Consider the following 54,756-nt stretch of genomic DNA (forward strand, 5'->3'; position numbering starts at 1 on the left):
AGATCGTAATGGATAATCGAAACACTTCGAGAGACGCAGATTCTTGCCAAAGAGTTTTTGCCCAAACATCCAAAGTGCTTCACTCAACGTCCCAACAGGACACAACCAACCACAGAAAGCCTTTTTCAGGAAAACGCCAAGCGCGACAATCGCCGCAAAGATAAAAAGACCGGAAGGATGAATTTCGTTGACGATACCCGTTTGGATCCAATATTTCAAACTGATCAGAGCGCTAATGGGGAGGAATCCCTCCACACCCGGTGGCCGTTGATGGAATGATGCCGCTCCTGCAGTCTGTCCCCACTTCATGAACAAATAGAATTCTGTTCCAATCCATACACAAAGCAATATAAATGAGAATTGAATTATCGAACGAAAGAACTGTGAATCTTCCCGCAAACGCCATAATATTCTTTTATGCCATTTCGGCTCTGTGTTGAAATTAATTCTTCGCCTACGCGCATCCGGTGGTATCTTTTTAATCATACGATTATTTATGTATCAATATTATAATAAGAGTATTTAGTCTGATTAATAAAGTAAAGAAAAGATTGTCATGCTTCACGCGCGATATTCAGGTCTTTTCATTGCCTTCGCCATGTCGGCAATATTTTCACTGACAAGCATAGAATATATTCCTTCCCGCATTTTCGCCCAATGCTTATGGACTGCACATGGACTCTTACCAGAGCATTCCGGAAATCCCATTACACACTTATTTGTAAAACCAGATCCATCAATTGCATCGACAATATGGAAAAGCGTGATCTTATCAGGAGATAATGCCAGTGCAAATCCACCAGAAGGTCCTTTCTGAGAAACGAGCAGCTTTTTATAGGTTAAACTTTGAAGTATCTTTGCAAGGAAGTGATATGGGATTTTTAAATTCCTTGTTAATTCCCTGATGGACGTTTTCTTCCCCACCGGCTGGAGTGCCAGATAGCTGACTGCTTGAAGGGCGTATTCACATTTGCGGCTAAATATAATACTCATGTTCTATATCAGACCTTTTTGTCTTAATATATATGTTCAACAATTGATTGTCAAGTACTTAGTAATAGAAGATCAAAGATTGATTATTGAGAATTGGTCTACTGTAAATAATCGGATAGAGCCCGTTATTTCATACAATGATAATTTTCACGCAACGTTAGAAAGGAAAATCCTGCTTGCTATCGAACGATGATTCAATCTTCTCCGACTTTGGCTTCTTTGCTGTTCCGTGCACAAGATTGCTGTTTACATAGATTGCCTTGCGCGGCTGAACGGGACAGGCATGTTCACATGCGCCGCAGCCAACACAGATTTCATTATTTAAATCCGGAATGACAAGCCGTTGTTCGTACGGAACCATTTTCACCGCTTTTGTCGGACAATGCTCTGAACAGGCACCGCAATCTTTTTTCTTTGTCACTACAATGCAATCATCTTTGACGAAGTGAGCTTTCCCAATCTGCACTTGTTTTTTATTATTTGAATCAAGAGGCAGAATAGCACCTGTCGGACATACTTGACCGCAAACAACACAATCATAATTACAATAGCTTGCTGCATAATTCATCTTTGGCTGGAATATTCCAGCAATTCCATAGTCAAGAAACGATGGAGACAATACCTGCGTTGGGCAAGAACTTACACACAAGTGACAAGCCGTGCAACGACTTGAATAATGTTCCACACTTATCGAGCCGGGAGGAGAAATAGGATGTTTATGACTTTCATCGAATTCCTTATGCTCTTTTCTTGCACTGCTATCCGTACCTATCTCTGGCAATAACATGCCAAGTGCCGGCAAAATGGATGTCTTTAATACTTCGCGCCGTCCCTCATTTACAATCGGTAATAAGTTTGATGTTTTTTTCCATCTTCCTTTATAACTCATTCCCCCTGTCGGACAACCATCAAGACAGTTGAAACATCCAACACAAGCAGCAAAATCAATTTCTTTTAAATCGCTCTTGATGCAGTTTGCCTTGCATACTCTTTCGCATAGTCCACATTCTTTACAATTATTTTCGTCTATTACTATCTTGAAGATTGAGAATCTTGAAATAATTCCAAGCAACGCTCCTGCCGGACAAAGCAGATTACAGAACAATCTTCCATAATTGTATGAGAGATACAAAACCAATCCCAGAAAGATAAGTGATGCAAGAACCGAGACAACATTAATGTGAAGAAGTGGAATTTGAAAAAGGAATAATAGACCAAAGAGTCCAAGAATATTTCCGAGCGCATTATTTGCCAGTACAACAGATGGACTAATCAGATTTGAAAGAAGTCGGCCGTAATTACTGAATGGTTCAAAAAGATTTAACAGAACGAGACTTCCTGAAAAAGCGAACACCACCGTAAAAAGAAATGCTCCATAATGAATTGTGTAGAATGGCTTCTTGAATCTGAATCGACGGCGGCGATTGACCCGTTGTGCGAAGCGTATTGTAAGATCCTGCAATATTCCCAGTGGGCAGATTGTTGAACAATACACTCTACCGAAAAGAATAGTGAGGAGCAGAACAAAGAATAGTCCAATGGACGCGCTACTGAATACAATCAATATTCGTGTCAACGAAGGAACAAGTTGCGTCGACACGAGAAATGTGCGTAATCCTGAAGGAGTGATGTTGCCAAAATCAAGAAAGAGAAAACTGATGGAGAAAATAAACACGACCGCAACAGCAACGCGAACTTTTTTTAACCACTGTGACACATGACCTCAGACTGTCATTCGCTTGATGCGGAGATTCTCCAAATCCATTCTACCTACTTTTTGATCGGCAGCAAGTTGAATATAACGGACATCCGATGGATTGATACCAAACAGTTTTGTTGCGGCAGTATCTATCGCCACTATGTCCGTAGAAATAAGCAGAGACTTCATCGATCGCACATCTTCTACGGAAACACCGCGAGGTCCATTTCGCATCATGACATTGTACGCATCAACGATATTGAGTGTCGGCTTGCGGAATGTTGCAAAGTCAGCAATACATTGATGCAAATCGTTGCGGTGCCAGTCTTCACGATCCCAAACATTGCCCATAAGATTTTTCATAGCAATGGTGAGCCGGGCACTATCGTGGGATTTAAGCACAGGAATGTTAATAAAAACATCCGCTCCAAGTATGAGTTCATGTTCTTTCGCTTTTACCAGATTCTTACCGTTTGGCAGCGAGACTTCATGATAATAACTTTCAGTATGAGCCGGTGCAATCTTCCCGCCTGCTTCTTTTACTGCTGATTCGATCCCGCTGTTTTTGTAACACCTCTGCCAATTATCGCATGTATGGTCAAGCACATATACTTCTTTTGCACCGGCGCTGCAGCATTGTCGGACAATTTCCGTAATCAACTTTGGATTTGTATTACCTGCACGTTCCGGACCGACATCCCATCCAATATTCGGTTTGATGACAACTTTCTGTCCTTTTTTCACAAAGGCACGAATCCCTCCCAGCGCTGCTATACCCTTCTGCAGCATCACCTCCGGCTCCCCGCCCTTCACTGCTACCAAATCAAATGGAATGTCGGCAGAATTATACGTGGAGGCAAAAAGATTTTCGTATTTGCCCGCCAGTCCAGCACCAACGATGATAGACGCACCAAAACTTTTTCTAAAAAATGTCCTTCGATCCATACTCTATTCCTACATTCTCACACCAACGTGTGTTCAATATTTGTTCATCATGCACTGAAAATAACAATTAGCGTGTCTTCAATCGTTTAAAATAAGAGTATGCTATCGTCGCCGCACCAACGATTTTCACTCCATCCCACCACGAAAATAGTAAAAATCCAGTTTGAAAAGAATTCATCCAATTGTGAAGATAGACAAAGTTCAATTGAATAGTTCCAAGGGAGAATATGATGATCGACCCAACGAACATGGAAATCAGCACCCACCAGTATTCACTGCGAAGGCTGGTAAGATAGCCGACAACAAAAGCAGCAATGGGAAATGAAAGCAGGTATCCGCCGGTTGGTCCTAAAATTTTTGCCAAACCAAATGCACCGCCGGAAAACACAGGTAATCCACTTGCACCAAGGATAAGATAAATGCTCATGCTTACGGCGCCACCGCGTTTCCCGAGAAATGCGCCCGATAGGAGAACGAAGAATGTCTGCATTGTAAATGGCACTGGCTGATTCGGTATTTCAATTTGCGCCCCGATTGCCATAAGTAGTGCAAACGTGAATGCCCAAAAAGCTTGAATATGTATTCTCGTATACGGTATGCTTAACGCTTTTAAAGCATTGTGGTTTCGTATTTCGACCATTTTCATCTCCGTTTGTAGTTTCGTTAATGAGAAATTAGACAAATGTGGCAAGAAAATCAAATATTAGTAGTACTCTTTTCTTGTTTGACTTAGAGGTGTTTTTTCAATACATTTATAAACCAACTCTTTATGGAGTTGGTTTTTTTGTGTAGTAATCCCGACGCTATTGGGGTGTAGCCAAGCGGTAAGGCAGCGGCCTTTGGAGCCGCCACTCCCAGGTTCGAATCCTGGCACCCCAGCATTAAAAATATCCGGGTTGAACATGTTCTTTGTTTACGTGTTACAAAGTCACAGAGATAAGAAATTCTATATCGGACAGACGAGGTATCTCTCTGATCGATTGGAAAAACATAGTGCAGGAAGGGTTCCTGCAACAAAAAGAAGAATTCCTATGTCTCTTGTTTACTCCGAAGAATTGCCGACTCGAAGTGAAGCAGTGCAGAGAGAACGCTTTCTAAAAAGTTTAAACTATAATAAAATTTTTAAAAAGATTATTGGAGTTCAGTTCTGACAAAGTCAGGATAATACATGCTTCCCTGGGGCTGCATCCAGCGTTCAAAACCTGGCACGTGAAGCATGGAGTGGTTTTTAAATAACGAAACGAAGTGACAGTAATGGAAACAGGAAATCGATGAGTGAACTGAAGATTTTTTCGGGTCGGGCGAATCGCCCATTAGCTGAACAAATCTGCAAAGAAGCAAATGTTCCTCTTGGAGAAGCCGCCATACAAACGTTTAGCGATGGCGAACTGTGGGTCAAGTACGTCGAGAACATCCGCGGTGACGATGTTTTTATTATTCAACCGACACAGCCTCCGGCAGAGAATTTGATGGAGTTATTGATTATGCTTGATGCTGCAAAACGGGCATCAGCAAAACGTGTGACGGCTGTTATCCCATATTTCGGATATGCACGTCAGGATAGAAAAGATCAACCGCGCGTGGCAATCAGCGCGAAGTTAGTTGCAAATTTAATTACAGAAGCAGGTGCCGATCGTGTGATAACGATGGATCTCCACACTGCACAAATCCAGGGATTTTTTGATATTCCCATGGATCATTTATATTCATCAGCTGTACTTATTGAATGCTTCAAAAAGATGGATATTTCAAATCTTGCGGTTGCTTCTCCAGATGTTGGAAGTATTAAAATGGCGCGTTCGTACGCAAAACGACTTGGTGCCGATCTCATTCTCATAGATAAACGCCGACCGAAGCCAAATGAAGCAGAGATCATGAATATTATCGGCACGGTCGAAGGAAAGACTATCCTTATTGTTGACGACTTGATCGACACTGGTGGAACATTTGTCAACGCAGCGCGAGCATTGCGCAACAATGGAGCGAAGGAAATCTTCGGCGCGTGTACACATCCGGTTTTATCAGGTCAAGCGTACAAACAAATAGAAGAATCGGTCGTCACAAAGGTCGTCGTTACAGATACACTTCCTTTAAAACAAACATGCGATAAGATCCAGATTCGTTCTATAGCGCATATATTTGCAGAAGCGATTCTTCGAACGCATCGGAACGAATCGATCAGCTCACTATTCGATATTGACAAAGACAAGACTTAACAAGGAGATACACGATGTCTGAAATAACACTTACTGCGGAAATTCGAAAAAACGTTGGCAAACGAGTTCGCGCCATTCGTAAGACAGGCAACGTGCCTGGGATATATTATGGTCATGGGCAGCAAAACATTCCCGTGTCGCTGCCGGCACCGACACTTCTGCCGTTGTACTCGACCTCAGAAGCGCATGTCATCAATCTGAAATTGGATGATGGTTCATCTCACCTATGCGTTTTAAGAGACGTACAGCTTGATCCCGTCACTGAAAAACCAGTGCATTTCGATTTGTTTGGCCTAAACGAGAATGAAACGCTCACCATCGAGATACCTGTGAAGCTCACGGGCGGTATTCCAAAAGGCGTACGCGAAGGTGGAATCTTACAGCACATTTTACATAAATTAGAAGTCTCGTGCTTACCAAAATATATTCCTGACCACATTGAAATCAACGTGGAAGAATTGGCTATTAATCATTCAGTCCATGTGAAAGATTTAACCGTTGCAAATGTTACCATTATGGAAAACGCGACCAGCACGATTGTTGCTGTTGTTCCTCCTGTCGTCGTGAAAGAACCGGAACCGGCAGTCGTCGCCGCTGTACCGACTGCCGAAGCACCTGCCGAACCTGAAGTTATTGCCAAGGGTAAGAAGGTTGAAGAAGGCGCCGAAGTAGTGGATGAGAAAAAGAAACCCGACGAGAAAAAGAAACCTGAAGAGAAGAAGAAGTAATATTTTATACATCAGAACTTTATGGTTCTCATCGTCGGTTTGGGAAATCCGGGAAATGAATATACCCGGACGAGGCATAATGTTGGATTTATGGTAGCCGATCAACTTGCCGCATCTCTGAATGTCCAATTTCGAGCCGGCAAGGGTGAGTTTTGGCTGGCACAATGTTCTTTGAAGAATATCGAAGTCACCGTTTTGAAACCGGTGACGTACATGAATAACAGCGGCATTGCTGTTCAGGAATTTATGGAGCGACAACAAATCGCATTGGAAAACATCTTAATCGTCTGTGACGATTTCCAATTACCGATTGGAACAATCCGGCTCCGCAAAGATGGTTCTGACAGCGGGCACCATGGGCTGTCGTCCGTTATATATCATTTACAGACTGATCAATTTGCAAGACTGCGATGCGGGATTGCCTCTGTGAGCATGCCATCAGAGAAATCGAGAATGAAAGAATTTGTACTCGACAGCTTTCCAGAATCCGAGTTGACAATAGTGGAGAATATGATAGCGCGAGCTCGTGACGCTTCGAGATCGTTTATTATGGATGGCATCGACCAAGCAATGAATAGGTTTAATGCCAAACCATCGGAAGAATTATTTACTTAAATAACCCTGCCCTCTCAATTGAGAAGTAATCTCAAAAAGGAGCGGGCCAAATATCACAAGTCCAAAGGGAACACATCTATGGAAAAGAAGAGAAACATTTACGAGACCACGTTCATTGTGAACGCCGGCCTCGATGACCCACAGATCGATGCCATTGTCGATAAAGTGCAAGAAGTCATCACAAAAAACAACGGTGAGATCATGGAATTGGCAAAATGGGGACGCAAACGATTTGCGTATCCCATCAAAAAGAAGAACAATGGTTTTTATGTTGTCTGCGAGTTCAAGTCTTCCGGTGATCTCATAGCACGCCTTGAGCGACACTTCCTGCTCGAAGAGAACATCATCCGCTTCCTTATTATTGGATTAGATAAGAAGGCGCAGCAAGCCCGAATATCAGCAAACGATCTGATGAAACTATCAGTCCCGGCAACTCCCTCTACAAGCGGTTCTCCGCTTGTTGCTGCTATTCCTGCGGTGGAGTCCGATATTCCTGCGGCATTAGAAACACCGACAGATCTCACAACCCCAAGCGAAGCTTGATTCTCACGACGAAAAATAAGGAAGGACAAATATAATGGCAATGTCATTTCAACCAAGAACATCAAATTCACGAGGACCGCAACGAGGATCGCAAAGTGGACCGCAGCGCGGAAGCAGCAGCAGCGGCGGATATCGACGAGACTCTTCTCCAAATGGACAGCGGTCAACGAATCGCCAACAGCAGCAGCGAAAGAAACGAACATGCAGATTCTGTGATTCAAAAGATGTCTATATCGATTACAAGAATGAGAAACGTCTGCAGCGTTTCGTTTCCGAACAAGGGAAAATTATCCCGCGCCGTATCACCGGTACATGCGCACGCCATCAACGCCAGCTTGTGACCGCGATCAAACGCGCTCGACACTTAGCGTTGATTTCATTTGTCAATGACGCTGTGAGTTAAGCGATTCTCAACATGAATATTGTGTAAAAGGAGTATAGTATGAAAGTAATTTTAAGAAAAGATTCTGAAAAACTCGGTCACGTGAGTGAAGTCGTCTCTGTCAAAGACGGATACGCGCGCAACTATCTCATACCACGCGGCATGGCATACGAAGCGACCGACGGCAGTCTTCGTCAATTAGAAGAAGAAAACAAACAACAATCACGTCGTACCGATAAAGAACATATCCAAGCGGAAGCTCTTGCCGCAAATCTTGAGAAAGTTTCTATCACCATCAAGATGAAAGTTGGCGAAGAAGAAAAACTTTTTGGTTCCGTTACCGCTCAGATGATTGCCGATGCACTTATCGAGAAAGATATTACGCTGGACAAACGGCAAATTGAACTTGAAGAGCCTCTGAAAGCCCTCGGCATTTACGATGTTCCCGTTAAACTTAGTCACGGTGTGAGCGGTAAAATTAAGGTTTGGATTGTAAGAGAATAACGAAACATTTCCTCCCTTGTAAAGCGCACAATTGAAAGGCAGCATGACAGCGCTGCCTTTTTTTTTCTTGACCAAAGAGGGATTTATTTCATCTAAAAGAATGTTGCATAAGTAAAGGGTGAATAAGTTTTTGATTGCGTTTCCTTCAATAATTTTAATGCGGTACGATGTTGAGTATAGAAGAAAGAAATACCATGGCAAAGAAAAAACACCAGCAACTTGATGAAGTTACTATTCGTTTTGCAGGAGACTCCGGTGATGGAATGCAGCTCACAGGCACTCAGTTTACGAACACTGCAGCTATTATAGGTAATGATTTAAGCACACTGCCTGATTATCCTGCAGAAATCCGCGCACCACAGGGAACGACGAACGGCGTAAGCGGATTTCAAATTCATTTTGGAAGCGTCGAAATTAACACGCCCGGCGATTCTTGTGATGTGCTTGTAGCGATGAACGCCGCTGCACTGAAAGTCAATCTCACCTGGCTTCTGAAAGGCGGCTCTATCATAGCCAATACCGATGGCTTTAATGATAAGAATCTGAAGCTCGCCGGATATACCTCCAATCCCCTCAAAGATGGCTCTCTTTCTAACTATCAATTGTTTGAAGTTGATATTACAAAATTGACAACTATTGCGCTTCAAGAAATGAACCTTTCCAGTAAACTCGTTGATCGCTGTAAAAACTTTTTTGCTTTAGGTATGATGTACTGGATGTACAATCTTCCTCTTGAAACAACACTCAAGTGGATTTCTGAGAAGTTTCATACCAAGCCTGATATTCTCGATGCAAATACTCGTGTGCTGAAAGCCGGATGGAACTACAGCGAGACTACAGAAATCTTCAAAGTCCGTTATCAAGTTGCGCCGGCAAAACTTACACCAGGAAAGTACCGCAATATCACCGGCAACCAAGCTGCTGCCTGGGGATTAATGACTGCAGCAGGAAAAGCAAAACTTGATCTCTTCCTCGGCAGTTATCCCATTACTCCTGCAAGCGAAATTCTGCACGAACTCTCCATGCATAAAAACTTTGGAGTAAAAACGTTTCAAGCGGAAGATGAGATTGCAGGAATTACCTCTGCAATTGGCGCATCTTTTGCCGGTGCTCTGGGCACCACAACAACCAGCGGACCTGGTCTTGCACTCAAAACTGAAGCACTCGGGCTTGCTGTCATGGTAGAACTGCCGCTTGTCGTTGTGGATGTACAGCGCGGCGGACCGAGTACTGGATTACCAACGAAAACAGAACAGGCGGACTTGCTTCAAGTTGTGTATGGACGCAACGGTGAGGCCCCTCTTCCCGTCATCGCCGCCGCTACACCGGCAGACTGTTTCAACGCTACCTTTGAATCTGCACGTATCGCAATTAAATATATGACACCTGTTATTTGTATGACAGATGGTTATCTGGGTAATGGTTCTGAATCATGGTTAATTCCGGATTACGAAAAACTTCCAGATATTTCTCCCCGTTTCAGAACTGATCCCGAAGGATTTCTCCCCTACTCACGAGACGAAGAGACACTTGCACGACCTTGGGCTATTCCTGGCACACCCGGACTTGAGCACCGCATAGGCGGTTTGGAAAAAAAGAATCTCACCGGAAATATCGATTACTCACCGAAAAATCATGATCTTATGGTTCACTTACGAGCAGAAAAAATCGCACGTATTGCAAACGATATTCCATTAGCAGAAATCGAAGGAGATCAGCGAGGCGATGTGTTGGTTGTTGGCTGGGGAAGTACCTATGGAGCGATCAGAACTGCAGTCCAACGTCATCGCGTCAAGGGGCATTCTGTTTCACATCTCCACCTGCGGTACATCAATCCAATGCAAAAAAATGTCGGCGAATTAATTTCTCAGTTCAAAACGATTTTAGTTCCTGAATTAAACATGGGTCAACTCATCAAAATCTTACGCTCTACCTATCTGGTGCCGGCAATTGGACTGAACAAAATAATGGGATTGCCGTTCCAGGCAGAAGAGATCGAAACGAAAATTGACGAGCTTTTACAAGGAAACAAATTATGAGCGCACTTATTCAAGATATTCCTTTACAATCGACTTCATTGGGAACATCCAAATTCACATCAAAGGATTTGCAGAGCGATCAAGAAGTACGATGGTGTCCAGGATGCGGTGATTATTCGATACTCGCTCAGGCACAACGCATTATGCCTGATCTCGGAATTCCAAGACATAAAATCGTTTTCGTTTCCGGCATTGGCTGCTCCAGCCGATTTCCTTACTATATGAATACATACGGATTTCATAGTATTCACGGACGCGCAACAGCAATCGCCTCAGGCGTAAAACTTGCACAACCAGATCTTTCCGTTTGGGTGGTTACCGGAGATGGTGATGGTATGAGTATTGGCGGCAATCATTTGATCCATCTCCTTCGCCGCAACATCGATGTCAATGTTCTCTTGTTCAACAATCAAATTTACGGATTAACGAAAGGACAGTATTCGCCAACGTCGGAAAAAGGAAAGATTACAAAATCGACACCATTCGGTTCGTTAGATTACCCGTTTAATCCGATATCTCTTGCTCTTGGCGCCAGTGCAACGTTCGCTGCACGAACGCTCGATCGAGATCAAAAACACTTGCAAACGATTTTAAAACGCGCCGCGGAACACGTTGGAACTTCCTTTATTGAAATTTATCAAAACTGCAGCGTCTTCAACGATGGAACATTTGAACAGTTCACGGATAAAGGACTTAAAGACGATAATGTAGTTTTTCTCGAGCACGGGAAGCCGCTTCTCTTCGGTAAAGAGAAAGATAAAGGCATTCGATTGAATGGATTTACACCGGAGATTGTCTCGCTCAACGATGGCAAGTATTCGGTCAATGACTTGCTTGTGCACAACGAGAATGACACGACACTTTCATTTATTCTTGCAGATATGACGTATCACTCACATCTGCCCCGGCCAATCGGCGTGTTTCTTTCGGTTGAACGGCCAACTTATGAAGCCGAGATGCAACGCCAAATTGAATTCTCGAAAGAGAAACAAGGTGTAGGAAATATAGAAGCGCTCCTCCATTCCGGCGACACTTGGACAATTCAATAATATTTTTATATTGTTGAGTGAGAGGTGTGGTTTCGAGGAAGGGATCACACCTTTTTTCTGCCATGAGAGATTTCAAGACAATGGAAATTTACAGTGCCAGCCCAGTTTGAAATATTCCGGACACTTGTTGAATCGCATACACGTTTTGTACTGACGACACATGTCAATCCAGATGGCGATGGTCTTGGTACTGAAGTCGCGCTCGCCGTTTATCTCCAGACACAGGGGAAACAAGCGATCATACTCAATTCCAGCGCAACACCTGATAATTATTTATTCCTTTTGCAAATTCATCCTATCCTTCAATACGATCCCTCCCAGCATGCACAAATTATAGAAAAAGCTGATGTGATTATCGTCTTGGATACAAACCATCTGGATAGATTAGAGACGATGAAACCGGCACTCGTATCGAGTAAAGCCGTCAAAATCTGTATCGATCACCATCTTGAACCGGGAGAATTTGCTGATCTCTATATCCTGGATGAAGCTTCTACTGCGACAGGTGAAATTGTCTACCGACTTTTAAATTACTTGGCCGGCCGCAGTATAGATCGTGAGACGGCTATACCTCTCTATACCGCGATTATGACAGACACCGGATCCTTTCGATATCCGAAAACCGATCCGGAAACGCATAAAATTATCGCGCATCTTATTCAAATGGGAGCAGATCCTGTAGCCATTTACGACTTTGTGTATGAACGCGGCTCCATCAATCGTTTACACTTGCTGGGTTTAGCGCTCGCACATATGCAAACGGCACACGATGGAAAACTTGCCTACATTATTCTTACACGCGAAATGTTTGAGAGGACAAAGACGACGGAAGTCGATGCTGAGGCATTTGTGCCGTACACCTTGACCATCGGTGGAGTTCAGATTGGATTGATGTTTTCAGAAATGAACGGCATTGTCAAGGTGAGCTTCCGTTCCAAAGGCGATATCTGGATTAATGAATTAGCAAAAGAATTCGGCGGGAACGGACACAAGAACGCTGCCGGTGCACGTATACAAAATGCACAATTGGATGCAGTTGTTTCGCAGGTGCTGGAGCATGCTGGTAAATATATTGTGTAATGCAACGTTGGATAAGAATAAAATACTTTCTAAAGAACGGCGTGGTACATCCGGAATATAAAGGTTCTCAAAAATAACTTTCGTTTCCTGCTATTCGAACCAATCCAGTATATCATAAAATTGCAATTGGGATACTTTATTTTGTGTATTATCTAATGCTTCCTTACTGTAATCAACTGTTGTATTACCACCCATAGATAATGATGCGCCTGCACCTGCAAGCATAATTCCGCCAACAATGCTCGCAGTACCAGTTGAGGATATATTTTCAAATGAATTACTTACACCTGCAAAAATAACCAGACCCGTAAATGAAAAATTACCGGCCAGTTTCACATCACCCTTTATCACGAGAATACCACAACCGCTTACACTTCCATTCAAGGTAATTTTCTTTGTTGTATCAGTCCCCGCATCAATGACAGTAATTTTTGGTGCATCGATAGTACCCAATGTAGCGTTGCCGCCTGGTGCATTCGAAAGATTATATGAGTAATCTGCCCATTGCGAATATTGTTGAATATAATCGATCGGGTTTGTTTGAGTTGAATCAACTTTGATTGTTGGATCACCTACTATGCTGCCTGCACCACCACCTGCAGCTGCTACCTTTGTAGAGTCGCCTCCACTTAACACAGCTATTCCCGGCCCATTCCCATCACCGGTTAAAGTAGTTCCGCTTATGTCATGATTAAGACCATCGACATGAGTTTTATTATTCTTGAATGATATTGATTGGAGGGGTGCAGTGATCCCAATAGCTCCATGAGCTTTAGGATAAGGTTGAACAGTCCGACGAAGTCTGATATTCATTGTATAACTTGAATCTGCACACACGCCTGTTGAGGTAATGCTAATCGTATCACCAACGTTAACACCAGTTCGTGCAAACTGAATTGCATAAGAACCACCATTGAATGAACCGCTTCCAGGAGGAAGATACGCTGGGTTTTGCATGTTTTGATCGCAAAAGCGGAGCGTCCGATTAACTCCGACGCGAGCGAGGTTTCTGGCAAAACTATACTTGTAATAACCAGACTGTGACTCGGCAATTCTTGAGTTTGTGCTATTTATATTGACACCAATGATTCCAAACACTGCCCCAAGCATTAACACAAGTATAAGCGCTGAACGTCCCATAAAAACTCCTAAAAGTTTACATTATTAAGATTACGTGGAACAAGTTGCTTTTCCCATGAAATACGGCTCCACAGTTGTGTGGTATCACCTGTAATTGGATCGACCGGCTCAGGACTTTCTACTAAAAACGAAACATCAATGAATCGAATTTTAGCGAGCGACTCTGGTACCGTATAAGGAGTTGAAGTCATTGGACGCAATAAAGAATCGAAGTAACTTATATTAAATTTAGATAATCCGAAGTTTTGTGTTATTGGCGTCCCTCCTTTCTCGCTGCGAAAAAGAGGAAAGTCGCGCGGATTTTTCGTGCCTTTTGTATCTTGCGCTGGTGTACCGATGGAATATTCAACGAGTATTGTATCTATAGGAATTGCGTTAGTAATATCTGCACGGTATTTTATATGTGCGTTATCAGCAACGAAAATCCTTTGACCTTTCACATGGTAACCCATTTTAAGAAAATCGTGCTCAATTTGGCGGGCTAATGCAGTTGCGTTCGTTTGAGTTGAAAACCTAAACGTATTCTGATACATCATCACATTAATATTTGTTTGCTCACGTGCTACTGTGAGCGCTAATATGCCAAATATAATCGCTGCTGCAATATAGTCCATCATGATAGACATACTTCAATATTCTCCTTAAAATCCTCCGATGCACTCACAAATCTTTTACTACTGCTGAAAAAATCTCCGATACACCCACAAATCTTTTAATACTACTGGAATAACAGGTTCGTTTGCAAGCTGCACATTTTTTGCCATGTTGGGATGTGTAACCGTAACAGTTGCTCTTTTCTGGTATGTCCTACTTCCTGAAACATTATCTGGATTGGTTTCGTTGACATATTCTACAACAACATCGATAGTAAAGTCACCTAATATAGAGTCTTTTGCAAAACGCCTATAGTTATTGTAATCATCAAAGTCGTTATACTTAAATTTACTTTTTGATTGGTAGGGGTAAGTATCTGGGAGGGTAATTGATTCTCCAGCTTCCGGTCCCAATGTACTCGAAAGACTATTAGCATCGAATATCCTATTCCCATTTATTGTAACCTGATCAAACTCCTTATTGAGCATTTCATCAAGCAGTGACTGGCCAAGTGAAAGCGCATTCAGATTCACCTCCATCTCAAGACCGAGATTAGAAGACATAAGCATTGTTCTATTGATCGATAAGGTCAACGATGCAAGTAAAACGAATGCAAGTATAACAAACATCGTCTGTCCACTATTCATACTTCATCCTCTATATTATCAGTGGCAAATATTTCATATCTATTTACATTCTTTTTTTCTTTCTGGGAGTCTAGAGTCTAAAGAAAGAAATAATCACACTTCATATTTTCCTTTTACACCGATTGAGTGTACAAAAGCTCCTTGCCAAAATCAAGGGCTGCAACCCGGTTAATACAAAATCAGATATATCCTATTTCATAATCCAAAAATATTTAATGAGCAAATAAGCATCCTCACAACAATCTGCGAATTACTTTTTTTCATCGTTCAAAAGGCGGCTAAGCTATGCCTTTGATAAATCACTTCATGTGACTACTTCAATATGTCGTCAAACTTTTAATCTTTCAGTGATATATGTCACCGAATAGCTCATCTTGAATATGATCATATGTATGTCCATGTCATATCAATCAATCTCATTAATTCATACAAATCATGTGCCCGATTTCGATCTGTTAATATCAATCAGAATTATCCTATATCGCATTATTCCACCACCCTCAGGTAAGAATAACGTAGAATTTGCTATACAACACCCAGTCTTTTTTACCATCAGTTCAATGGGACTTAAAAGAACAACTTCGGATGCACTTTTCATTTTGTGAGAAATATGCGATAAATCGATTTGGGATTGAAGATGAAGGATTCGAGAATGGAGTTAAGATGATATGAGGAAGTTCGGTTTTCTGCATACACCGAACTTCCCTGAACTGTACGTGCTACACTAATTCACTTTCCGAAAAGAAGAAGGCAACTTCAATTTTTCCGTTTTCGGGCGAGTCAGAACCATGCACGATATTCTCGCCTTTGTTGTCCGCAAATAATTTACGGATAGTTCCTTCCGCAGCATCTTTCGGATCAGTTGCACCAATAAGCATCCGATAATCTGCCACTGCATTTTCTTTTTCTAACGCAATAGGAACGCAGAGACCGCTGGTCATAAATTCTATGAGGCCTGAATAGAACGGTCGACCTTTATGAACGGCATAAAAAGCGCCGGCAGCTTCTTTTGTCAACCGTATTTGTTTGAAACCAAGAATTTTAAAACCTGCCTTTTGAATACGTGCGAGAACTTCACCTTGAAGATTCTTACGAATACAATCTGGTTTTAGTATTGCTAATGTACGTTCTACTTCCATCTCGTGCGGTACTCCTTCTTCATTGATAAGTATTGTAATAAATAGTAACTATTCAGCAAATAGATAGAAAATATTCGACCACCCCATCCCGATGAATGTCATTCATCGGGACAGAAGGGTCGAAGAAAAACACAATCGCTGAGTAATTACATTAAATCTGTTTCATTTTCATTTTCGTTGCGCTGATGTGCGTTTGATATTCTTCTTAAGACTTTTCCCCTTTGCTTTTTGCTTTTTCACTTTTACACTTTTCTTTTTTACTTTAGCTGAATTTACTTTCTTCAACACCTTCGCAATCGCATCGCCAATGACCGCCGGGCTTTCAACAACAATGATGCCTGCTTTGCGCATTGCTTGCATTTTTTCCTCAGCTGTCCCTTTTCCTCCCGAAATAATGGCACCTGCATGTCCCATCCGTCGACCCGGCGGTGCAGTTTGCCCTGCAATAAATCCAACAACAGGCTTCGTTACGTGCTTTTTTATATATTCCGCTGCTTCTTCTTCTGCCGTTCCGCCTATCTCTCCGATCATAACTATCGCATCTGTCTTCTTGTCTTCGTTGAAAAGTTTTATGATATCTATAAAACGCGAGCCGATGATCGGATCACCACCGATACCTACGCACGTCGATTGTCCAATACCATTTCGCGTAAGCTGCGAGACAGCTTCATATGTTAATGTTCCACTCCTTGAAACTACTCCGACATGCCCCGGTTTATGGATGAAGCCCGGCATAATTCCAATTTTTGCAACTCCCGGAGTAATCACACCCGGACAATTTGGTCCGATAAGCCGTACACCTTTTTTTGTAACATACGCGTATGCCTTCACCATATCACTGGTCGGAATACCTTCTGTAATTGCAACGATGAGTGCTACCCCGGCGTCAGCTGATTCCAGTATTGCATCGGCTGCAAATGCGGCAGGAACAAAAATGATAGAAACATTTGCCCGCTTCATCTGCACCGCTTCTTTGACGGTATTGAATACCATAACCGGCCTCGGCAGCGGATCTTTCTCATTGCCTTGATAACTCGTGCCGCCTTTTCCGGGAGTAACACCGGCAACGATATTTGTTCCATAGGCCATCATTTTTTTTGTATGGAATGTTCCTTCGCTGCCCGTGATGCCCTGCACAACGAGGCGAGTATTCTTATCAACGAGTATGCTCATAATGATTGATATTCTTCTTTTGTGATAAGTTATTTTAGTGGGCAAGTTCTAAAAAATCTGCAATCCTCAGGATTGTCGGTTCGCCAAACTGCGGACCAAGAATTTGCATCCCAATGGGCAATCCCTGATGATCTTCTCCGCACGGAATACTAATGCCGGGAATACCTGCAAGATTTACCGACGTCGTATAAATATCGGAGAGATACATTTGCAGAGGATCGTCCATTTTATCGCCGGCTTTAAATGATGTACTCGGTGAAGTTGGTGCAATCAAACAATCAACGCGTGTGAACGCTTTATCGAAATCTTCTTTAATCAGCCGGCGAACCTTTTGTCCTTTTCGATAATATGCATCATAATATCCTGCAGAAAGAACGTACGTGCCAAGCATAATACGGCGCTTCACCTCCGTGCCAAACCCCTTACTTCGCGATTTGATATACATTTCAGAAAGATCTGCAGCGTCTTCTGCTCTGAAACCATATCGAGCACCGTCATATCTCGCAAGATTAGACGATGCTTCCGCAGTAGCAAGAATATAGTACGTTGCGATTGTATACTCCGTATACGGCAAACTTATTTCTTCAATCGTTGCACCGTTTGCACGTAACATGTCGATCTTCTTTTCTACTGCTTGACGTATTTCTGTATCCAGAGCGTCTCCAAAATATTCTTTTGGAATTCCAATGCGAACACCTTTCACATCTTTTGTCAATTGTGAAGCATAGTTTGGTACAGGCATCTTTGCCGAAGTTGAATCGTTTGGATCATGACCGGCAATGACGTGGAGGACGCTCGCCGCGTCTCTTGTTGTCAGTGCAAGAGGGCCAATGGAGTCGAAAGACGATGCGAATGCTACAAGTCCATAACGAGAAACGCGTCCATACGTTGGCTTTAAGCCGACCACACCGCAAAATGCTGCCGGCTGGCGAATGGAACCGCCGGTATCAGATCCCAAAGATGTTGTTGACATACCTGCACGCACGGCGACAGCAGAACCGCCGCTTGATCCGCCAGGAACGCGGTCTTCATCCTGCGGAAGCTTCACACGTCCATATGCCGAGTTTTCTGTGGATGAACCCATCGCGAATTCATCCATATTATTTTTGCCAATGATGACGGCATCTGCGTCACGCAAACGCTGAACAACAGTGGCATCATACAATGAGACAAAGTTCTCAAGAATTTTAGAGCCGCATGTCACACGTTCGTCTTTTACGCAAATAAGATCCTTGATCGAAACAACCATCCCCGCCAATGGACCTGCATTTCCATCTCGGAGTTTTTTATCTACTGACTTCGCCTGCTCTATCGCTTTATCGGGAAACACAGCAAGAAGCGCATTCAAATGCTTCTTCTCTTCTATCGTAGCAAGATATTCCTTTGTGATATTTTCACAAGTCGTAGTTCCTGATGCAAGTTCTGTTTGTATGACGTCAAACGATCTCATGAATTTTACTACGCATATTTTTGTTTGTGTGAATACTTAGAATTAAGTACGTAGGTTTATTGTTTCGTTTCGTTCTTCTCGTCAAGTTTCCTTGGTTCCTTCTCAACTTCCGATTGTACATCGCGCGCTGCTTTACGAAACTCGCGTATTCCCTCGCCAAGTCCTTTTGCTATTTCAGGAATTTTCCTTGCGCCGAAGAATACAATAATGACAAGTAAAATAAGTATAATTTCTGGACCGCCTATATTGCCCATACTATCTTTTCCTTCTCTATCAAAAAATGATGTTTGATTTCAGCCAACATCTCTGGATGCAAGAATCAACCAATTGGTTTGTTATCGTTCTTCTCGTCGAGCTTCTTCACTTCCTTATCGACTTCATCTTGGACATCTTTTGCCGCTTTACGGAATTCACGAATTCCTTGTCCCAGTCCTTTCGCTAATTCCGGCAGTTTTTTTGCACCGAAGAAAACCAAAATGACGAGTAGAATAAGAAACAATTCGCTGCCACCTATATTTCCAAACATGATAAGACTCCTTATTTAAACAAGTTGATACACAAAACTTTGGATTATCGATTCAAATATTTTTCTACCATCCGCATGCTTCAGAACAGGGTCGGAAGCTCGTTCGGGATGCGGCATCATTCCCAAAACATTTCCGGTTTCGTTGATAATGCCGGCAATACTATTAATCGAACCATTGGGATTTGCCTCGTCGGTGATGTGACCCGATCTATCACAGTAACGAAACACCACTTGTTGATTATCTTCTATTCGTTTCAGTGTTTCAGGATCGGTAAAGTAATTTCCTTCACCATGTGCAATCGGAATTTCAAGAACATCACCCGATGCGCATGTGTTTGTGAACTTCGTGTTTGCATTCTCAACTCGAAGATGCAGGTACTTGCATATGAAAAGTAACGATTTATTCCGCAGCAGCACTCCAGGCAATAATCCGGCTTCAGTCAGAACTTGAAAACCATTACAGATACCGATCACCAGTCCACCGTTGTTTGCAAACCTGACAACATCTTTCATCACAGGTGAGAAACGCGCGATCGCCCCGCACCGAAGATAATCTCCGTACGAAAATCCTCCTGGAAGAATGACGACATCCGCATCGCCGATTGATGCCTCTTTGTGCCAGATGAGGCGAGCATCCTGTTCCATGATTGTCTCTGCCACATAATGCGCATCGTGATCACAATTTGATCCGGGGAAAACAACGACACCAATTTTTACTTTTGCCATGGTGTTTTTCCGCTTACTCGTTCATCAGTTCTGTTGTGAAAGAAAAACTTTCCATAACCAGATTTGCCAAAAGTTTTTCGGATATTTGCTTCGTCATGCGTTCCGCTTCTCCATGCGAATCCGTATCGATGTCCATTTCAATGTACTTGCCAATCCGGACATTACCGACAGATTCAAAGCCAAGAGAATGAATGCCCTGCTCCACAGCTTTTCCTTGCGGGTCAAGAATAGATTTTTTTAACGTCACAAATACTTTTGAATGGAACACGGTCATCTCCTATATATCAATACTTGAGAGTTTCCCTGCTTTGACAGGTTCATTCTCTGTTTTTATAAATTTTAGTTTTACCCATACGACTGCTGCTCTGATGAATCCGAAAATAACATACAGCATGAGCATTTGGAAAAGATAGTTTTTTTCTAAAAACAATTCTGATAATACAACAACAAGGAGTGCGAAGAAAATGACACCAAACTTCCATGGATGTGATTTCAGTTGAAGCTTCGAGATTTTTGGCATCGTGTCATACTTCACATGGCTTACCATCAAGAGAGAGAGAATAACGACAAGAGCGGTCAGTTCAGCACCCGCCATACCGTCGATGGTGATATTCTCTCTACCAAATTGAAGAATGAAAGCACACACGGTTATTGCCTGCATCGGTATTGGAAGTCCATTGAAATAATCTTTATCGAAACCGATAAGCTGTACGTTGAACCGCGCCAATCGAATTGCACCAAGGATAACAGGCAGCGCTGCAATAAGAATCCCCCAGGGTTCTAACGTACGAAGATACACCTGATAGACGATGAACGATGGTGCTGCACCAAAAGAGACCACATCTGCGAGAGAATCGAGCTCAACACCGAATTGACTTGATGAGCGCGTTATCCTCGCCATGGCGCCATCGAGCGAATCAAAAACAGCAGCAAGAATAATAACCCATGCTGCGACGTTAAATTGCCCCTGACTTGCAAAGATCATGGAAAGAAAACCACAAAAGATGTTCAGCGTAGTAAAGATACTTGGAACAACTGTCCGAGTAATTTTCATGTATATTATTTCTCCAGTCTCATCTTTGGATACTCACCCAAGATGGTCTCACCAGCAATAGTGACATCACCAGTCTTTGTTCTTAGATCGACAGATAATGGTAACAACACATCTACACGGGAGCCAAACTTGATCATCCCGAACCGCTCTCCAGCAATAACTGTGTCACTTAATTTCAACGGACACACAATTCGGCGCGCAACGAATCCGGCAATCTGCTTCAACATCACTTTCCCATGTGCACTTTCAAGTCCCACGATCATTTGTTCGTTTTTTTCCGATGCTTTATCTTCGAACGCGGCGAAGTATTCCCCCTTGACGTACCTCGTATACTTTACAGTACCTGAGACCGGATTGCGATTCACGTGAACATTGAGCGGCGACATAAATATACTGACTTGCCAAACATCCGAATGGAAGAATTCATTATCAAATACTTTTTTGACAACAACAATTTTTCCGTCAGCGGGCGCTATAATAAGATTTTCACCGTTTGGCGTTCTACGTTCCGGATCTCGAAAAAAATTCGTAACGAACGCAAGAACTGCAAGCGATACCACGATGAGAGAATAACGATACGACTTCGGCTCAACAAAAAGAAGCGCGAGTAAAATGGTAACAACACATACAGCGGCAATCGTAAAAAAAACATCGTATCCGTATTTTGTAATCATAAAATTCTTAGACCTGCCCTGCTGCATGATAGGAACTGCGCACCAATGGCCCCGATTCTATATGCCGAAATCCCATCCTCAATCCTTCTTCCTTCAACATCGTAAATTCATCCGGATGCACATACCGGTCAATTGGCAGATGTTCCTTCGTTGGCTGGAGATACTGTCCCAGCGTGAGGATGTCACATCCCACAGCATGGGCATCTTTTATCACTTCTAAAATTTCTTCCGTGCGTTCCCCGATACCAAGCATGAGTCCTGTTTTCGTTACAAATCCTTTTTGTTTTGCTCGTCTTAGTACTTCCAGCGATTGTTGATAATTTGCTTGTGGTCTCACTGTCCTATACAATCGCGGTACTGTTTCCAAATTATGATTGAGAATATCCGGTATTGAAGCAAGCACGATGTCGAGTGCTTCTTCGCTGCCTTTGAAATCAGGAATCAATACTTCTATTTTACAGTTCGGAACACGTTCGTGTATCAACCGAACTGTTTCAGCAAATATCGGTGCACCGCCATCCTTTCGCTCATCACGGTTGACAGAAGTAATAACTGCATGCCGAATTTTCATGAGTTCGACTGCTTCTACAACGCGGCGCGGTTCATCCCAGTCCAATCCATAGTCCGGACGGCCGGTCTTCACTGCACAGAACCCGCATGACCGAGTACAAATATCGCCAAGAATCATGAAAGTTGCAGTACCTAAATTCCAGCATTCTCCCATATTCGGACAACGTGCCTCTTCACAGACTGTATGGAGCTTATGGGAACGCATGATACCTTCGAGGCGGGCATATTCCGTTCCACCTGGAATTTTCGCCTTGAGCCACTCAGGTCGGTGCTGCCGCGCAGGTGCTGCTTTGTTTTCCATTATTTCATGAACATCCGTTGCCATTATTACACCAATGGAAAGTCAAAATGCTCTAGATTCCATTTTACACGATATAAAAATTGCCCGCCAAGTGAACCGTCAATAATCCGATGATCAAATGTAAGCGTCAAGTATACCATCGAACGTATGTCGATCGATTCGTTGCCTGAATCATCGCTTACGATGACCGGCCGTTTCTTCACTGCACCGACTCCAAGGATTGCCGCTTGAGGCTGGTTGATAATCGGTGTTCCGATGATACTCCCGAAAATACCATAGTTTGTTATGGAGAATGTTCCGTTGACGATATCATCAGGCAACAATTTTTTAGCACGTGCACGGACAGCTACATCGGTCACTGCCCGCGCTAAACTGATAAAGTCCATTTCTCCAGCATTGCGTACCACTGGAACTATCAATCCGTTCGGTGCAGCAACGGCAATACCAAGATTGATAAAGTTTTTATAAATAATCACATCGCCTTCAAGAGAGCTGTTGACGATGGATAATTCCTTCAGTGCGCTCACTACCGCATAAGCAAAGAAAGGCGTATATGTCAAATTAAAGCCTGCCTGTCTTTCAAACTGTTCTAATATACTCAAACGAAAGTTCACAATCGATGTTAAATCCACTTCATCGATAATGGACACATGAGGAGAAGTGGATACACTCCGTACCATGTGTTCTGCCATCTTTTTCTGGATATTGTCCATCCGGACGAGGCGATAATTTGGTTCTGGATATTTTTTATTCAATTCTGAAATATCAACGGTGTGAATGCCATAGGTCTTTGCGTTGTCAGGACGATGCTTAAGATAATTTAAAATATCATGCTTTGTCACCCGGCCATTGGTACCTGAACCTGCAATTTTATCGAGCTCGCTTTGTTCAACTCCTTCCTTCTTAGCAATCATCCTTACTAAGGGAGAATAGAATCGATGCCTATCTTGCTTTTGACTATGAGCAAATGAAGAAGCATTTGATTGGGACACACCAGGTTCTTCTGAATGCTCCTTTGCAGGAATTTTCTTATCAGTGTGATGAGTTAATTCTACGCCGGCAGAGAGATCTGTCTCAATATATGCGATAACTGTCCCGACAGGGACTGTTTGCTGTTCCTCCACAAGAATCTTTGTGAGAATACCTTGTGTTGGTGATGGTATTTCAGAGTCGACCTTATCTGTGCTGATTTCGAGAATCGTTTCATCTTTCTCGATTCTCTCACCTACCTTCTTTACCCAACGGATGATCGTTCCTTCAAAAATACTTTCGCCCATTTTCGGCATGATGATTTCAACTCGCATTGGTCTCTTTCTTAATAACGAGCAAGCCGTTCAAGAGCAGCAAGTATTTTTTGTTTGTTCGGCAGCACAGCATCTTCAAGCGGAGGGCTATAAGGAATCGGAGTATCGAGTGCAGCAATTCGTACAACAGGTGCATCGAGATATTCAAAACAATTCGTAGATATAAGAGCCGCAATCTCTGCTCCAAAACCGCCTGTCAAAGTATCTTCATGGATCACCGCAACTTTATTCGTTTTCTTTACCGATTGGTAAATCGTTTCTTCATCCAGTGGATTCAGTGTACGCAGATCAATCACTTCTACACTCACACCGTTTGACTCTATCGCTCGCGCAGCTTCTAATGATTGCTGGACCATTGCTCCATACGTGATGATTGTAATATCTTTTCCTTCACGTCTTACAGCTGCTACGCCGAACGGCAGCATATAGTCTGCATCGGGTTCGGGAGTTGAAGCGTATCCCTGCCTGTACAATGCTTTATGCTCCATAAAAATCACCGGATCATCTCCACGAATTGAGGATTTCAATAGTCCTTTTGCATCTGCGGCTGTCGATGGAAAAGCCAGACGAATTCCAGGAATGTGCGCCATGAAGGCTTCAATGCTCTGGCTGTGATACAGTCCGCCGTGAATATATCCACCAATCGGAACCCGGATGACCAAGGGGCAAGACCAAGTACCGTTTGAACGATAACGCATCATCGATAGTTCATTTCTTATCTGCATGAACGCAGGCCAGATATAATCCCCAAATTGAATTTCTGTGACTGGAGTCCACCCTTTTAATGCCATACCAATTGCTGCACCGACAATACTCGCTTCTGCTAACTGTGAGTTGAATGTCCGATCGCTTCCATACTTTGTCAGCAATCCTTTGGTGGCAGTGAAGACGCCGCCTTTTCCATCGGCAATATCTTCGCCAAAGGTAACCATTTTTGGATTGATTCCCATTTCTTCATCCAAAGCATGGTTGATGGCATCTATCATAACAATTTTGCTTCGCGTGTGAGTCGGTTCAACAAATTCCTTTGGCGGATTCGCGTGAGAGATGCCATAGAGATGGTTCATAACCGTTGAAGGATCCGGAAGCGATTGGCTTTCCGCCCACTCTGCAACATCGTCGACCGTACGTTTCACTTCTTCCTTCATCTCATCTGCTTCGTCCTCAAGTAAATATCCTTGTTCAAGCAGTAAGTGAGCCAATCGTGGAATTGGATCGCGCCGGCGGTCCAGCTCTATGTCTTCTGCTGTGCGGTATTTGCGATGATCATCTGACGATGAATGCGGCAGAAGGCGAACGACATGTGCATGGATCAGCGACGGCCCTTTGTGTTCTCGAGCATGCTGGACAGCTTTTTGCATCGTCACGTATGTTTCTACAATATCAGTTCCATCACATTGAAAACGCTCAAGCCCTTTAAAACCCTTGGCTACTTCGTAAATCGAACCACCGGCGGTTTGAGCAGTCACAGGGACCGAAATTGCTAATTTATTGTCTTGAATAAAAAAAATCACAGGCAACGCTTCGCGTGCTGCCCAGTTCAATGCTTCGTAAAATTCTCCTTCACTTGTCGCTCCTTCTCCGGAAGAAACATAGACCACTTCATCCAATTTTTCTCTCTTCACGGCAAGCGCGACTCCAACAGCTTGAAGGAATTGTGTCCCCGTGGGACTGGATTGCGCAATAATACGGAGCTGTTTCATTCCAAAATGCCCAGGCATTTGTCGAGCTCCGCTTGTCGGGTCGTTCTCACGATGTAATGCTGCGAGGAAAATATCTTGAGGCGTCATTCCATATTTTAGAACAAAAGCCTGATCACGATAATAGGGAAAAGCCCAGTCGTACCCTGGCCGCAAGGCAGCTGCTGCCGCAATCTGCGCCGCTTCATGTCCTGATCCGCCAATATGGAAAAATGATTTCCCTTGTTTCAGGATCATGAGCTGCTTATCATCCATCCGGCGGGAAAGAAGCATGATTCGATACGCTTGAATCAAATCCTCTTTTGACAATCCAAGTGCGCGTACATCACTTGTTTCTATAGCGTGCGTTGCACCTCTCACGTTTCGCGAGGCTCCTTATAAGTTATGAATAACCATGACCGTTGATCTTTCAATCCGTTACAATACTCTTAGATAATTCGTCCGCTCTTTGTTGTTGTGTCGTATCTGTAATTATGCTCGCATCCAATTTATCTTTTTCTATCCAATGGGGTTTGCATCCAAATACATCCGCAAAAGATTCAACGATCGCCTTTTGGACAGAGTCGATGGGAACTTCTTGCCCCAGCGTTCGCTGCATCGATGTCACTCCTTTATGAAAGATGCCGCATGGAATAATCCGATCGAACTTCGATAAATCTGTATCCACGTTGAGCGCAAATCCATGCATTGTTACCCAGCGGCTCACCTTCACACCGATGGCGGCTATCTTTTCTTCTTTCACCCACACACCCGTCATATCCTTCTCACGCCCGGCCAAGATTCCAAATACAGCCAGCGTTTTAATAATTACTTCTTCCAAGCTCCGCAAGTAGCGGTGAATATCCAAAAAGTAATTATTGAGGTCAATGATGGGATAGCCAACGAGTTGTCCAGGACCGTGATATGTGATATCGCCGCCGCGGTCGACATGGAAAACGTCCGTGCTGGAGATTTTCAGTTCTACTTCTGTCGCAAGAAGATGATTGTCATCGGTCGATTTGCCGAGTGTATAGACATGTTCATGCTCGGTGAGAAGCAGTATATCTTGAATTGCCTCTGTATGCCGTAGTGTCCATAGTTCTTGTTGAAGCGTCCACGCATCTGCGTATCGTGTGCGTCCAATGTTAGAGACAAGAAGCGGGATCAATATATTTCTCTTATCATATTTTTAAATATGAATCGCAACATCAAATGCCTGTCCGGCCGCTTCCATCACTGCTTCTGATAATGTCGGATGCGCATGCATCGTGTGGTTTAGCTCTTCCCATGTTGTCTCAAGCGCTTTGGCAATCCCGAGTTCTGCAATCATTTCTGTTGCCTCCGAGCCAATGATGTGCGCACCAAGCAGCTCACCGAATTTTTCATCGAAAACCAGTTTTACAATTCCCTCCGTTTCACCAATCGCCATCGCTTTACCGAGAGGACGGAATGGAAAACGTCCAACTTTCACTTTGTATCCCTTTGCAATTGCTGCATCTTCTGTTAATCCAACACTTGCAACTTGCGGCTGGCAATAGGTACAGCTTGGAATATTTGTTTTGTCAATACCGTGCTTCGCTTTTCCTGCAATGTGATCTGCCGATACGATGCCTTCATGCGAGGCAACGTGCGCAAGCAATGGCGGCCCGGCAACATCACCGACTGCATAAATTCCGTCTATATTCGTTTTTCCAAATTCGTTCACTGCAATAAATCCGCGTTCTAACGTAACGCCGAGTGCTTCCAAACCAAGATGATCTACGTTCGCTTGAACACCAACCGCCATTAACGCTACATCTGCAACTACGTCTTTCTTTCCATCTTTGTCTAAAACCGTCACTGTAACACTATCACCGATTTTCACACCTTCAACCTTTGTGTTTGCGAGAATATCAATACCGGATTTCTTCAAGCTTGCATCAAGAATTTTAGTGATCTCTTTATCTTCCATCGGCAGAATGGACGGCAGCATTTCAATAATTGTCACCTTTGTGCCAAACGAGTTATAGAAGTAAGCAAATTCAACGCCTATGGCGCCGCCGCCAATAATAATCATCGACTTCGGCTGCTCCGATAGTGTCATTGCTTCGGAACTTGTCATAATCTTTTTCCGGTCGATTGTAACGCCTGGTATAGAGCGCGGTCTGCCGCCGGTTGCAATAATAATATTCTTCGTTTTGATCGTATCTGTGACTTTATTCTCTATTGTCACTTCGATTGAATTTTTTCCGGTTAGTTTCGCAGTTCCAGAAACAATTTCAATTTTATTTTTCCTCATCAGGTACTCGACACCTTTAGAAACGCGGTCAGCCACACCGCGGCTTCGAGCAATAATTTTAGAGAAATCGTAAGATAATCCCGTGTGAGATATCCCGAACTCCTGCGACTTTTTAAAAGCATTATACAGTTCCGCACTCTTCAGCAGTGCTTTCGAAGGAATGCATCCCCAGTTGAGGCAAACACCGCCGAGCTTTTCCCGTTCTATCAAGCCGACCTTCATGCCTAATTGTGCGGCACGAATCGCAGCAACATATCCGCCAGGACCCCCGCCAATCACCGTCACATCATATTGTCGTTCTGCCATAGGAAATCTTTCACATGAGGAATTATGACTATGTATTCATAATATAGCCAGAAGTGTTCCGAAAGGCAAAACAGCCGATCGCTTCCTTTGATCTCGTTCTCTAAAACGATGAACAACGGCATCAAGTTCCCATTCGCCGAACGATAATTTTTGCATTCATCACGAGATCCCCGCTCAGTGTATGCAAACGAATAGGCCGACAACGAACAGGCATGTACCGACTTTGACCCCCCAAAAAAACATTTCATCGTCAAAATGAGATTAAATAGTTCTCATCATATAATTTCGATTTCCGATTGATTCTTTTTTACTTTTCAGGTATGTTAAAATAAAAGCGGATGTCTGAAACACCACAACGTATTTCCATAAGCAACCGCAAAGCGCGGCACGAATATTTTATTATCGAAGCATTGGAAGCCGGTATTGTTCTCACCGGCACCGAAGTAAAATCGCTGCGCAAAGGTAATGCAAATCTCCAGGATAGTTATGCGGAATTGCGAAGCGGCGAAGTGTGGTTGGAAGGAATGCATATAAGTCCGTACGAACAAGGGAACATCAATAATCATGATCCCCGCCGCAAACGGAAGCTCCTCTTACAGAGGAAACAAATCCGCAAACTCATTGGCGGAATGAAAGAAAAAGGATTGACACTTATTCCATTGTCGGTATATTTTAAAGGCCCCTACGCGAAAGTCGAGCTGGCGCTGGCGCGCGGCAAGAAAAGTTATGATAAGCGTGATGCAATTGCCAAGCGCGATGCAGAACGTGACATTGCAAGAGCGAGAAGGAGTAGAACGTAAGAATTGTTCCCAACTATTAACGAACAAATGGATGTCATCAAGCGCGGTACCTCGGAAATTATTCCCGAAGAGGACATCGTTAAAAAGCTTGAGCGTTCCATCAAAACAGATACACCACTCAACATCAAACTTGGCTGCGACCCAAGCCGTCCTGATTTACATTTAGGTCATTCTGTTGTTCTCCGAAAACTTCGACAGTTTCAGGATCTCGGTCATATCGCGATTCTCATCATCGGCGACTTTACAGGAATGATTGGCGATCCTTCGGGTAAGAGCAAAACGCGCCCATCGTTGACACTTGAAGAGACACACCGTAACGGCCAATCGTATTTTGAACAGGCTGAAAAAATACTCTCCACCCAGAGAGTATCGATGCAGTACAATTCCGATTGGTTGAATAAGATGAGCTTTGCAGATGTAATTCGTCTTGCCAGCAAGTACACAGTTGCGAGGATGCTCGAGCGGGATGATTTTACAATTCGCTATAAAGCAGGCGAACCGATTAGTGTGCATGAATTTCTCTACCCTCTCGCACAAGCAATGGATTCAGTTGCCATCCATTCAGATGTCGAACTTGGCGGAACAGATCAGAAATTCAATCTGTTAGTCGGAAGAGATATTCAACGGGAATACAACCAGGAACCGCAGGTTATTTTGACTATGCCGATCCTTGTGGGCACTGATGGTGTCGACAAGATGAGCAAATCGTTAGATAATTACATTGGCATAAGCGATCCGCCAAAAGAAATCTTTGGTAAGACGCTGAGTATTCCCGACAAATTGATTTATCAATACTTCGAGCTAGTAACCGATGTACCAAAACAAGAATTATTAGAGATCAAATCCTCACTTGAAAATCCAATAAACAACCCACGCAATATAAAACGGTTGCTTGCACGGACACTTGTGCGCATGTATCATTCTCAAGCTTCAGCAGACGATGCGGAAAAAGAATTTGATAAAATTTTTGTACAAAAAAGCATTCCGGACAATATTGAAGAGTTCAAGCGGAGTGAATCTGGCAACATTATTGCCTTGCTGACCGAGGCAAAACTTGCTGCCTCGAAAGGCGAAGCTCGACGGCTTATCGATCAAGGCGGGGTCAGCATTGATGATGAGCGTGTAACCGACCCCAACGTACTTTTGCCCGATAAAGACGAGTTCATCCTCAAAGTCGGGAAGCGGCGTTTTCTAAAAGTTAAACGATAATTATTCACCACGAGGCGGAGAAAATAAAATTGTTCACTCCCACTAAAATGTTTTTCACCAAAGGCGTTGGACGCCACAGAGACTACCTGCAATCTTTTGAACTCGCCTTGCGCGATGCAGGAATTGAAATCTGCAATCTCGTCACTGTTTCCAGTATCTATCCGCCAGGCTGCAAGCGTATTCCGAAAGATGAAGGCGTGAAGCAATTAAGCGCCGGGCAGATTACATTCTGTGTTATGGCACGAAACGCTACAAACGAACCCAATCGCCTTATAGCGGCTTCGATTGGTGTTGCGCAGCCCGCTGACGATTCTGTCTATGGATATCTTTCAGAGCACCACCCTTTTGGTGAAACAGATGAACGTGCCGGTGAATATGCAGAAGACCTTGCAGCTTCGATGCTTGCCACAACACTTGGAGTGCAATTTGACCCAAATACCGAATGGGATGAGCGGGAAAAAATATTCAAGATGTCCGGCAAGATTGTCCGCACATTTAACGTAACACAATCTGCTGAGGGTGATAAGAATGGTTTATGGACATCGGTAGTTGCTGCGGCAATGTTGCTACCGTAGCTTTCATCTGCAGCGTCCTGCATATTCATGAGAATATCAGTAAGGCGGTTCCCTTGATATGGCCGCCTTTTTTGTTTTTACTCACCCCCAAACTCTACATGGTAGCGCAGATAATAACCTTCGCAACTTGAAACCACCTCTCCGACCGCTTTCAGCGATCGGAGAGGTAAATGAATTATTTCAACAGCATCATCTACTCGCTCCCAAGCTCTGCTTGGGAGCGTTAACGGCGGAATAGCTGCTTCCACGAAAGAGCTACTACCTCTCCGACCGCCCTCAGCGATCGGAGAGGTAAATGAATTATTTCAACAGCATCATCTTACCGGTTTGTTGTCTCAACCCGACTGCGACAGTATAAAAATAAACTCCACTTGCCATAGAGAGACCGTCGCGTGTCGTTCCATCCCACCGCACAACGTACGAACCTTCCGGGAATTCCTGGTTGAGCAAGAGAGCAATCTCCTGGCCCATCGTATTGTAGATCTTGATCATAACAGGTTGATGTCCAAGTGACGCCGGTATGGAGAATGGAATAATTGTCGTACTATTGAATGGATTGGGAAAATTCTGACCTAACCAAAAATCCGACGGTGTTTGCGGCGGTTTTATTTCATGAACATCAGTCGTCCTCAGTGATGACGCTAATCCGGGTGAATTTCCGGTCGAATCGGCGAGGTACAGATGTGCAAAACTCGGACGGGCGATCGGCGGATTCTCCCCCATCGCCCTCCACTCTTCATCCGTCAGTCGTTTAAAATTAGTGCTGACATATTCATAATACCGATACACTGGTCCGATATAGGACATCGGGCGTCCATCGGTCGTTGTTGCGTTAAGCATCATCATATCGACCTTTCCCGTGCCGACATGCATTACCCAGCCGACCATGTTGCCGAATGCATCTGTAGGAGCGGTATGGATATCGGCAACAAGGGCATCGTATTTATCATATCCGCCACTGTGTGTATAGTAGAGCTGAGGATACCATCCCGTGTATGAGGTAGTGGGGCCGCTACATCCACCTCCGGACGTAATATTTATCATGTGTTCAAGAAATACATGCTCTGTTTGATTGATGGGTATATGAGAGAATGTCTTTTGCGCAATAATTCGCAGCGTGTCGGCTGTAGCGGACAGATATTGGAAATAACTCGTCGTCTGCCCAATGTTCATTCTGCTAAAAAAATCTTTCGCACCATCAGCAAAGATTTTTATTCGCGCGTAGAATTCGGGGATCGGTTCGACATAACTTTCCGGATATGAGCAAATGACCATACCGGAATACGACTGCTTTGCATAGAGAAGGTTGTCGTGACGCAATTCTGCCCAGGAAGCAAGCTGAGTATTCATCTTTTGCTGCCACCAGGCCGCGGTCTGCATAAACGCAGGAAGCGAATCGCGTACCTGAGGCGGATTGAGTGCGCGAAGACTGTGCAACCAGCCATTATAGAGTGTGCTCCTCCAGAAACTGTCATCATACGAATCGACCATATATCGGAGCGATGCGAGGTTCGGGGCATATCCATATTGGTCCAACTGTGAATCGAGCAATTGTGCGGCTGCATCGTTCCCAAGGGCAAAGAGAACATCGAGCGAGGAGGGAAGCATCCGGGGCGCCGGGATGCGGTCGTAGACAACATTCCCTGTGATATAGGAATCGACAATAAACCGCTGTCCGAGAAGAAGGAACGCTGATGCCGGGCGAATTTTCTCCGGGGAAAGCGGATCCGACCAAAGCATTTGAGATAAAATGCGTTGGAACGTGTACGGTTTATTGAGTAGAGAATTCTGAAATTTTCGCCAAACAGAAGTATCCAGCATCGCGCTGGCAGATTGAATAGAATTTTCATGCAGAAGATCTTGAATGTTTTTACAGGTGACATTATCTGCTTCACCAACGAAAAACTGGATCACGGCATCGAGCGTGTCGAGAAGGCGTTGTGCTTTTGCACCGGCGATCGCTTCCGTTGTGAGTGCGGCGAGAATCGTTTGGCGTTGGACATCATTGTCAGGAACTGCTGCTGCACCGGCTTCCCGCGGAGGTATTAAATATATTTCTGTCCGCCCCAGCCACATCATTGCTTTGAAATATGCACCCAGTTCAGGACTTAACGTATAATGCCCACGTACGGTAAACTGGCTAAAGTCATATTTTCGAGATGTTTCGGAGAAGATTGGAATAGTATTCGGAACCTGAGATTGAATATCTTGAAGTAATGCAGAGATCGTTGCTGCATTTTCTGAATACACGGGGTTGACAGCGCGGCCGAGGAGTTTTCTCGGGACTGTGAGATAAACATCGAGATCCTTCAACATCGTCGTCATCCCAGTGTCCAATGCATATCCATTCGCCAGAACAGGAACCTGTGCATGCATCTGCATGAGAAGTGTATCGAGCCAAGGAATCATTTTTTGCTCTTCAACATCCATCAGGATTGCGTCATAGGACATATGGATTGCATGAAGTATCGCATCGCTCGAGACATAGACTGGCAAATCGCGTTGGAATATTTCAGTAAAGGCAGCCATAAAGGTAGGCTTCGACAACCGGGCGGTTGCTACAAATCCATGGCTCTCCAGCAATGTTCTTTCATATGCTGTCAGAGAATAATACCGATTAATCGTATCGAAGTATGCCGGAGGTGCACTCTGGTGAATTTGAGCATCGAATATTCCAGCATCATGCGATGATCGAAGCTCAGCGGGTGTTAGATTTTTTGAACTCTGTAAAAAGGATTGATAGGCTTGCACATCAAATGAGCTCTGAGCGGCGGCGGTCATAGAGAATATTCCCACTGCGAATAAAGAGATAATAATTCTTTTCATGATACTCCTCCCGGGAGAATTTTTCTTTATGAAACGTACACTATCCTCGGAAAAGAATCAAGCCTCTTAGGTAGTGGGCTATTTCACACAGTGAATTATTTAAAAGATAGATTCCCGATAGCTGAAAGCCTGAGAATGTAGCAAACGCTATCTTGCAAGAATATTTATGTCGGGATAAGTCCGTAACGCATATTGCGCCACGAGATCAAGATCCGACTTTAGTCGCGACCGCATGCCTGACCAAAAAGTACCGAAAACATGGTAGTTGAAGACTTTAGTCTTTGTTTATTATCTGAAAACGAAACCTGAAGGTTTCGACTACCGTTAATTTTACACTTTTTGGTCAACCTCGGACAAAGTCGGACGGGATTCCACAACAGCTCACTACTAGGGAGTGAGATATTTTGCATTTGGTACTTGACGGATATCGATTTGTCTTGTAGTCTGACATTTGGCGATTCTCCGATTTCATTTCCCCATCAATCTGTTGCATTTAGCATGGTTTTATCTGGTTTTAGCGGTAATCACTCTTTTTTATAAAATAATTATCTAAAGTCAATGAGATGGTAAGCTGTGAATTGACGGTCTAGTATGCGGAGAGGAAAAGACTAATACAATCTGTTGTCTCTTTCAGCTGCAATATTAACTTACACTACTGTTATTCCTATTGAGTAAGAAGTATTCTCAGTGTATTGTAATCCGAATCCAGGGCTTTCTGGCTCTCAAAGTCGATACTTTTAAGAGTGACAGGCGAAGATCCATCCGCTTTATAATGCTCAACGGCATAGGAATATTTCGTAGCCTTCATGAAGGAAACTGCCAGTGTGTAAATAATATCATTCTCAGCCGGAATATCTGCTGGCGTTTTCGGCCACTTAAGCAAATATTCCTGTTGGGGATTGGGGAAGTCAGAGTATTTCATAAGAACTCTACTTTTTTCATCCACAATAGAAAATATACCTTGAGATCCCCACACTTTCAATTTATACAAAAGATATTCACCATTATTTAAGTCCGATAGTCTCAGTGAAATGGCCTTCGTTTCATTTCTGACAGTCCTCGCGACATTCATACGGTACCTCCTGTTCTATCCTATTGCTCCCTGTTCTTTTATCAACGGATACATTTCACAATTTTAATTGTGTCAAATACCTATAGAAGCACTCTATTGCTGTATGTTTCCGTCATTGTTTTAACAAGAGAAATTATCATAAAAAGAAGTTGACTGTCAATCACGCAAATGCGTGTATTTTAAAAATACAGGTGATACCATTATAGGTTTGCAAGAAATTCAACAGTGAAAAACATTAAATTCGTTAGAAGGATGCAAAAGCGATCCTTCATTCTATTATTTGTTTGATCTTGTTCTGCAATCTCGTTTTTTCAAAACCTTCTGTAAGTGCCGCCGCTCCAATCAGTAAAAGAAGAGTATACATGATGTTTTCACTTGAAAACAATAATGCGATCAAAAAGATTTGCACTCCCGCGATCTGTAAATACAACATTGATCTGGTCGATGGGATAAGTTTTTGAAGTTCTTCAATCTTTACTGCAGACTTCATATAGACTCCAATAGTTGATTTGATAGAAGAATCCCTTCGGATGAAAGTTGATCAGAAGAAATATTCTCATCCGTAAAGCAGCCTCAGGACGGTGTTGATGTCAGAAGGAACGACGGTCTGAGTCTTGAAAAAAGAACGTGCCGGTTCTTCCATGAGTTCGATTCGTTCGGCATCCTTTTTTGAGCTCTGACCATGCTCTTCCTGAACACCAACGACTCCACCACACACAGAACATTGAATGAACATGACCCTTCGCGGGGATCCAATAGGAATTTTCACAACTGATTCAAAGAATCGATTCCCGCATTTGAGACATTGAGATGTTGCCATAAGAGATGCCCTTCTATGAGTTAATACATTAGAAAGAAACTTTTATCACTGTTAAATCCAACAAGAAAATATGACAGAATGAATATCGGGACGTGCTCATTTTGTCAGTAACATTTTCCGTGAGATACTGTTATTATCGACACTGAGTCGGGCCACATACATGCCCGAAGCCAGCTTTTGTCCATTATTCGAATTACTATCCCATTTTACTTGATACTCACCTACATATTGATATTGATCGATCAATCGTGTTACCTCGCGTCCCGCTATATCATAGATGCTTAACCGCACTTGGGCCGGCACATTCAGTCGATACGTAAGCATGGTAGAGGGATTGAACGGATTCGGAAAATTTTGTCCAAGAACAAATGACTTCATTTTATCGGTATTCGTTATTGAGAGGTTTTTGTCATTCCATACCAAATTCGTAATCGTTACTCCAAGACTATCACCATTTTTGTCAATGACCATTACATTTGATAATATAACAGAGTTCGTTTTTTGCGGACCGACTACTTTAAAAAGAATAGAAGCGAGAGTTCCCGATCCGTCGCAAAAGCTTTGTTGCATGAGGTTGAGTACCACAACATTGATGGTGGAGTCATCTGCAACGTACGAATCAACGATCCAAGACGATTCTGCTGTCTGAGTTCCCGGTTTGACTGATTCCAATACAATGGCGGATGAAAGATGCACGCTGAACTGAATTCCTGCAAATGCTACGGAATTGGCAAACTGGATATCGAATGAACTTAGTGATGTCCGTACAACCTTCAGTTCATTCCCTGCAGAAGCTGAAAGCGCTGCGGTTATCAAGAGAATGAGAATTTGGGAGAATCTTTGTTGGATCGTCGTCATTGAAATCATCTTTCATTGCACTCACAAAGGAGTTACTCTCGTCTTTGTGATGGGGAAAAAATACCATGGAAGATGACGGAATACTATACGTACCGATACCGAATTTGATCCGTACTAGTACGGAAAATGTGAAGATCGGTGATGATTACTTGTTGAGGATTATTTTCAGCGGAAAGCGTCTTTATTCTATGCGGTTTTTAATCGTCATAGCATAACGCAGAAGAGCATTCTGACCATGGAGATCAAGTTTCGAACAAATGCTCGAACGGTGCGATTCAACTGTACGCTCGCTCACGAACAACATGTCTGCGATTTCTTTTGTGGTTTTATTGTCTGCCACTAATTTCAGCACATTTCTTTCGGCAGGACTAAGTTCGGTAATTCCAAGCTTCTTCTCGACTCCTTCCTTAGAATGATTATTGCGTTTCAGGAGAATATTCGAAAGGGATGGACTCACATAAGGCTTTCCATTATGGACTGATTCAATCGCTGCGCATATCTCATACTCAACGCTTTCTTTCAGCACATACCCCATCACACCGAGATCTATGGCTCGCTCTACGAAGGATGCTTCACCGTGCATTGTTAAAATGATGATTTCTGTCGGAATCTTACGTTTAAGAATTTGCTTTACTACATCAAGTCCGCTCAACTTAGGCATATCAATATCAAGGATGGCGATAGATGGTCTTAACTGTTCTATAAGTTCAAGCGCGCGCTCACCGTTGCCAGCTTCTGCAACGACACGAAAACCGGTATGCTGGTGTATGATCTCGCGCAATCCAAGGCGCAATAATGGATGATCATCAGCAAGAATAATCGTTATTTCTCTCATAGTACACTCCTTGGTAACTATGTATTATTATTACTGTGTTAGATTTGAAAGGAGATCCGAACAACCAGGAGTTTTTACTTCCCTTCCAGTACAATCACAAATTCTCCCTTTTTTTCATCTTTGAGAAACTGCTGATATAACTTTGGAGGCGTGCTGTGATAAATCTCTTCCGAAGGCAATGTGAGATCAAATGCTACGCACACACGCCGAGTCTCTCCGAAAACATCCGCCATATCACGCAAAAGTTGTACAAGACGGTACGGCGTATCCATGAACACAATAGTTCTCTGTTCTTTTTTGAAGTTGCGTAATTCTGTCAGCCGCCGTTCACGTTTTGGCGAAAGGAATCCTGCAAATACAAATTCTTTGATTGGAAATCCTGAGACGATGAGTGCCGGCAATAACGAGGAAGCGCCGGGCACCGGAACAATCTTTATGTTGTGTCGAATTGCTTTCTCTACCAATACTCTTCCTGGATCCGAAAACACCGGCGTACCTGCGTCTGAGATCAATGCGACCGATTTTCCCTCTTTCAACACATCGATCATAATACTTGCTGCTGCAGCTTCATTGTGTTCGTTCAACGTCTCGACCTGCTTTTCAATTCCATAGTGTCGAAGCAAACGCAATCCTTCACTTCGTTCTTCGCATACAACGACATCTACCGACTTAAGCGCCTTCAATGCACGCAAGGTGATGTCATCGTAATTGCCTATTGGAGTTGCAACAAGATAAAGAGTACCTGACATTAGAGCGCCGTTGTGGAAGATTCTCCAGAAGGTGATTTGGTTCCGCGTCTCCGTGTTTCCCAATCTCTCACAAATAAAATGGTTAATGCCGTCGTTGGGACGGCAATCAACAAACCAACGAAACCCAGAAAATACATGAAGATAAGTAACGAAAGAATAATGAGAAGCGGATGCAATCCTACTTTGCTGCCAATAATTTTGGGAGACAGGAAAGTAACTTCCGCCATGTGAAGGACGGCAATAGAAACGATAGCAATTGACAGCTTTGTCAAAGCCGGCGGACCACTGACGAGCGCAATGACTGATGAGAGTGCCATAATCGCGAACAAACCAAAATATGGCACAAGATCGAAAACGCACGCAAGCAGTCCAAGCAAAAGCGCATATTTGATACCGACAACAGAAAAAAGAAACGCAACAACGATGCCTTCAAGAAATGCTACAGTCAAGGCACCGCGTAAATAATGTCCAATGAGATCGTCTGCACGATTCATGTAATCTTCCACTTGATCGCGTGTTCGCCTGGGAAAGAGTTTCAAAAAGCGATGGCCTATTTTAGGAAAGTCCGTTAAGAAATAAAACGTAAGAAATGGTACAAGGATTATATAGAATATTTGAGTGATGAGGCCGGAGATACTGCTCATCAAAGAACCGAGCCCTTTGAGGAGCGCTTTGAGAATGTCCTCAAAACGCGGTGTCAATTGATTCGAAAATGTATTACGGAGCTCATTCACAGAAATGCCATAACGCTCGAGAATTTTTATGAGATGACTCTCCCATATCGTATTCCGATAGTCATTCATAATTTTTGAAAGTGTGTCCAACACTCCTTCAAACTGTGTCAATGCTACCGGCAGCACGAAAAAAAGAACGAGCGTTATACTGGTGATAAATAAAAGAATGAGCACAAGCGAAGTAACCCATCGAGGAATTTTCCAGCTTTGGAAAAGATCTACAATAGGATTGAGCATATACGCGAAGACCAGTGAAACAACAAATGGAGCAAGAATCGTCGATATGGCATCTAAAAACCACAAAGCAAATAACACGATTGCCAGCCACATAATATTCCTGGCAAGTAAATAACGGCGAAGTGGAAAAAGAATAAAAAGAATAGCGCCAAGCGCAAGGAATGGAGAAAGGATTTCATGAATCGTATAAATGAGAACCATGAGCAGCAGCATACCTCCCACAAACAGAACGATTTCAATTCTACCGAGTGAAGTAAAAAGCGAATCCCATCGAACACCCTGTGACGTAATCGATTCCGAGGAATTCGATTTCGTCGATTTTTTTTCTGCTCGTCGTTTCGCCATATTAGTTTTTTCCTTTGGAGAGAACCCCCGTATGCCCGAAACCGCCATCTCCGCGTACAGAATCAGCAAGCGACGACGTTTCTTTCCAGTGAACGCGTTCGTATTGTGCTACAATCATTTGAGCAATACGATCTCCACGATGAATGATGTATGGCGTTTTTCCAAAATTCGATAGGATAATTTTTACTTCACCGCGATAATCGGAATCAATAGTCCCTGGTGAGTTGAGAATTCCAATACTATGCTTGATGGCAAGACCGCTTCGCGGTCGAACCTGCGCTTCATATCCTTGCGGCAGCTCGATGACAAATCCTGATGGAATTAATGTGGTTTCACCTGGCAGAATTTCAATATCCTGTTCCACGGCTGCGCAAATATCCATTCCAGCAGATCCCTCTGTTGCATAATTTGGTAATGGAATGTCCGTCTGTTCCGGATGGACTCTCAGAATTCTTGCGAACAGAGTTTCAGCCATTTATTTTTCCTTCTGTGTTGACTTTGAATCCGAGCAAATGAAGCACACGAGCTATTTCCTTTGCTTCGTTTGGAAGAAAAACAGTATAATTAAAAAATTCTCTTCTTATCCGGTACTCTGCACGAAGTTTTTGAAAATACTTACCGCGTTCTGTTTCTGGAAGCGATACCAACAGACGCAGAAGACGATCATCCAAACGAATATCATAGCATTGACGTACGATTTCTCGAAGCGCGTGTTCATGTGATATGTTCAGCGCATCATTTTTTATTTCCGGCAATGCTGGTTCAGGCACAAGTGTGTTCATATCCCGGTCGACGGGTAAAGACAGAAAACGGCAGACGGCTTCATAATTCATTCGGAGGGCATTCACCTTGCCGTCTAATGAATATCCTGCAATATGCGGTGATCCGATCGCTACAAGATCAAGCAGAGAAGAATTGATAGTCGGTTCTCCCTCCCATACATCAAGCACCGCCGCTGCAAGATGCTTATCAAACAACTTTCTTTTTAACGCTTCTCCTTCCACAACAGCGCCGCGCGATGTATTGAAGAGAATACTAGCATGTTTCATTTTGCAAATTCTCTTTTCATCAAAAAGATGATATGTTGCATCGAACCCCGTACGTGTCAGCGGAATATGCAGTGTTACAATATCCGCTTCCATCACTTCATCCAAAGAATGTAGGGGATAGCTGCTTCCCTGGCGTTCAAGTGGCGGATCGTTCAAAATCACTCGCAAGCCAAGCGCTTCCGCTTTACGCCATACTTTGCTTCCAACATTACCGACACCAATAATACCGATGGTCTTTTCATGCAGCGAGAAGCCCTTGCTATGCGCTAATTCTAAAAGAGCTGCTGTTATATATTCGGAAACCGAATTGGAATTACTACCCGGCGCGCTGACAAATGTAATCCCATTTTTTTTAAGATACTCTTCGTCAACGTGATCTGTTCCGATAGTCACCGTGCCGACAAATTTCACACGGCTTCCCTCAAGAAGATCGCGATTCACTTTTGTCTCCGAACGGACAATCAGAATATCAGCATCTCGTACCGCGTCTTTAGTAATTTCATGCGTACCAAGCGCAGTTACTATTCCGATCTTCTCAAAAGCCTGCACAACGTACGGAGTATGCTTGTTGACGACAATATGGACGTCTCGCGGCATATTGTGTAGTATATTATTTCCCTGTTTCTGGTGCGGTTGTAACCGATTGTTTGCTCATCTGTTCTAACATTTGAATTCTCTGTTTCAAGCTAGAATCTGATGGATATTTGACTGCAAGCTGGCGTAAAAGATTCAGTGATTTATCATATTCCTTTGTCATCTCGTAAATATCAAGAAGTGCTCGGTACGGATTGTAATAGGAATTCATATTCACCTCACCCCTTTCAATAAGGCCAAGGCATGCCGGTTCGACTTCAGCTGCCATATCTTTGACCCGATCTATGCGTCCAAGTGCATGATAAAAATTCGCCATCTCCCAAGCATATTCCCATCCGAACGGAATTTTCGCGTGCGGCATGAGCGTTTCCATTTTGTCAAGAACTTTCAAACTCTTCTGCGGATTTTTCTCGACATTCATATAATACGCAGCCAAGCCGCGAAATGCCGCTCTGTAGTTGGAAATAATTCTCGATGTATTCTCATCAAAGAATACTTTTGGATTTGCAATTTCCCGGAATTTGTAACCGGTTTGCGGTGTCTTGGAGAACCCGTCCGGTTCGTTGAGAAGATTCGCTTCAAGTATTGCCGGATCTAATCCAAAATTTGTCGGCGATGCCTTCCTTGGCTCAAGTTTCCAAGCCAAACCTTTAAACCACATATATTCATCAAGGCCGATCTTCGCATCCGGTGAACAAGTAGATGCAAAATATATCGGCCGCTTCCACTCATTTGCCATAACGATATCGTACACGGCGATATCTTGGACACGAAGAGCCTTCGTTTGACCGAACTGTAGGGTATTCTTAAGCAAGAATGTGATTTTCTCGTTCTTTGTAACAGATGTGTCCAGCATGATGCCCATCTTTTCCTGATACAGGTCAATTGCTTCCTTTGAGATCGGCAGATCGACATTTCTCGGTTCCCATGCAATCGGCTGTATATTCTCAATGTAAGAATCCGGCATATTCATCGGCACTGGTTTCGCTTCAGGGTACGCCGATGCATTCTTCATCAACAAAATGTACCACGATGTATTCACCAAGCTCAAGTTCACAATTCTTACATCACGCCGAACACCTTCCACATCCTGAATGTACCATAACGGGAACGTATCATTGTCGCCTTGTGTAAAGAGAATGGCATCTTGTTCACAAGTCTGGAGCATGTTGTAGGCAAAATCCCATGGTACCCAATTCTTAGAACGGTCGTGTGTGAAATAATTGACTTGCAGCATTCTTGCCGGAACGAACATGGTACTGAGTACAAGTACCCCGATGAATGCCGGCTTCGTGAGTGATGGCTGCGAAAGTTTTTCCTGAACAAGATCAAGCAATCCTTTAATGCCAAGCGCTATCCACAAGGCAAAAACAAAATATGCACCGCAATAAAAATATTCACGATCTCTCGGCTGCGGCTGTTGCTGATTCTGATAATAGGTAATGAGGTATCCCATTAAAACAAATGTTATGAGAAAGACAGTTGCCATCTTCCAGTCTTTGCGAAAAAGTGTATAGAGACCAAAGAGACCTAAGAAAAACGGGATCCCGAAATATCCTTTCCAAGTCCAATCTCCATCCTGATCATGCGATGCCCGGCCAATGAAATTCCAAGCAACATATCGCTGGAACATGTGATTCATCTGATACTTCAAGAAGAAATCGAGATCACTGCTGTAGTTCGTATAGATGCCTGCTTTTTCTGGCTCTGACGACCATCGACGTTGAAACATCGGAAAATCACCGTATTGTTCTCGATTCAAATACGTGACAAGCTGTGCGAATGATTTTGGGTGATTTTCATTCATTGGTAAGTTTGCGTTTGCTCGAATAACAATCATTGTATAAGTGGTAAAACCGAGTACTGCTATGAGTGCAGCAGTAATAGAAAAAGCAAGTATCATCCGCCGCTGTTTCATAGCCCAATATGCTCCAATCCCGCCAGCAGCCATTACGCCTAAAAGAACGAAAAGTCCTGCTTCAAGATGATCGCCTGCGATATAAAGCAACAGCTTTGGAAAGTATCTGATGATGCCGGCGAAGATCACAATAAATGCACTACCTCCAACAAGAACGGCGAGATAAATGGAGTTTCGATTAACAATCTTTTTCCTAAATAATACAAGCACTCCAAGACTTGCTATCACCATCGCAACGATGAATTTCTTATCAAATGCGCTGGCCACCTCCGGTGGTTGTGCCTGCGTTGCTTTTTCACCGCTCCAGAGAATCACCGCAATGATGAACAAGAGAGCCATATGTCCTAGAAAGACATAGGATGACTGTAAGCATTCTTCATCGTTATGAACATATTTCCGAAAAACTACGACAATCCCTACAATGATAATTGTTAATACGCTCATTAAATGGAGCCCTGCAGATAATCCGCCGATGTATGCAATCAGAAGCAGATAACGTTCGCTTCCCGGCTCATCAGCTTTTTCGTTCCATACCATCATCAGCCAAACAATGGAAGAATAGAGCAGCATACTTGCTGCAAAGTAGTTTGCTTCACCTGCATTAAACCAGAAGGTATCGCTAAAGGATAGCGTCAGAGCGCCGATTGCAGCCGCAAGGTATGTTCCCACACTCTCCATCGATGTGCCGGATGTTTTACCTTTATAGTGTTCAATAACCTTAACGGCTATCAAATATAAAAACAACACCGTGAAGGCACTTGCTATCGCAGACACTAAATTCATTCGGAAGCCAAGATCGCCTGGAATGGGAAGCATATAAAACACTCTCCCCACCAAAGAGAATAGAGGACCACCCGGCGGGTGCGGTACTTGCATGAGACAGGCGGCGGCAGAAAGTTCACCCGGATCCCAAAATGAAACGGAGACTTGCGCTGTGATAATAAATTGAATTGCAGAAACCAAAAGGACGAATGCGCCGATGACGCGATGAAGGAGATTTTTTTTCATGCTTGATATGATCCTGTTATTGTAAATTAATTGCTGGAACATGATAAGAATAAATCGGAAAAGAATGAACGGATAAATACAGCTTTATTCAAATTTTAATAAAAATGCGAGGTCACCTTGAGTTCGTCGAAATGTGACTTACTAAATCAACTATGGTTCCAACAAGGCTTCAGTGTGCGACCTCGACGTAAACTCAGTCGAATGATCGGTTTAACGCTAAGACTGAGTTAGGAATTATTTGAAACTACTCAGTAGCACAAATCGAACATAATAGATAACTCGAATTTATGAACATGAATATTTGGGGAACGTCCATGGAGTTCTGTATTCTATCGTGAGTGAAAGACTCGATAGGAGTTGCATGTTTGTAACAAAAACCAGCAAAAGAAAGAGAACTCCGTCAGGTGTTCAACAAAGGATGTTACTATTTAACCTACTTATCTAATTCGCCGAGGTGCTACACCAATCTTTATAATAACCCCTGATCAATCTTGAATCGAATCCGCAGGATACCGTTTGCACAATCGGTAGAAATAATCTTGAATCCTCCAATCTCACTTGTCGTGAGAGCATGCACACCACTGCACGGACAGAGATCATAATCTCCTATTGCAATAATACGCACTACATCTCCGGCATCTTCGGGTAATCTTGCCAGCGAAACGATGTTCCCTGCTTCTTCTTTGCTGAGTATCTTCTCTTGAATCGGGAGATCAGATTTAATTACTTCGTTGACCTTGTTTTCTATCTGGACGATTTCTTCGGCGGTGATGTTCCGGTCAAAATGATAATCGCATTTCGATTTTTTCTTTTCGATGTGCGCGCTGAATGCACGCCCGCAATTGAATATACGCACCATTGTTTGATTGAGAATATGCTCCGCCGAGTGCATTCGCGGATCGTACTCTTTTCGGTTGGGAACAACCTCATTCATACTTTAGGTCCATTTTGAGAGATATGCATTGAGCTTTTCGTGCTTGAATATACGGTATTCTTTGGACTCTTCTAAGTACAAATTGTTCCGCACTTTTCCATCGTTTTCCTTGTTATTATCCAAATTATTTCAGACTCTATGATGGAGTTCGAAAAATATCTATCTTCAAAAAGGAACATACTCATGTCACGATCCATTCGTATTGTTGGCTGGTCCACTGCTTTATTCTCCATTGTAATCATTCTATCAGAATTTTCAAATTTGACGACAAATCCGATGGACCAATTAAGTATGGTTTTTCAAATGTTTCCACAAGCTAAAAGTAGTATGGATACAATGACGGATATATTCCAATACAACCGCATCTGGTCGGTTTATACAATTCTGTATTTCTGGTTTGTGTTTTTTGGATCAATTCAGTTTATACGTTTCCGATCAATCGGCAGGAGGATTCTTGAAATTGCCTGCTGGATAGGAATAGTGAACGCTTGCATAGATTCCTTTCTGAGTTTTATTCTCTGGAAGCAAATGCAAACCGCTCTCTCAAATGTTACGGGAACCATGGGTATGAGTTTAGGAAATCTCAATCCCTTAGGAATGGTCACAATAATTTTGAGTTTTTTCTTATGGATTATTCCAACGATTGGTATGATTGTGTACTTACGAAAACCGGCGTTGAACGCACTGATGAAATAAAATATTTTGGCTGTACCTATTTTTTATTGCTGGACTGCAAATTACGATTCAAAATGCGCGGGTATAAAAGTCTTCCTTTTCGTGTGTATGAATCCTCAAAACTCCAGCTCGTACAAGCTGTATCAGTGAGCGTGACGCCCGCCGATTGGATATATTCACAAGATTTGAAAATTGTTTTACTGTGATGCGCTCATGCTCATCTAAATATTCAAAGAGATGCCGCTCGGAATCACCTATAACGATGCGCAGCGGCGGTGCGTTTGGATTCTCAGCTTGAAGAATGTGCACCACTTCTTTGCTTGCTTCTACGGTCTTGTCGTTCACGCGAATATACACTCGTGTCCCGCTATTCTTTCCTTCTTCATCAACATTGAGGTAATGCGGTTTCTGATCGCTTTCCTCGACTGTCACGACAACCACATCTTTGCCTTTGTACGGAACAGTATCAATAATCGGTTCGATCGGAGGATCGCAGTAGAAGCTTGCCGCTGTCTGAATCATTTCCATTTCTTCCTTCTCGCTGCCGACTCCGACAATGGTCCGGTCATCATCAACGCCGAACAGCACGATGCCGCCTTTCGTATTCGCAAACGACATGAGGGTCTTTGCCACTTTGATCGGCGTGGAAACTTTTCGCTTGAACTCAAGCTCGAAGCCCTCGCCTTCCTCAATCAACAATTTTAGATCATGAAGTTTCATAACTGCAGTTCTTTACATCCCCCGTGCATCCATGCGCTCAAGTATCAACGTGGAACGACGCAGGACGTACTTCGAATCTACATCAGCCCGATGTTTACGCGGGCTTGGAATAATCGCCGCAAGCCGCGCACATTCCTCTCGGCTTAAATTCGATGCTGACTTATCGAAATAATAATGCGACGCTGCTTCGATGCCGTACACGCCATCGCCCCATTCAATGACGTTCAAATAGATTTCAAGAATTCGCGATTTGCTCAACTGTTGTTCCATATACCACGTCAGAATCCATTCCTTCAATTTTCTTAAAGGATTTTTTGACGATGAAAGATACAAATTCTTTACAAGCTGTTGTGTGATAGTACTTGCACCGCGCACTGCACGCCCTTCTTCAAAATTCCGTTCGATGGATTCTCTGAATTCGAACCAATCAAAGCCATTATGCGACCAAAATGTTCCGTCCTCCGAAACGATCACCGCATCAATTGCATCCAGAGGAATTGACCGAAGTGATATCCAAGATTGCCTCTTCTGAAACGGTTGATTCTTTTCTTTTGCATTTGCAGCATGTTCGCGCATGAACGCCGTCTCACCTGCATTTTTTGTCTTCAATTGCCTGATGTTGTCATACGGCAAAAATAGAATTTGAAGAATGAGAATAAACAAGAAGGAAACGAGCAGTGATTTAAGAGGATTGCGCTTAAGAAGCTGGATGAATTTCGTTACCGCAGGTACCTTGTGGAAAATCGGCCGAGATGTACGTTGTTGAATTTCTTCTTCCATGGTCAGCAAGAATGCGAATGTTTTGTATTATCCAAAAACCCTTGCAGAATAATTGCGGCTGCCATTGAATCTATCCGGCCATCTTTCTTCTGCCGTTCCTTTTTCTTTGTCCCCATGGTCCGCATCGTTTGATGTGCCATGCTCGTTGTGAACCGCTCATCCCACGCCACAACCTCAATACTGAGTTTTATTTTGAGAAGCTCGATGAATTTTTGTACCTCATCGGCCTTTTGCGCTTGCTGGCCTTTTAAATTGAAGGGCATACCGACGACAATTAATCTCACGTTTTCTCGGATGGATAATTGCTGAAGATTGAGAAACAGTGACAAATCGTTTTTCAGTGCGTCAATCGGTTGTGCAATAATGCCCAGCGGATCGCTCAATGATAAACCGACACGCTGTGAGCCGTAATCAACTCCAAGAATGCGCTGGTACGTCGTAGCCGCCTCCACGATGCTATTCCCCTTTACCGGAGAATCGTTCTACACTCTCGATACCAGATATATTTTTAATCTTTTCGATAATGCGTGTAAGATGCTCGGTATCTTTCACATACAGGACAAATCTTCCATCAAAGGAAGATCCGTGTGAATCTACATTCACAGAGCGGATATTTGTATTTTTGTACGTAGAGATGGCGTGTGTGATATCGCTGAGTAATGCAGGGCGATCTTCACCGCTTATATGAATTCCTGTAATGAAATCTGCGTTGTGCTCCGACGGCCAGCTGACTTCGACAATGCGTTCACTTTCTGCAAGACGCAGCGAGAGAACGTTTTTGCAATCCTTCCGATGGATCTTAATGCCTTCACCTGTTGTCACAAAACCAACGATGGCATCGCCTGGAATAGGATTGCAGCATTTTGCATATTGGTGTAAAAAATTATCGTTCACACCAAGAACGGCAATTCCGCTTGTAAGATCACGCGCTGTGTTAATGAACTTGGAAAACAGCGAATCTGAATCCGGCGCTTGCACTGCGTCTTCCCCCGCCGGATGTTTTAATCGAATAACGTATTGTTCTAATAATGTATCAACATCATTTTTTTGGCTGACAATCGCAGAATAAAATTCCTGGACGTCTGCATATTTGAGACTATGAACAAATTTATCAAGTTCCTCTTTGCTGATAACGATTTTACGGCGTTTGACCTTTTTTTCCCAAGTCTCTTTCCCTTCCTCGGCAAACTTTCGGGATTCCTCGCGAATAAATCTACGAATATGCGACTTTGCTTTATGTGTGACTGCAAATTGTTCCCAACCGGCATTCGGTGTTTGATTTTTCGACGTAATAATTTCAACTTGATCACCACTTCGTAATATTGTGCTCAGAGGAACAATACGTCCATTCACTTTAGCGCCAATACAATGATAACCGACGTTCGAATGGATTTCAAATGCAAAATCGATTGGAGTGGAATTCTGCGGGAGTATCTTGAGATCACCCTTCGGTGTGAACACGTAGATTTCATCCTGATAGAGATTGAGTTTAAAACTCTCCATGAGTTCTTTTGGAGTGTCATCGTTCTTCTGTTCGAATATTTCACGCACCCAGTTAATCCAGCCCTCGAGTTCCTCGTCAAGCGATGCATTGTTTTCTTTGTAAATCCAGTGTGCCGCAACACCGCGCTCTGCTATCTCATGCATTGCCCTCGTGCGAATTTGTACTTCCACCATTCGGCCATCGGGGCCAATCACTGTCGTGTGAATGGACTGATAACCATTCTTCTTCGGAACTGAAATGTAATCCTTAAACCGTTCCGGAATTGGCTTGTATATTTCAGTAACAATGCTATACGCTATAAAACATTCACTGTTGTCTTTTGTATCGATGATGATGCGGACAGCAAAAAGATCGTAAATTTCTTCAAGCGGTTTGTTGCGTTTTAACATCTTATTGTAGATGCTGAAAATATGCTTCGCTCTGCCGGCAACTTCAAAATTCAACTTTTCTTCTACGAGCCGCTTTTTGATCGGCTGAATAAACCGATTGATGTAATGCTCGCGCTCACGCCGCTTGGAACGCAGCTGCCGTGAGATTTTTTCATATTCCTGGACGTGCAAATGCTTGAAAGATAAATCCTCCAATTCCCATTTGATTTGCGCCAATCCAAACCTGTGCGCAAATGGCGCATAAATGTCGAGGGTTTCTTTTGCAAGCCGGAGACGCTTTTCAGGGGGAAGGTACTCGAGTGTACGCATATTATGAAGGCGATCGGCAAATTTCACAAGCATGACGCGAATATCGCCCACCATCGAAAGCAAGAGCTTGCGATAGCTCTCTGCCTGCGTTACTTCATGGCTTTCGAAGATGTCTGTAATTTTTGTGATACCATCTACAATATCTGCTACTGCATCGCCGAATTCTGCACGGATATCTTTCAATTCAAAATCTGTATCTTCTACGACATCGTGTAAGAGTGCGCTCGCAATGGATACATCATCCAGTGCAATCTCCTTTGCAACGATCATCGCAACTTCGAATGGATGGATAAAATATGGCTCGCCTGAAGCACGCAAATTGTTCTTGTGCGCTTGAAGACTGAGAAGGAATGCCCGCGTGATGAGATCTTCGTCCACCGAGCGCAGATTCTTCCGGCAGACGGCAAGAAGATCGTTGAGTTTCTTTTGGTTGATACTATCTATCATGGATGAACTCTGAACTACAAAAGAATATACGGATTCCCCGCCGAATGTCAAGGCACATCAATGACAAAAGTGCCTCTCCTCATCAAGCGTCATTGCAATTTAATTTGATGCTGCTCGTTGATTTTCCAGTTTTAAAAGCAGTGCCTGCGCCTCTTCAAACTTTGCTTTCGCACGAGACTGGATTTTGGCGGGAAAAGAGCATGTCTCATACGAAAGAAGTTTTTTGAGATTATAATATGCAGCTGTCGTATCGTTCACAGCAACTTTCGATTTGACAAGATTTAACCGGCAGACTATTTCATTGTAAGGATGCGGTGCATGCGCACGCATAATATTTTCTAAAAGATTTGAATATGACGATACTGCTTCAGCAGGACGATTCTGCCGGTCATACGCTGTAGCGAGGCCCCATAAAAAGATTCGGTTCTCCGGATAATATTTCAGACCATGCTTTGACCATTCTTCTACTTGTTTGTAATCTTTTCTATCAAGATAAATAGAAACAAGGGCGCTCATTGCGGCAAACTTATTATATTCTGAATGCTCCGCACCGATCAAGAGCAATCTGATTCCAAGGTCACGGTCATCTTTGACGAACGGCAGCCACCGAAGGAATTCCGTCTTCCTGCTGCGCCAGTAATAATACGTACCCATGCCGACATACGCATCGTAAAAGGAAGAATCTTTTTCTATGATTTCTTCAAACTTCGATGCTGAAGACATGCCCTTCCCTACTCCGCCAAACCAATCTCCGCGTTCCACCCGTTCGTATGCATCGTACCCGTCTGCTGTGCCAAGGAAGTAACCGCTCCATGGCGAAGATATTTTTTCAGAAGCATCCTTTCCCATCGTTAACAACGAATCAAATTTTCCTTGTTCAATCGGTACATCGAAATCGATATTATATGCCTGCAACACGGCTGCCCGGTAAAGATAACCAGCTGGATGATCAGGATAACGATTCGTAACGACACGGAAGAGCGAATCGGCTTGATCATATTCCTGTTTCAAGATAAAATCAATTCCGCTGACAACGAGAGAATGAAGCGAAGATTCCAGCTTCCACTGCGCTTGGGAAATCGCCATTCCCAGCATAATTGCAAGAATGATATTGAGCATTCTGTTTTTCAAATCAGTCTATTCCGTTCCAAACATCCTATCTCCGGCATCGCCGAGACCGGGAAGAATGTAGCCGCGATTGTTTAGCTCGCGATCAAGCGCGCAGGTATACATCACCACATCAGGATGCGCTCTGCGTACTTTCTTGACACCTTCAGGTGCCGATACTAAGTTGACGAGACGTAATGTGCTGGCGCCTCGTTCTTTCAAAAACGAAATAGCCGCAACGGCACTGCCGCCCGTCGCCAGCATCGGATCAAGAAGAAGAACCAATGCCCGATTAAGATTCCGCGGAACTTTGAAATAATAATCGACCGGTTTCAGCGTTTCCTCGTCTCTGAATAATCCGATATGTCCAACGCGCGCATTCGGCATCACTTCTACAAATCCGCCGACGAGTCCAAGTCCGGCACGGAGAATCGGCACCAGAACAATTTGCTGATCGACGGCAATTCCCTTTGTTTTTTCCAGCGGTGTATGAATTTCAATTTCTTTCGTTTGAAGATCACGCGAAACTTCATACGCCATCAGACTTGCAGTCCGGCGGAGAATAGCGCGGAATTGGTGACTCGGTGTTTTTTTATTCCGGAGCAACGTTAAATCACGCTTTACAAGAGGGTGATCGATAATGATCAAGTTCTTCATTGTCATTTTCCTATCTTTGAATTATTTGATGGAATCCATCTTCTTACTCAGTTGATGTACAGCAGTAAGAATCGGATCCCACAATGGTGAGAATGGTGGAGAATACAGTAAATCGAGTTTCGATATTTCTTCAACTGTCATCGTTTGTTGAATCGCAACGCCCAGAATATTTGTACGCAATGCACTTCCGCTTCCGCCAACGATATTTGCTCCGATCAGCCGATGACTTTTCTTATCTGCAATCGCGATGATATGAACTTTTTCGCTGCCCGGATAGAATGATATTCTTGAATCACCAACGATGTGCTCAACGACCGGATTAAAGCCCGACTCTTCCGCTTCCTTTGAACTCAATCCGACTGACGCAATTTCCAGTCCAAATGCCTTCACTGCTATTGCACGAATCGCTCCTTTGAAAATTGCATTTCCACCGGAAGAATTTTCTCCTGCCACCCAGCCCTGTCGTGCGGCGTACGTCGCAAGCGGCGCATACATCCAGCGATTGTTCACAAGATTTTTCACTTCACAACAATCTCCTGCAGCGTAAATAGAATCTACTGAAGTCGTTTGATGCTGATCCGTAAGGATACCTCCAAAGGTTCCAAGCCGCACCCGAATAGACTTTGCAAGGTCAACGTGTGGCTCGACACCAATTGCGAGTATGAGCAAATCTGCGGGATAACAACCGGCATTCGTCACAACTTCTACAACTTTTCCCGTATCGTCTGTTTTGAATGCTTTCAGGGTTTGTTTCGAATGAAACTGGACCGCATTCTTCATCAGTTCGGCGAGTACATCTTTCCGTGCATCGGGTTCGAGTTTCGACATTGGCAATTCATCTCGATGAAGAAGTGTCGTCTCTAAACCAAGCGTTCTGAATGCTTCACACATTTCAATTGCCACGTAACCGCCGCCAATAATAACAGCACGTTTTGGCCTTTCTTCATCGATAAAATGTTTTATTGCCAATCCATCTGATAACGATTTTACATGAAATACATTCCGTGCATTTTCACCTGCCATGCCAATCGTTTTCGTCTTCGAGCCTGTGGCAAGAATCAATTTATCATATTCGAAGTGAAGCATTTTATCATGATACAAATCGCGCACAACGATATGCTTCTTCACCTGCTGAATTTCTTCTACACGATGCAGTGTGTGAACTTTCACGCCGCGCGTGCGTTCAAAATCTAATGGAGTGAAGGCGGAGAGTTTTTCGGTGTCGGTAATGACGTTGCTGATATAATATGGTACTTCACAAATACCGGAAGATATGTGTTCGCTTTGCTCGAAGAGAATAACCTCAGCATTCCGATTCGTGCGTTTTGCTTTGCTCGCTGCAGCCGGCCCCGCTGCCAGCCCTCCTATGACGAGAATGCGCTGCCTCATTTTTCCTTGAATGTGATTCCCAATGGGACACCGGCAAAACCAAAATGTTCTCGTAATTTGTTCATGAGAAAACGCTTATATGATTCCTGCACAAGTTTCGGATAGTTACAGAAAAATGCGAACATGGGCGGATTGGTTTTTATTTGCGTCACAAATTTAATTTTGATTTCTCTCGATGTCGATGACTTCGGAGGAGTGATTTTGATATCCTCCATAATTGATTTATTCAGCGCACTCGTAGATATTCTTCGCGATTGCTGCACATGAACTTCTTTTGCAGTATCAATAACCTTTGTGATACGTTGTTTTGTCAGTGCGGAGACAAAGATGACGGGGAGGTAATCGTACATACCAAGATTCTTTTCAATCGCAAGGACATATTGACGCGCGGTATTCGTTTCCTTCTCGATCAAATCCCACTTGTTCACAACAATAATTGCAGACCTATGGCGTTCTATTGTTGCATCGACAATTTGTAAATCTTGTTTATCAACTCCCTGCTTGGCATCAAGGAGAATGACAGCAACATCGCTGCGTTCAATTGCATGCAATGTTCGAAGTGTGCTGTAAAACTCGATGCTTTCCGAAATTTTACTCTTCTTCCGCAGCCCCGCCGTATCAACAAGAATAATCTCTTCGCCCTGGTATTCAAGAATTGTATCGATGGGATCGCGCGTGGTTCCGGGAATATCTGTTACCACCTGGCGCGTCTTACCGATCAGCGAATTCACTAAAGACGATTTGCCGACATTGGGTTTTCCGATGACGGCAAGACGAAGACGTTTTTCTTTTTTAGCCCGTGTCTCTTTTTTAATATCGGATGTAATCAGATCCAGGAAATCACCGATCTGTCTTCCACCAAGAGCAGCGATGCCGATAGGTTCACCAAGTCCGAGAGAATAAAATTCTGCTATAGCATTTTCACGCTGCGCAGAATCAATTTTATTGACGACAAGATGAATCGGTTTGTTGGAACGACGTAGAATATCTGCAATCTCTTTGTCGAGAGGAGTCAATCCCTCCAGTGCATCCACAACGAACACAATGGCATCGGCTTCCTCAATTGCAATGTTCGCTTGTTCGCGGATAGCTTTTTCAAATATATCATTGGATTTTGGAACAAATCCACCGGTATCAATCATGGTAAAGGATTTGCCGGTCCATTCCGCCTCTGCATACCGGCGATCGCGTGTTACACCGGGCGTATCGAAGACTATTGCTTCGCGTGATCCGAAGATACGATTGAAGAGAGTGGATTTACCAACGTTCGGACGACCAACGATAGCGACAATGTGTGATGACATAAGTTTTGCTGACTGGAAGGTGTGAATGGGACTTTATACTGAAAAAGAACGTCGCTATTTAATTTTACATTGTCGGGGCGAGAGGATTTGAACCTCCGACCTTGGCGCCGCAGGCGCCACGCGCTACCAGATTACTTTATACTATCTAGATAGCGTTTTGCTCCTCGCGCCTTAATTTGTTTTTCTTTTCTTACCGCCTCTGCTCTGGTTTCAAACTGTTCGATATGGATTACATTCCAGGGAATACCATTTCGAATAGATTTTGTCTCACCAGAATTATGTTCTTGTAATCGATTCTCAACATTATCCGTTGAGCCGGTATAATAACGATGAGTCTTTTTGCTTACAAGCACATAAGTCGAATACATTGTCGGGGCGAGAGGATTTGAACCTCCGACCTCTTGGTCCCGAACCAAGCGCGCTACCAGGCTACGCTACGCCCCGATACAAAACATTTTCTTCATCTTAAACTTATACAACGCTTATTTTTGAACTTCCGATCTTGGCGCCGGAGGCGCCACGCGCTACCAGGCTACGCTACGCCCCGATGGACTAATA

Annotated in this window: 54 protein-coding genes, 2 tRNA genes and 1 pseudogene (1 of these 57 cut by a window edge); 14 read left to right on the top strand and 43 right to left on the bottom strand. The window is 43.4% G+C overall.

The annotated features are described in order from the left end of the window. The 5 genes from NTX44_08205 to NTX44_08225 all read right to left on the bottom strand — a co-directional run. Positions 1 to 486: the 5' end (the start) of a 4Fe-4S binding protein gene (locus NTX44_08205; GenBank protein MCX6121588.1), read on the bottom strand. 633 nt of this gene lie to the left of the window's left edge; the window shows 486 of its 1,119 coding nt (coding positions 1–486); the start codon lies at positions 484 to 486; its stop codon lies beyond the left edge, outside the window. Positions 487 to 561: 75 nt separating this feature from the next. Next, positions 562 to 993: an Rrf2 family transcriptional regulator gene (locus NTX44_08210; protein ID MCX6121589.1), complete on the bottom strand. Its 432-nt coding sequence runs from the start codon at positions 991 to 993 to the stop codon at positions 562 to 564. A 157-nt stretch (positions 994 to 1,150) separates the two neighbouring features. Then, the gene (locus NTX44_08215) at positions 1,151 to 2,710 is read right to left on the bottom strand and encodes a 4Fe-4S dicluster domain-containing protein (protein ID MCX6121590.1); all 1,560 of its coding nucleotides are present in this window, start codon (positions 2,708 to 2,710) and stop codon (positions 1,151 to 1,153) included. Between the two features lie 6 nt (positions 2,711 to 2,716). Beyond that, the gene (locus NTX44_08220) at positions 2,717 to 3,637 is read right to left on the bottom strand and encodes a DUF362 domain-containing protein (GenBank protein MCX6121591.1); all 921 of its coding nucleotides are present in this window, start codon (positions 3,635 to 3,637) and stop codon (positions 2,717 to 2,719) included. Positions 3,638 to 3,704: 67 nt separating this feature from the next. Beyond that, positions 3,705 to 4,277 (bottom strand): biotin transporter BioY, encoded by a 573-nt coding sequence (locus NTX44_08225; GenBank protein ID MCX6121592.1) that lies wholly within the window; start codon positions 4,275 to 4,277, stop codon positions 3,705 to 3,707. 167 nt (positions 4,278 to 4,444) lie between these two features. On the opposite strand from NTX44_08225, the gene NTX44_08230 reads away from it, so the two are divergent. From NTX44_08230 to NTX44_08275, 10 genes and pseudogenes are all read left to right on the top strand, one after another. Next, positions 4,445 to 4,516, top strand: a tRNA-Gln gene (locus NTX44_08230). A 392-nt stretch (positions 4,517 to 4,908) separates the two neighbouring features. Then, positions 4,909 to 5,853 carry a ribose-phosphate pyrophosphokinase gene (locus NTX44_08235; GenBank protein ID MCX6121593.1) on the top strand — a complete coding sequence of 315 codons (945 nt, stop codon included), beginning with the start codon at positions 4,909 to 4,911 and terminating at the stop codon, positions 5,851 to 5,853. 14 nt (positions 5,854 to 5,867) lie between these two features. Next, a complete protein-coding gene (locus tag NTX44_08240; protein ID MCX6121594.1) occupies positions 5,868 to 6,581 on the top strand; it encodes a 50S ribosomal protein L25 in 714 nt (237 codons plus the stop codon). Between the two features lie 21 nt (positions 6,582 to 6,602). Further along, the gene (gene pth, locus NTX44_08245; GenBank protein MCX6121595.1) at positions 6,603 to 7,196 is read left to right on the top strand and encodes an aminoacyl-tRNA hydrolase; all 594 of its coding nucleotides are present in this window, start codon (positions 6,603 to 6,605) and stop codon (positions 7,194 to 7,196) included. Positions 7,197 to 7,274: 78 nt separating this feature from the next. After that, positions 7,275 to 7,739, top strand: coding sequence for a 30S ribosomal protein S6 (gene rpsF, locus NTX44_08250; protein MCX6121596.1), 465 nt, complete (start codon positions 7,275 to 7,277; stop codon positions 7,737 to 7,739). Between the two features lie 187 nt (positions 7,740 to 7,926). Beyond that, positions 7,927 to 8,142, top strand: a pseudogene (gene rpsR / locus NTX44_08255) (30S ribosomal protein S18). 39 nt (positions 8,143 to 8,181) lie between these two features. After that, positions 8,182 to 8,625 (top strand): 50S ribosomal protein L9, encoded by a 444-nt coding sequence (rplI, locus tag NTX44_08260; GenBank protein ID MCX6121597.1) that lies wholly within the window; start codon positions 8,182 to 8,184, stop codon positions 8,623 to 8,625. A 194-nt stretch (positions 8,626 to 8,819) separates the two neighbouring features. Next, positions 8,820 to 10,664, top strand: coding sequence for a 2-oxoacid:acceptor oxidoreductase subunit alpha (locus tag NTX44_08265; GenBank protein ID MCX6121598.1), 1,845 nt, complete (start codon positions 8,820 to 8,822; stop codon positions 10,662 to 10,664). Continuing rightward, a complete protein-coding gene (locus NTX44_08270; protein ID MCX6121599.1) occupies positions 10,661 to 11,713 on the top strand; it encodes a 2-oxoacid:ferredoxin oxidoreductase subunit beta in 1,053 nt (350 codons plus the stop codon). The genes NTX44_08265 and NTX44_08270 overlap by 4 nt, the downstream gene beginning before the upstream one ends. 93 nt (positions 11,714 to 11,806) lie before the next feature. Continuing rightward, entirely contained in the window at positions 11,807 to 12,793 is a 987-nt protein-coding gene (locus tag NTX44_08275; GenBank protein MCX6121600.1) for a bifunctional oligoribonuclease/PAP phosphatase NrnA, read from the top strand. Between the two features lie 90 nt (positions 12,794 to 12,883). Here the strand turns inward: NTX44_08275 and NTX44_08280 are convergent, their stop codons facing one another. The 17 genes from NTX44_08280 to lpdA form a co-directional block, all read right to left on the bottom strand. Continuing rightward, a complete protein-coding gene (locus NTX44_08280; protein MCX6121601.1) occupies positions 12,884 to 13,933 on the bottom strand; it encodes a hypothetical protein in 1,050 nt (349 codons plus the stop codon). Positions 13,934 to 13,941: 8 nt separating this feature from the next. Then, positions 13,942 to 14,559 carry a hypothetical protein gene (locus tag NTX44_08285; protein MCX6121602.1) on the bottom strand — a complete coding sequence of 206 codons (618 nt, stop codon included), beginning with the start codon at positions 14,557 to 14,559 and terminating at the stop codon, positions 13,942 to 13,944. A 48-nt stretch (positions 14,560 to 14,607) separates the two neighbouring features. Further along, on the bottom strand, positions 14,608 to 15,174 hold the full coding sequence (locus NTX44_08290) for a hypothetical protein (protein ID MCX6121603.1): 567 nt from the start codon (positions 15,172 to 15,174) through the stop codon (positions 14,608 to 14,610). 719 nt (positions 15,175 to 15,893) lie between these two features. Then, positions 15,894 to 16,313, bottom strand: a complete 420-nt coding sequence (gene ndk / locus NTX44_08295) for a nucleoside-diphosphate kinase (protein ID MCX6121604.1) — start codon at positions 16,311 to 16,313, stop codon at positions 15,894 to 15,896. A gap of 168 nt (positions 16,314 to 16,481) precedes the next feature. Beyond that, positions 16,482 to 17,486 carry a succinate--CoA ligase subunit alpha gene (gene sucD, locus NTX44_08300; GenBank protein ID MCX6121605.1) on the bottom strand — a complete coding sequence of 335 codons (1,005 nt, stop codon included), beginning with the start codon at positions 17,484 to 17,486 and terminating at the stop codon, positions 16,482 to 16,484. A 34-nt stretch (positions 17,487 to 17,520) separates the two neighbouring features. Further along, the gene (gatA, locus tag NTX44_08305; GenBank protein MCX6121606.1) at positions 17,521 to 18,936 is read right to left on the bottom strand and encodes an Asp-tRNA(Asn)/Glu-tRNA(Gln) amidotransferase subunit GatA; all 1,416 of its coding nucleotides are present in this window, start codon (positions 18,934 to 18,936) and stop codon (positions 17,521 to 17,523) included. Positions 18,937 to 18,992: 56 nt separating this feature from the next. Further along, positions 18,993 to 19,190, bottom strand: a complete 198-nt coding sequence (locus NTX44_08310; protein MCX6121607.1) for a twin-arginine translocase TatA/TatE family subunit — start codon at positions 19,188 to 19,190, stop codon at positions 18,993 to 18,995. A 65-nt stretch (positions 19,191 to 19,255) separates the two neighbouring features. Further along, the gene (locus NTX44_08315; protein MCX6121608.1) at positions 19,256 to 19,462 is read right to left on the bottom strand and encodes a twin-arginine translocase TatA/TatE family subunit; all 207 of its coding nucleotides are present in this window, start codon (positions 19,460 to 19,462) and stop codon (positions 19,256 to 19,258) included. Between the two features lie 15 nt (positions 19,463 to 19,477). Next, positions 19,478 to 20,188 (bottom strand): phosphoribosylformylglycinamidine synthase subunit PurQ, encoded by a 711-nt coding sequence (purQ, locus tag NTX44_08320; protein MCX6121609.1) that lies wholly within the window; start codon positions 20,186 to 20,188, stop codon positions 19,478 to 19,480. 13 nt (positions 20,189 to 20,201) lie between these two features. Further along, positions 20,202 to 20,456, bottom strand: a complete 255-nt coding sequence (gene purS / locus NTX44_08325) for a phosphoribosylformylglycinamidine synthase subunit PurS (protein ID MCX6121610.1) — start codon at positions 20,454 to 20,456, stop codon at positions 20,202 to 20,204. Positions 20,457 to 20,465: 9 nt separating this feature from the next. Further along, the gene (gene pssA / locus NTX44_08330) at positions 20,466 to 21,242 is read right to left on the bottom strand and encodes a CDP-diacylglycerol--serine O-phosphatidyltransferase (GenBank protein MCX6121611.1); all 777 of its coding nucleotides are present in this window, start codon (positions 21,240 to 21,242) and stop codon (positions 20,466 to 20,468) included. A gap of 5 nt (positions 21,243 to 21,247) precedes the next feature. Further along, a complete protein-coding gene (locus NTX44_08335; protein ID MCX6121612.1) occupies positions 21,248 to 21,916 on the bottom strand; it encodes a phosphatidylserine decarboxylase family protein in 669 nt (222 codons plus the stop codon). 7 nt (positions 21,917 to 21,923) lie between these two features. Next, complete coding sequence (gene lipA / locus NTX44_08340) at positions 21,924 to 22,811, bottom strand: lipoyl synthase (protein MCX6121613.1); 888 nt, start codon at positions 22,809 to 22,811, stop codon at positions 21,924 to 21,926. 2 nt (positions 22,812 to 22,813) lie between these two features. Further along, a complete protein-coding gene (locus tag NTX44_08345) occupies positions 22,814 to 24,091 on the bottom strand; it encodes a dihydrolipoamide acetyltransferase family protein (protein MCX6121614.1) in 1,278 nt (425 codons plus the stop codon). Positions 24,092 to 24,102: 11 nt separating this feature from the next. Then, entirely contained in the window at positions 24,103 to 26,151 is a 2,049-nt protein-coding gene (locus NTX44_08350; protein MCX6121615.1) for a dehydrogenase E1 component subunit alpha/beta, read from the bottom strand. A gap of 49 nt (positions 26,152 to 26,200) precedes the next feature. Next, positions 26,201 to 26,938 (bottom strand): lipoyl(octanoyl) transferase LipB, encoded by a 738-nt coding sequence (lipB, locus tag NTX44_08355; GenBank protein MCX6121616.1) that lies wholly within the window; start codon positions 26,936 to 26,938, stop codon positions 26,201 to 26,203. A gap of 21 nt (positions 26,939 to 26,959) precedes the next feature. Next, entirely contained in the window at positions 26,960 to 28,354 is a 1,395-nt protein-coding gene (gene lpdA, locus NTX44_08360) for a dihydrolipoyl dehydrogenase (GenBank protein ID MCX6121617.1), read from the bottom strand. Between the two features lie 338 nt (positions 28,355 to 28,692). Here lpdA and smpB point away from each other — a divergent pair, with 338 nt between their 5' ends. Genes smpB through NTX44_08375 form a run of 3 tightly spaced genes read left to right on the top strand, consistent with a single transcriptional unit; the run spans position 28,693 to position 30,938 of the window. After that, a complete protein-coding gene (gene smpB, locus NTX44_08365) occupies positions 28,693 to 29,154 on the top strand; it encodes an SsrA-binding protein SmpB (GenBank protein MCX6121618.1) in 462 nt (153 codons plus the stop codon). A gap of 3 nt (positions 29,155 to 29,157) precedes the next feature. Then, positions 29,158 to 30,363: a tyrosine--tRNA ligase gene (gene tyrS / locus NTX44_08370; GenBank protein ID MCX6121619.1), complete on the top strand. Its 1,206-nt coding sequence runs from the start codon at positions 29,158 to 29,160 to the stop codon at positions 30,361 to 30,363. A gap of 29 nt (positions 30,364 to 30,392) precedes the next feature. After that, entirely contained in the window at positions 30,393 to 30,938 is a 546-nt protein-coding gene (locus NTX44_08375) for an arginine decarboxylase, pyruvoyl-dependent (protein MCX6121620.1), read from the top strand. A 300-nt stretch (positions 30,939 to 31,238) separates the two neighbouring features. On the opposite strand, the gene NTX44_08380 is transcribed toward NTX44_08375, so the two are convergent. From NTX44_08380 to NTX44_08435, 12 genes are all read right to left on the bottom strand, one after another. After that, entirely contained in the window at positions 31,239 to 33,764 is a 2,526-nt protein-coding gene (locus NTX44_08380; GenBank protein MCX6121621.1) for a DUF3160 domain-containing protein, read from the bottom strand. 664 nt (positions 33,765 to 34,428) lie between these two features. Beyond that, complete coding sequence (locus NTX44_08385; protein ID MCX6121622.1) at positions 34,429 to 34,836, bottom strand: hypothetical protein; 408 nt, start codon at positions 34,834 to 34,836, stop codon at positions 34,429 to 34,431. A 268-nt stretch (positions 34,837 to 35,104) separates the two neighbouring features. Further along, entirely contained in the window at positions 35,105 to 35,326 is a 222-nt protein-coding gene (locus NTX44_08390) for a hypothetical protein (protein ID MCX6121623.1), read from the bottom strand. A gap of 66 nt (positions 35,327 to 35,392) precedes the next feature. Further along, positions 35,393 to 35,656, bottom strand: a complete 264-nt coding sequence (locus NTX44_08395) for a hypothetical protein (GenBank protein ID MCX6121624.1) — start codon at positions 35,654 to 35,656, stop codon at positions 35,393 to 35,395. Between the two features lie 96 nt (positions 35,657 to 35,752). After that, positions 35,753 to 36,514 carry a T9SS type A sorting domain-containing protein gene (locus NTX44_08400; GenBank protein ID MCX6121625.1) on the bottom strand — a complete coding sequence of 254 codons (762 nt, stop codon included), beginning with the start codon at positions 36,512 to 36,514 and terminating at the stop codon, positions 35,753 to 35,755. Between the two features lie 181 nt (positions 36,515 to 36,695). Beyond that, positions 36,696 to 37,349, bottom strand: a complete 654-nt coding sequence (locus NTX44_08405) for a response regulator transcription factor (GenBank protein MCX6121626.1) — start codon at positions 37,347 to 37,349, stop codon at positions 36,696 to 36,698. A gap of 74 nt (positions 37,350 to 37,423) precedes the next feature. Then, positions 37,424 to 38,098, bottom strand: coding sequence for a 16S rRNA (cytidine(1402)-2'-O)-methyltransferase (rsmI, locus tag NTX44_08410; GenBank protein ID MCX6121627.1), 675 nt, complete (start codon positions 38,096 to 38,098; stop codon positions 37,424 to 37,426). Next, positions 38,098 to 39,414, bottom strand: a complete 1,317-nt coding sequence (locus NTX44_08415) for an AI-2E family transporter (protein ID MCX6121628.1) — start codon at positions 39,412 to 39,414, stop codon at positions 38,098 to 38,100. The genes rsmI and NTX44_08415 overlap by 1 nt, the downstream gene beginning before the upstream one ends. A 1-nt stretch (position 39,415) precedes the next feature. Next, positions 39,416 to 39,889: a dUTP diphosphatase gene (gene dut / locus NTX44_08420; GenBank protein ID MCX6121629.1), complete on the bottom strand. Its 474-nt coding sequence runs from the start codon at positions 39,887 to 39,889 to the stop codon at positions 39,416 to 39,418. Beyond that, positions 39,882 to 41,060, bottom strand: a complete 1,179-nt coding sequence (locus NTX44_08425; protein MCX6121630.1) for a 4-phosphoerythronate dehydrogenase — start codon at positions 41,058 to 41,060, stop codon at positions 39,882 to 39,884. The genes dut and NTX44_08425 overlap by 8 nt, the downstream gene beginning before the upstream one ends. Positions 41,061 to 41,073: 13 nt before the next feature. Then, positions 41,074 to 43,983, bottom strand: a complete 2,910-nt coding sequence (locus tag NTX44_08430; protein MCX6121631.1) for a DUF2723 domain-containing protein — start codon at positions 43,981 to 43,983, stop codon at positions 41,074 to 41,076. Positions 43,984 to 44,452: 469 nt separating this feature from the next. Beyond that, positions 44,453 to 44,917: a hypothetical protein gene (locus NTX44_08435; GenBank protein MCX6121632.1), complete on the bottom strand. Its 465-nt coding sequence runs from the start codon at positions 44,915 to 44,917 to the stop codon at positions 44,453 to 44,455. A 183-nt stretch (positions 44,918 to 45,100) separates the two neighbouring features. Here NTX44_08435 and NTX44_08440 point away from each other — a divergent pair, with 183 nt between their 5' ends. Then, a complete protein-coding gene (locus NTX44_08440) occupies positions 45,101 to 45,613 on the top strand; it encodes a hypothetical protein (protein MCX6121633.1) in 513 nt (170 codons plus the stop codon). Between the two features lie 48 nt (positions 45,614 to 45,661). Here the strand turns inward: NTX44_08440 and NTX44_08445 are convergent, their stop codons facing one another. The 9 genes from NTX44_08445 to NTX44_08485 form a co-directional block, all read right to left on the bottom strand. Beyond that, the gene (locus NTX44_08445; GenBank protein ID MCX6121634.1) at positions 45,662 to 46,312 is read right to left on the bottom strand and encodes an ATP-binding protein; all 651 of its coding nucleotides are present in this window, start codon (positions 46,310 to 46,312) and stop codon (positions 45,662 to 45,664) included. Positions 46,313 to 46,324: 12 nt separating this feature from the next. Next, the gene (mtgA, locus tag NTX44_08450; GenBank protein ID MCX6121635.1) at positions 46,325 to 47,092 is read right to left on the bottom strand and encodes a monofunctional biosynthetic peptidoglycan transglycosylase; all 768 of its coding nucleotides are present in this window, start codon (positions 47,090 to 47,092) and stop codon (positions 46,325 to 46,327) included. 2 nt (positions 47,093 to 47,094) lie between these two features. Beyond that, a complete protein-coding gene (gene ruvX, locus NTX44_08455) occupies positions 47,095 to 47,544 on the bottom strand; it encodes a Holliday junction resolvase RuvX (GenBank protein ID MCX6121636.1) in 450 nt (149 codons plus the stop codon). A gap of 4 nt (positions 47,545 to 47,548) precedes the next feature. Continuing rightward, a complete protein-coding gene (locus NTX44_08460) occupies positions 47,549 to 49,741 on the bottom strand; it encodes a bifunctional (p)ppGpp synthetase/guanosine-3',5'-bis(diphosphate) 3'-pyrophosphohydrolase (protein ID MCX6121637.1) in 2,193 nt (730 codons plus the stop codon). A 99-nt stretch (positions 49,742 to 49,840) separates the two neighbouring features. Next, positions 49,841 to 50,860 (bottom strand): hypothetical protein, encoded by a 1,020-nt coding sequence (locus NTX44_08465; GenBank protein ID MCX6121638.1) that lies wholly within the window; start codon positions 50,858 to 50,860, stop codon positions 49,841 to 49,843. 18 nt (positions 50,861 to 50,878) lie between these two features. After that, positions 50,879 to 51,505, bottom strand: a complete 627-nt coding sequence (gene upp / locus NTX44_08470) for a uracil phosphoribosyltransferase (protein MCX6121639.1) — start codon at positions 51,503 to 51,505, stop codon at positions 50,879 to 50,881. Between the two features lie 21 nt (positions 51,506 to 51,526). Beyond that, a complete protein-coding gene (locus tag NTX44_08475; GenBank protein MCX6121640.1) occupies positions 51,527 to 52,894 on the bottom strand; it encodes an FAD-dependent oxidoreductase in 1,368 nt (455 codons plus the stop codon). Continuing rightward, positions 52,891 to 54,198 (bottom strand): ribosome biogenesis GTPase Der, encoded by a 1,308-nt coding sequence (der, locus tag NTX44_08480; protein MCX6121641.1) that lies wholly within the window; start codon positions 54,196 to 54,198, stop codon positions 52,891 to 52,893. Before der ends, NTX44_08475 begins: the two co-directional genes overlap by 4 nt. A gap of 370 nt (positions 54,199 to 54,568) precedes the next feature. Then, a tRNA-Pro gene (locus NTX44_08485) sits at positions 54,569 to 54,642 on the bottom strand. Between the last annotated feature and the right edge of the window lie 114 nt (positions 54,643 to 54,756).

The organism is Ignavibacteriales bacterium, from assembly GCA_026390575.1.
Taxonomy (GTDB): domain Bacteria; phylum Bacteroidota; class Ignavibacteria; order UBA10030; family UBA10030; genus Fen-1298.

Bases quoted from the DNA above. Each gene is read 5' to 3' on its own strand.
- der (MCX6121641.1), bottom strand. From the start codon at position 54,198: ATGTCATCACACATTGTCGCTATCGTTGGTCGTCCGAACGTTGGTAAA.
- NTX44_08435 (MCX6121632.1), bottom strand. From the start codon at position 44,917: ATGAATGAGGTTGTTCCCAACCGAAAAGAGTACGATCCGCGAATGCAC.
- NTX44_08290 (MCX6121603.1), bottom strand. From the start codon at position 15,174: ATGAATAGTGGACAGACGATGTTTGTTATACTTGCATTCGTTTTACTT.
- ndk (MCX6121604.1), bottom strand. From the start codon at position 16,313: ATGGAAGTAGAACGTACATTAGCAATACTAAAACCAGATTGTATTCGT.
- pth (MCX6121595.1), top strand. From the start codon at position 6,603: ATGGTTCTCATCGTCGGTTTGGGAAATCCGGGAAATGAATATACCCGG.
- pssA (MCX6121611.1), bottom strand. From the start codon at position 21,242: ATGAAAATTACTCGGACAGTTGTTCCAAGTATCTTTACTACGCTGAAC.
- NTX44_08235 (MCX6121593.1), top strand. From the start codon at position 4,909: ATGAGTGAACTGAAGATTTTTTCGGGTCGGGCGAATCGCCCATTAGCT.
- rsmI (MCX6121627.1), bottom strand. From the start codon at position 38,098: ATGTCAGGTACTCTTTATCTTGTTGCAACTCCAATAGGCAATTACGAT.
- lipA (MCX6121613.1), bottom strand. From the start codon at position 22,811: ATGGCAACGGATGTTCATGAAATAATGGAAAACAAAGCAGCACCTGCG.
- NTX44_08335 (MCX6121612.1), bottom strand. From the start codon at position 21,916: ATGATTACAAAATACGGATACGATGTTTTTTTTACGATTGCCGCTGTA.
- NTX44_08210 (MCX6121589.1), bottom strand. From the start codon at position 993: ATGAGTATTATATTTAGCCGCAAATGTGAATACGCCCTTCAAGCAGTC.
- NTX44_08395 (MCX6121624.1), bottom strand. From the start codon at position 35,656: ATGGCAACATCTCAATGTCTCAAATGCGGGAATCGATTCTTTGAATCA.
- NTX44_08270 (MCX6121599.1), top strand. From the start codon at position 10,661: ATGAGCGCACTTATTCAAGATATTCCTTTACAATCGACTTCATTGGGA.
- upp (MCX6121639.1), bottom strand. From the start codon at position 51,505: ATGAAGAACTTGATCATTATCGATCACCCTCTTGTAAAGCGTGATTTA.
- NTX44_08310 (MCX6121607.1), bottom strand. From the start codon at position 19,190: ATGGGCAATATAGGCGGTCCAGAAATTATACTTATTTTACTTGTCATT.
- NTX44_08445 (MCX6121634.1), bottom strand. From the start codon at position 46,312: ATGAAACTTCATGATCTAAAATTGTTGATTGAGGAAGGCGAGGGCTTC.
- NTX44_08220 (MCX6121591.1), bottom strand. From the start codon at position 3,637: ATGGATCGAAGGACATTTTTTAGAAAAAGTTTTGGTGCGTCTATCATC.
- NTX44_08440 (MCX6121633.1), top strand. From the start codon at position 45,101: ATGTCACGATCCATTCGTATTGTTGGCTGGTCCACTGCTTTATTCTCC.
- gatA (MCX6121606.1), bottom strand. From the start codon at position 18,936: ATGAGATCGTTTGACGTCATACAAACAGAACTTGCATCAGGAACTACG.
- NTX44_08225 (MCX6121592.1), bottom strand. From the start codon at position 4,277: ATGGTCGAAATACGAAACCACAATGCTTTAAAAGCGTTAAGCATACCG.
- NTX44_08460 (MCX6121637.1), bottom strand. From the start codon at position 49,741: ATGATAGATAGTATCAACCAAAAGAAACTCAACGATCTTCTTGCCGTC.
- NTX44_08475 (MCX6121640.1), bottom strand. From the start codon at position 52,894: ATGAGGCAGCGCATTCTCGTCATAGGAGGGCTGGCAGCGGGGCCGGCT.
- NTX44_08285 (MCX6121602.1), bottom strand. From the start codon at position 14,559: ATGTCTATCATGATGGACTATATTGCAGCAGCGATTATATTTGGCATA.
- dut (MCX6121629.1), bottom strand. From the start codon at position 39,889: ATGGCTGAAACTCTGTTCGCAAGAATTCTGAGAGTCCATCCGGAACAG.
- purQ (MCX6121609.1), bottom strand. From the start codon at position 20,188: ATGGCAAAAGTAAAAATTGGTGTCGTTGTTTTCCCCGGATCAAATTGT.
- NTX44_08240 (MCX6121594.1), top strand. From the start codon at position 5,868: ATGTCTGAAATAACACTTACTGCGGAAATTCGAAAAAACGTTGGCAAA.
- NTX44_08405 (MCX6121626.1), bottom strand. From the start codon at position 37,349: ATGAGAGAAATAACGATTATTCTTGCTGATGATCATCCATTATTGCGC.
- NTX44_08380 (MCX6121621.1), bottom strand. From the start codon at position 33,764: ATGAAAAGAATTATTATCTCTTTATTCGCAGTGGGAATATTCTCTATG.
- NTX44_08425 (MCX6121630.1), bottom strand. From the start codon at position 41,060: ATGCCGCGAGACGTCCATATTGTCGTCAACAAGCATACTCCGTACGTT.
- NTX44_08385 (MCX6121622.1), bottom strand. From the start codon at position 34,836: ATGAATGTCGCGAGGACTGTCAGAAATGAAACGAAGGCCATTTCACTG.
- NTX44_08280 (MCX6121601.1), bottom strand. From the start codon at position 13,933: ATGGGACGTTCAGCGCTTATACTTGTGTTAATGCTTGGGGCAGTGTTT.
- rpsF (MCX6121596.1), top strand. From the start codon at position 7,275: ATGGAAAAGAAGAGAAACATTTACGAGACCACGTTCATTGTGAACGCC.
- NTX44_08415 (MCX6121628.1), bottom strand. From the start codon at position 39,414: ATGGCGAAACGACGAGCAGAAAAAAAATCGACGAAATCGAATTCCTCG.
- NTX44_08345 (MCX6121614.1), bottom strand. From the start codon at position 24,091: ATGCGAGTTGAAATCATCATGCCGAAAATGGGCGAAAGTATTTTTGAA.
- NTX44_08390 (MCX6121623.1), bottom strand. From the start codon at position 35,326: ATGAAGTCTGCAGTAAAGATTGAAGAACTTCAAAAACTTATCCCATCG.
- NTX44_08265 (MCX6121598.1), top strand. From the start codon at position 8,820: ATGGCAAAGAAAAAACACCAGCAACTTGATGAAGTTACTATTCGTTTT.
- smpB (MCX6121618.1), top strand. From the start codon at position 28,693: ATGTCTGAAACACCACAACGTATTTCCATAAGCAACCGCAAAGCGCGG.
- lpdA (MCX6121617.1), bottom strand. From the start codon at position 28,354: ATGGCAGAACGACAATATGATGTGACGGTGATTGGCGGGGGTCCTGGC.
- NTX44_08430 (MCX6121631.1), bottom strand. From the start codon at position 43,983: ATGAAAAAAAATCTCCTTCATCGCGTCATCGGCGCATTCGTCCTTTTG.
- sucD (MCX6121605.1), bottom strand. From the start codon at position 17,486: ATGAGCATACTCGTTGATAAGAATACTCGCCTCGTTGTGCAGGGCATC.
- NTX44_08465 (MCX6121638.1), bottom strand. From the start codon at position 50,860: ATGCTCAATATCATTCTTGCAATTATGCTGGGAATGGCGATTTCCCAA.
- NTX44_08315 (MCX6121608.1), bottom strand. From the start codon at position 19,462: ATGTTTGGAAATATAGGTGGCAGCGAATTGTTTCTTATTCTACTCGTC.
- rplI (MCX6121597.1), top strand. From the start codon at position 8,182: ATGAAAGTAATTTTAAGAAAAGATTCTGAAAAACTCGGTCACGTGAGT.
- mtgA (MCX6121635.1), bottom strand. From the start codon at position 47,092: ATGGAAGAAGAAATTCAACAACGTACATCTCGGCCGATTTTCCACAAG.
- NTX44_08400 (MCX6121625.1), bottom strand. From the start codon at position 36,514: ATGACGACGATCCAACAAAGATTCTCCCAAATTCTCATTCTCTTGATA.